Source organism: Rudaea sp. 3F27F6 (assembly GCF_005503555.1).
In the GTDB taxonomy this organism is placed as follows: domain Bacteria; phylum Pseudomonadota; class Gammaproteobacteria; order Xanthomonadales; family Rhodanobacteraceae; genus Rudaea.
Genome location: NZ_SCNG01000002.1, coordinates 230687 through 288357, shown reverse-complemented (window position 1 = coordinate 288357; position 57671 = coordinate 230687). Strand labels below are relative to the sequence as shown.

Genomic DNA, 57671 nt, shown 5'->3' with positions numbered 1-57671 from the left:
GGCCTGTTCTTCTCGACCGTGGTGAGCCTGATCGTGCTGCCGACGATCTACTCCCTGCTCGACGACATGAGCCAATGGGCGAAGCGCGTGCTGCGCGATGCGCGCGAGCGCCGCTGGCCGCGCCTGCGCGCCGCGTGAAGCAACCGATCGCATTCGACACGTATCAATGGGGATAGGGGCGTGATGGGGTAGGGATAAAGCGTATGGCGGTCTTTGCTTTATTCGTGCTTACGCTCTTTAGTCCGCATTGATCCGTGTCGACAATTCCCTTTTCGAGATCGCGGCATGACACTCGCCGAAATGAGCCTGAAACGCCCCGTCACCGTCATCATGGTGTTCGTGTCGATGATGGTCGTCGGTCTGATTGCCGCGTTCCGCTTACCGCTCGAGGCGATGCCCGACGTCCAGTTTCCCTTCATGTGCGTGGACGCGCCGTATCCCGGTTCGACGCCGAGCGAAGTCGAGCGCACGATCACGCGGCCGATCGAGGACGCGCTGTCGACTCTGACCGGGATCAAGAACATGAATTCGAGCTCGGGGCCGGAAGGCTCGCAGATCTGCTTCGAGTTCAAGTGGGGACAGGACGCGACGATCAAGGCGGTCGAGGCGCGCAACAAGATCGATGCGATCCGCGCCGATCTGCCGAGCGATCTGCGCCGCTTCAAAGTGCAGAAGTGGGCGACTGCCGACCAGGCCGTGCTCGGCATGCTGATTTCGTCGGGCCGCGATCTCAACAACGCCTACGAATTGCTCGACCACCAGCTCAAGCGTCCGCTTGAACGCGTGCCGGGCGTCGCACGCGTGCGCCTGTTCGGCGTGCAGCAGCGCGAAGTGCAGATCGAGATTTCCTCGGACCGCCTGACCGCGGCCGGGGTCAGCCTCAACGAGTTGTACGACAAGCTTTCGACCGCGAACTTCTCCGCCTCGGCTGGCTTGGTCAAGGACGGCGATCTGCGCTATCACGTGCAGCCGCAGGGCGAGTGGCGCAGCGTCGAGGACATCCGCTCCCTCGCGATCAACGATCGCGGCCTCAAGCTTGGCGATATCGCCGACGTCACTTTGAAGCCGGAACGCAAGGACTACGACCTGCGCCTCGATCAGCGCCCTTCGGTGATCCTCAAGGTATACAAAGAGCGACAGGCCAATCTCGTCGATACCGTGCACAGCGTCTGGGCCGAAATCGACCGCATCCAGAAATCCGGTCAAATCGGCGATCTCAAGCTGATCGCGTTCGACGATCAGGCTGCCGGCGTCACCGACAGTCTCAAGCAGCTTAGCCAGGCCGGGCTCGAAGGCACCTTGTTGTCGGTCATCGTGCTGTTTTTCTTTTTGCGCGACTGGCCGTCGACGCTGATGGTTTCGCTCGCGATTCCGATCTGTTTCATCATCACCCTGGGCTGCATGCAGATGTTCGGCGTCACCCTGAACATTCTGTCGATGATGGGCCTTTTGCTCGCGGTCGGTATGCTCGTCGACAACGCTGTCGTCGTCGTCGAAAGCATCTACCAATATCGCGAGAAGTATCCCGACAAACCTTGGTACTGCGCGGTGCAGGGCACGCAGATCGTCGGCATCGCGATCGCCGCGGGCACCCTCGCGAGCATCATCGTGTTCCTGCCGATGGTGCTGCGCGAAAAGAACGAGATCAGCATTTATCTGACCCAGGTCGCGGTGGCGATGGCGATCGCTCACCTGGCTTCATGGCTGGTCGCCGTGAGCCTCGTGCCGATGTTGTCCGCGCGGCTGCCGCCGCCGAAATTCATCGGCCGCAAGACCGTCATCACGCGCGCCCAGGAAGGCTACGGAAAACTGATCGCGTTGACCCTGGCGCACCGGCGCTGGACCGCGCTCGGCGTGATCGCGCTGATGGTCGTCAGTTTCGTGCCGATCACGCAGACCAAGGTGGACATGAACGGCGGCGGCAATTCCAAGTTCGTGTTCATGCGCATGAACTACAACGGGCTGTACAACCTGCGCGAGCTGCGCGAGAGCTATTCGCGCATCGAAAACTGGTTGAACGAGCGCCGCCAGGAACTGAAGATCAAGAGCATCTACGACTTCTACAACGAGACGGGAGACAGCGAGATGATTGTCTTCCTCGAGGACAAGGCCGACAGCAACGTGCTCGCCGAGGCGCTGCGCAAGAACCTGCCGAAAGTGCCGGTCGGCGAAGTGACGATCGGATTCGGCGGCGGAGGCGGGCAGGGCAGCGGCGTGCCGACGGTCGGCATCAATCTGACCGGCGATTCGGGCGCGCAACTGCGCGAACTCGGCGACAGCGTCATCCCGATCCTGCGCAGCCTGCCGAGTCTGCGCGACGTACGCGCTTCACAGAACAACGGCAACCAGGAACTTTCGGTGCGCATCGACCGGCAGAAAGCCAAGACGATGGGCTTCTCGGCGAGCGACATTGCCCAGTACATCGGCATCGCGCTGCGCGGCTTCCAGCTCAAGGACTTCCATGGCGGCGAAGGGCAGATCCCGGTCTGGCTGCGCTTCGCCGGCAGCGACACGCAAAGTCTCGACAAGCTTTCCGAGTTCAAACTGCGCCGCGCCGACGGGACTCAGGTGCCGCTGATGTCGATGGTCGATGTCTCGACCAACAATGCCGCGGCGACGATCGACCGCAACAATCGCCAGACGACTCTCGGCATCGTCGCCAACTTCGCCGAAGGCAAGACACCTGAAGATGCGCGCAAGGACATCGAGGCGGCGATGAGCAAGATGGAACTGCCGCCGGGATACAAATGGAGTTTCGGCCAGAATTTCGACCGCGAGGACGAAGCCGGCAGCACGATGTTGTGGAACACGCTGATCGCGCTCGTGCTCGTCTACGTGGTCATGTGCGCGATGTTCGAATCGCTGATCTATCCGGCAGCGATTCTGACCACGTTCCTGTTTTCCATCCTCGGCGTGTTCTGGCTGTTCTGGATTACCGGCACGACGTTTTCGATCATGGCTTCGATCGGCGTGCTGATTTTGATGGGCGTTGTGGTCAACAACGGCATCGTCATGATCGTGCACATCAATCAACTGCGTCACGACGGTTTGGATCGGCGCGTCGCGCTCGTGCAGGGCGCGAAGGACCGCCTGCGCCCGATCCTGATGACGATGGGCACCGCCATCCTCGGCATGCTGCCGCTGTGCCTCGGCAGTGCCGCGATCGGCGGCGACGGACCGCCGTACTATCCGATGGCGCGGGCGATCGCAGGCGGCCTGATTTTCTCCACGCTGATCAGTCTGCTCGTGCTGCCGACGATCTACTCGCTGCTCGACGACGCGAGCCTGTGGGCCAAGCGCGTCCTGCGCGACGCGCGCGTGCGCCGCTGGCGCCCGGCGTAACGATCCGCCGCAGGCGCACCAGCAAAGAAGAACTCGCCGCGTCGCCGATAAGAAATCCGATGCGCATCGGCCGACTCCGCCGAGTGCGCTTGCGCTCGTCGTGAGACGGGAGCCGGTTCGCTTTCACGCCTTCGATCCGTTCGACGACTTTCCGATGGCGCAGGGTCGTGGCGTATCGCTGCGCCGGTTTCGTCACCGCGGTGACAAATCGGCATGAGCCGGTGACGCGCCGGTGATGATCGCGGTCTACGGTTATCCCGTCGATCGCACAGCGGGCGACCAAAGCAATTGCTCTCCATTGTGTGATCGATTTCCCAATCAATCAACGGAGTTCACATCATGGCTTTTCCCGACGGTCACTACACTAACGTGCATGTCTATCCGATCAACGGCGGCGGCGGTTCGCTGAGCAACGGCACCGGAACTTCCTTGAACGGCACTTTCTCCTGCGGCCAGTTCGACAAGTCCGACTTGCCTTCGACGGACAAGAAGTTCCACTACAAGATCACCGCCAAGCACGACAACGGCAAGTCGTACGAATCCGCACCGATGCAGTGCTGGCACGCCGGTGCGACGTCGGACTTCAAGGACGCGCAATAACTCCTGCGCCGACGCAGATCCACAGGGGCGCGGAGCGGCGTCCGTTCGCCGCGCATCTGGGTTTCACCCGTTCGTAGTGCCGCATACGACGTACACCGCGCCATCGTGCGCATCCAACTTCCATCTTCGTTGCATAGAGGACTTTCGCCATGCCTAGCTACAGACTTCAGCTTCTCATCGACAAAGAAGTGCTGCCGATCATCAAGGGCGCGGGCCAGCGCATCACGCTCGCCAAGCCGGTCAACAGCAGCTCGCCCAACGTGATCTGGCAATCGATCGATCCGTTCGTCAGCACCGAAGTTCAGTGGGACGAGCAGTACGGAATCTACGCGTCCACCGTGCAGATGACGGACGGAGCGACGATCACGAAGATGTCCGAGACGGACATCCCCGCGGTCGACGGCGCCTACTATTCGTTCACGAGCGCGACGGTGTTCACCGGGCCGTTCGGCGGTGGCAGCGTGCCCAAGGGCTCGTACAAGGCCAACAACGACGTCCCGTTCAGTTCGTATCCGGCGCTGACTTTCGGCCTAACGCAGACGGCATTGATCAATCAGCAGCCGGCCGACCGCAAGCCGATTTCGGCGACGCCCGTGCTCGCGACCCAGTCGGCCATGATGACGCCGTTCACCAACATCTACATCTGGCTGCAGTCGACATTCAAGAGTGAGACGATCATCACTCAAATCACCGGCAACTACAGTGTCGCCAAGTTCGGCGGTTCGGTCACCGATCTCGTACTCAAGTACGATCCGAACCTCGGCATCTTCGCGCCGGCGTCGAAGGGTACGGCGTTGCTGCAGGAAGACAGCGAGCTGGTGACTTTGCATACCAATCTTCTACACTGATTGCGATCAAGTCCGTGTTCCGCGCCGTTCACCGGCGCGGAACTTTTTTTCCAGCCAATCCGGGGCACGCCATGTTCAAGCTGATCGCGGAAATTTCCAGCACCGATTTACCGACGATCTACGCGGCGAACGAAGTCATCGTGCTGGTCAAGAACGTCGGTGCGGGCAAGCCGGTGGTCTGGGCCGCGGCTCAGCCGATGATGTCGACCGAACTGAGCTGGGCCGACGACTACATGTTGTTCGCATCGAGTTCGTCGAGCACGGGCAACGGCACGATGACGTCGATGACGACGACTTCAGCGATCGGAGGTTACGGCTATCCATTCGCGCTCAGCGGTTTCGGCAGCGGCACGCGCAGGCAGGATCTCGGCAGCAACCAGTATCGTGTCGACAACACGGTGCCGGCGGCGCAGTTGCCTTTTCTGTTGTTCGGACTGGCTCAGACGATCAACGTCAACGGCAATGCGTCGAGTACGGCATTGCCGCTCAACGCGGAGACGGTGCCGGCGATGCAATCGACGATACAGAACGCGAGCGACAATGTGACGATCTGGCTGCAGAGCGGAGTGAGCGCCGGCCAAGTGATCAACGTGTCAGCGTCGGCTTCGCTGATGAGCATGAGCGGCAAGCTCGTCGTGCCGTTCGCCGGCGGCGTTTCGACGAGAACCGTGCGCTATTCGTCGGCCAGCGGCCGCTTCGAGTTGGTGTCTTAGCGCAGCCGCTGCGCGCGGCGACGCGGCGATTGCGGTTTTAGCGCAAACGCGATGTCACGATAGCAGCGGCGGAGCGTGGTCCACGGCCGTTTGCAGCACGTAGCCCAAGTTGCGCTCGGTGCAAATCATCCCGGCAGGCACGCCCACAGAACGCAGGCGCCGCCGCAGCCTGGACACGCGCATGTCGATGCTGCGGTCGAACACCGCTTCGCCGCTGCCGTGCAGCCCCGAAATCAAGCGTTCACGCGTCAGCACGCGCTGCGGCGATTCGACGAACATCGTGAGCAGGCGTCCTTCGGCAAGAGTGAGGCGCACCGACTTCTGCTGCGGACCGTGCACGCGGCGCTCGGCCGTATCGAAGACGCAGTCGGCGAATCGGTAGCAGGCTGCCTTTCCTTTGCCTGCATGCCTCATTCGCCGCAGCAGGGCGCGCACCCGGGCGACCAGTTCGAGCTGCCGCGGCGGCGCCGCGATGAAGTCGTCGCTGCCGGCCTCGAGCGTCGCGATGCAGCAGGTTTCGTCCGAATCGTCGCCGAGCACGAGCAAAGGCAGATCGTGTTCGTGGCGAATCCGCGAAACGGCGATTGCCGGATCGTCCGCGCGGGCGACGTCCAGAATCGCGAGCGCGGCTTCGCCACGCGCCAGCCTCGGCAATGCTTCGCCGACGTCGGTGAAAATCGTCACTTCGAAACCGCGGCGTTGAAGTGCAGCACGCAAAGTGGCGCGTAGTTCGAAGTCCGTGCTGATCAACGCGATGCGAGTCACGGTTCGTTCCCTGAGTCCCTGTGCGCTCCGTGGAACGGGCACTCCGGAAACTTAGCTCGCGCCCGTGCGGTATTTCCTTCTAAAAACCTTACGGCGGCGGAAAATGGGCACGGCGTCGACTATGTGCGCAAGCGAGGCGAAGTTCGCCAACCGGCCGGCACAAGAAGCTGCGTGCAAACCTACACCGCCGAGCGCAGCGTATCGAAGAATTCGTGCGAATTCCACCAACAAGACCTGATCCCATCGGCAAGAAGGAGGCCGGCGACGCTCGCCGTGGCGGATGCGGGGCGGTCGCCCGCCGCCGCTCAGGGCAAGGTTTCGATCGCCGCGGTCGCCGCGCGCACGAAACGCTGTTCCAACTCGGCGGGCTGAGCCGCCTGGGCGAACCAGATCTGCATCAGACGCGCCAGTTCGGATTCCGGCGTCGCCGCACCGCGATCGCGCATGCGCGAGGCCAGGCGCTGCACTTGGAAGCTCATGCGGCGTTGACGATCCTCGGCCGGCGTTTCGATGCCGGCGAAGAATTCGAATTCGACGAGCAGATCGCGCGCTGCCATCTCGCTGGCTTCGTCCGCCGCTGTCGGTTGCGAGCTTGCGCGCGCGAACCGGCCTTCGAGAGACTTGGCGAATTCGGCCGGAACCGCGGGTTCGTTGAACTGCGGTGCGACCGCTTCGATCGTCTGCGTTCCGGTTTCGACGGAACGCAGCAGCGCGTATTTGTCCATCGCCAAGGTATAGCGCAGCAAACGCTTGCGCCGCACCGCGCCTTGCAGGCCAGACTCGATGACGCCGTGGGCTTTGCGATAGCGCTGCTCGAAGGCATGGTCGACGGACGCGAGCGCCTGCCAGCGCGTATCGAGATCGCGCAGTTTGGATTTCATTTCTTCGGCCGGCAACGCGCCGTCATCGCGCAAGGTTTCAATCTCGCCGAGCAGAGCCTCCGCCTGCGCGCGCAGCGCCGTGGCCTCGTCGTCGCGCTGCTTGCGCGCGGCGTCGAGCTGGCCGAAGGCGGCGTCGATCGCACCGCGGAATTCGTTCCACAGACGTTGGTCGCTGCCACGGCGGCCGTGACCGAGCGCCGTCCACTGCTGCTGCAGTTCGCGCGCGTCACGCGCGATGCTACGGCCGTCATTTTGCTGCTGCAACGCTGCGGCGCGAACGATCAGGCGCTTCTTCGCCGCTTCGACGTCGTCTGCATGTGCGTCGAGCCGCGGTGTGAGGCTCGCGATCGCATCCTTGATCTGTTTGGCGAGTGCGGTACGCGAGCGCGGATCGACGCCGTCCAGCGAGCGCAGCGCGTCGCCGAGTTTCTGGCGCAGTTGTCCGGCGGCTTTCCAATCGGCGATTTCGGCCAACAGCGCGGCGGCGTCCTGGAGCAATTTCTCCACTTCGCCCGTGTGCCCTTTGCGCAGTTCGCTGCGTTTGTCGAAATACGCCTTGGCCGGCTTCAGCGCGCGATGACAGAGCGCCTGGAAGCGGCGCGCCAGACTCGATTCGGCCTTTGCGGTGATACCTTCGGAGGCGTCGAGCCGTTGCCATTCCTCGCGCGCCTCGCGTATGCGCAGGGCCAGCGCATCGGGATGCAGCCCGGACTGTGCGAGCTGCCCAACGTCCTCACAGAGCATTTCGCGGCGACGGCGGTTGGCCCAGGACTGTTGCTGTTTGAGTTCGGCGTAGTGCTCGTGCAGCGGCGTCAATTTCGTTTCGAGCGATGCCGGCAGCGGCACGACCATCGCGGTCAGATTGAGCAGGCGATCGTGCATGGCGTGCGCGGCGGAAACTGTGCCGGCTTCGATCACTGTGGTGTACTGCGGCAGCAGCTCTTCGATCTCGCGCAAGTGTGAGCGGCGCAGTTCGCGCTCGCGCTGCGCTTCGGCCGCGGCATTTGCGAGTGCCGCATCGAAGCGCGCCTGCGAAGCGAGCATCTCGGGTGTCGGCGCGGCCGGTTCGGCCGCCACGACCTCGACGGTCTCCGCTTGCACCGGCGCTGCGACTTCGCGCACCGGCGGATTCAGCACGTTGATTTTCGTTTGTCTTACCAGCGCGTCGGCACCGCAGTAGCGCGCGAGCAAATCGGTCGGAATGGCATTGCCGAGTGCGTTCCATTCACGCACGATCGCCTCGTAGACCGTTTCGCTGTGCGCCGGCGAACGCACCAGCGCTTCCATGCGTTCGCACAACGCCCGTGCTTTCTGTCCGACGGCGGCGGCATCGCCACGGCCGATGCGTTGCGTCTCGACCAATTCTCGCGCGCGCCGGTTGACGGCCTTGTCGGTCTTGCGCGCGCGTTCGGCGATGCGTTCCAGCGTGGCCGCATCGTCGATGCGTTCGAGCACGGCGAGACGGATCGCCGGATCGGGGTCGGTCACGGCGCGCTCGGCGAGCAGGGCAGGCCGTGTCACCCGTTCGAGTGCGTTCGCGCGCAGATCGCGGTCGGTCGCGCGTGTGGCGACGCGCTCCATCTCTTCCGCGTTCAGCGTGTCGAGTTCGGCGATGCGGCGCGGCAGCGCCGGTACGCGTGCATCGTTGGAGCAGAGCAGGGTCAGATAGGCATTGCGCGCGGTGCGGCGCAGCTCGGCATCGGCATCGCCGGTCGAACGCTCGCGCCACGCCTCGTAGTCATCGAGACGCTTGAGTGCGGCAAGGCGCACGCCCGCATCGGCATCGGCGCGTACGAGTTGCGGTAGCGCGGCGACGAGGTCCGGGTCGTTGCCCGACGTGACGGCCGTGCGGCGCACGTCGGCGTTCTTGTCCTGCCATTTGGGTTTGAACAACAGGCGGGCGAGATTCATATCAGCTTGCTCAGGATGCGAATGCCGGCGAGATATTCGCCGAGGACCATGCCGAAATTGCTCAGCAGGAAGACCAGCAGGGTGCGCGAAACGCGGTTCTTCCACCAGCCGCGCCAGTCGATCACGTCGTCGCGCAGCGACTCGAAATCGGCGACGCGCGGCCGGCGCAGCGACATCTCGACCGCCGCGGTAACCGCGCCGACCGGCACGAGCGGACGAAACGGCTTGAGCGGGCCGACGACGAACGCGGTCAATGCGCTGAGCGGATGTGCGCCGCCGAGCAGGGCGCCGAGTGCGGCGAGGCCGCCGGTGAACAGCACCCAGACCTTGATCGCCTCGACGCCGAAATGCGCACCGCGCGTGAAGGTGTAGGCGATCGCGGCGATGATCACCGCGAGCACGCCGAGGCCGATCCATTTCGGCCATTGCGACGGTGGCGTCGTCGCATTGAGCGACTGGGTCAGCGTCGCCGGATCGTCCTGCTGCACGCCGATCTCGCGCGTCATGCCGGCGAGATGGCCCGCGCCGATCACGGCGAGGACGCGCTTGACCGGCGTTCCGAATTGTTGCGCCTTCGCGCTTTCCTCGCGCAGGCGCGCCGACATGAAGCTGTCGCGCTCGGCGATCAGGCTGCGGAACAACGGCTCGGACTGCTCGGCAAATTCGCTGAACGCGCTTTGCAGCATGTCGCCTTGCTTGAGTTTCTCGATATCGGCTTCGGCGACTTCGCCGCGCTCGAACAGGCTCGCGGTCAGGCCGCCGAGAATGCCGAAGCGTTCGAGAAAGCCGACGCTGCGATACGCACGCTTGAGCGTCGTGCTGACTTCGCGGTCGATCAGCCAGACCGGCTTGTGCTGCGCTTCGGCGAGCTCGGCCGCGGTTTTCATTTCCTCGCCCGGCTCGATGCCGAACTGCTCGGCGAGGCGGCGCTGATACGCCGACAGGGCGAGGTTCGCCGCGACCATGCCGGCCTTGCCCTGGCGGATGATCTGCAGCAGGTCGAGATTGCGCCAGGCTTCGCGGTCGCGCAGTGCGCGGTAGCGCGTGTCGCAGAGTTCAATCGCGATCGCGTCGAAGTTTTCCGTTCCGATCAGTTCCTGCACGGCGGCGACCGAGGCGCGCGAGACGTGCGCCGTGCCGAGCAGGGTGTATTCGACGCCGTCGCGCGTGATGCGCGCCAGCGGCTGGGCTTGCAGCGACGAATCTGTTTCGTCGGTGGCGGTCGGGGCGGGTGTTGCGAGATTGGATTCGCTCATCATCGGTTGCTTTGTCGGATCGTGATTGCCCTTTGCCAGTGGGAATTCTTTTCGATTTCGTTCTTGGGACGGCGAAACAAAATGGACTCCCGCCGGCGCGGGAACGAGGTCGGCGGCTTCGGCGGCGCGGTCTTAGTCGCGATAGCGCTTGAGCAGATCGCCGTAGGCGTCGATGCGGCGGTCGCGCAGGAACGGCCAGATGCGGCGCACATTTTCGCTGCGCGCCATGTCGATGTCGGCGATCAGCAGCTCGCGCTTGTCGGTCGACGCCTCGGCGAGAAACTCGCCTTGCGGGCCGGCGACGAAACTGGAACCCCAGAACTGGATACCGCGCGCGCCGTCGGGCGCCGCCTCGAAACCGGTGCGGTTGCAGGCGAGCAGCGGCAGTCCGTTGGCGACCGCATGGCCGCGCTGTACGGTGATCCAGGCGTCGCGCTGGCGCGATTTTTCCGCGTCGTCGTCGCCGGGGTCCCAGCCGATCGCGGTCGGATAGAGCAGCAGATCTGCGCCGGCCAGTGCCATCAGGCGCGCGCCTTCGGGATACCACTGGTCCCAGCAGACGAGCAGGCCGAGTTTGCCGACCGAGGTCTCGATCGGCTCGAAGCCGAGATCGCCCGGAGTGAAGTAGAACTTCTCGTAGAAGGCCGGATCGTCGGGGATGTGCATTTTGCGGTATTTTCCACAAATATCTTTTGCAGCATCGAAGACGACGGCGGTATTGTGATAGAGGCCGGCGGCGCGGCGCTCGAACAGCGAAGCGACGACGACGAGTTTCAGTTCGGCGGCGAGCGCGCCGAGGCGCGCGGTGCTCGGTCCCGGGATCGGTTCGGCGCGATCGAACTCGGCGACGCTTTCGTGCTGGCAGAAATACGCGCCGTTGTGCAGTTCCTGCAGCAGCACGAGCCTGGCGCCAGCCGCGGCGGCTTCGCGCAGGCCGGCTTCGATCGCGTCGAGATTGGCGCCGGCGCTGCCGCGGTCGGTCTCCTGCAGCAGCGCGACGCGCAGTGTCTTGTTCACTTCAATACTCCTCTGGGCAGCTGCATGGTCATGCAGTGCAGACTGCCGTTCTGCCAGATCAATGGACGGCACGGAATCGCGACGATTTCCCGGCCCGGGTGGGCGGCGCCGATGATGCGCACCGCTTCGGCGTCGGCAGGGTCGCCGTAGGACGGCACGAGCACGGCGCCATTGACGATCAAGTAGTTCGCGTACGAGGCGGCGAGGCGGCGGCCGTCGTCGAGGATCGGTTGCGCCCAGGGCAGGGCGTGCAGCCGGTAGGGCTTGCCGTCCAGCGTGCGCAGCGCGGCGAGTTCGTCGCGCATGCGCGCGAGTTCGCCGTAGTGCGTGTCGTTCGGATCATCGCAGCTCTGAAACACGATCGCATCGTTCGGGGCGAGGCGCGCGAGCGTATCGACGTGCGCATCGGTGTCGTCGCCCTGCAGATAGCCGTGTTCGAGCCAGAGCACGCGTTGCGCAACGAGTTTGTCGCGCAGTAACTGCGACATTTCCTCGCGGCTTTGTTCCGGATGGCGCTGGTGCAGGCAGCGCCAAGTGGTCAGGATCGTGCCGGCGCCGTCCGATTCGATCGCGCCGCCTTCGAGCGCCCAGTCCACACGCACGTGCTCGGCCGGTGCAAACACGTCGCGCACGATCAGGTTGCCGATCAGCGCGTCGTCGCGGCTCGCGCCGAATTTGCCGCCCCAGCCGGTGAAGCGGAAGTCGGTCAGGCGCAGGCCGTTGCCGTCGCTCAGGGTGATCGGCCCCGAATCGCGCAGCCAGGTGTCGTCGTATTCGACGGCGACGAAGCGGATCTTGTCGTTATGCGCGCCGGCGTCGCGCAGCGCCCGTTCGGCGCGCGCATGGACTTCGGCGTCGGCGACGCAGAGCACGACGCGTTCGTAGCGCGAGATCGCCGCGATCAGCGCCGCACAGGTGGTTTCGACTTGTTCGAGACGCGGCGCCCAGTCGGTGCCGGCATGCGGCCAGGCCAGAAGCACGCCGTCCTGCGGCTCCCACTCCGCAGGCAGGCGGAAGGTCGGGGACGTCATCGGCTTTGCACGGCGTTCTTCGGCCCGATCTCTTCGGGCGAGGCGCGGTTGGCCACGGCGTCGATCACGTGATCGCGCTCGAAGTAGACGGTGTAGTCGGCATAGACCCAGCGGTTGATCGTCGGATGCCAGCGCGAATCGCCGCCGGCCGGCGTGAGCTTGCTCACCGGCGTGCCGTACTGGCGCTCGACCTGGGCCATCGACAGGCCGCGCACGGGCATGACGTGGCTGCGTTCCTGGCGAACGCGGTCGATCAGCAGGGTATCGGCATGCGCGGCGTCGATCGCGAACAGGGCCGACAGCGCGGTGGCAAAAGCGAGAAGAGAGCGGCGCGGAGACATGGGGCTTTCCTCATGTTTGAAGAGCGCACGGGAATGCGCGCTTTGTGATCTTCGCGGCCGCGGGCGGCCGCCGGAGCGGATCATGGTGCCAAGCCGATATGACCGTTGCAAGATCGCCGTGCCGGGGCGCCGGAAAGCCCGAAAATGCGAAGGCCGCCCAGTGGCGGCCTTCACAACAAGCGTTCGGCCGGCGAACCGCCGAGCGACCGGCTCAGCGCTGGCGCGCTTTGAAACGCGGGTTGCTCTTGCAGATCACGAACACTTTGCCGCGGCGACGCACGACCTTGCAGTCGCGATGACGCTGCTTGGCGGACTTGAGTGAGGACAGGACTTTCATTGGAGTTTTCCGTCTATCAGGGCGGTACAAATGTATGCAGCCGCCAATTCTATCCTAAAAGGATCGGGTTCGTACAGCCCTAATTTTGCCTGGCCGCGGGACCGCCGCGGCCTCCCGGTTTTGGTTTATTCCTTCGCAGGAACAGGAAGATGCAATCGGGGGTGCCGACCGCTACGGAACCGGAGCCTATTCTGGTGGCACTTCGACTTCGCCGCTGTGCGGCTACGCTCAGTGCGAACGGATGCAATTTTTCGCTGCAATTTTTCAGTGCGAAGGGCTGCAATTTTCATCGTGCCGGATCAGTGGCGCTTGTCCATTGTGGACGAATGCGCCTGGGCGCTGTGTGTGAATCCGTCTAGTGCTGTGTAATGAATCCGTCTGGTGTTGTATGGGAATCCGTTCGGGCTGAGCGTAGCGCCGGAGGCGCGGAGTCGAAGCCTGCTGGTGCGAGACGTCGACTTCGCCGCTGCGCGGCTACGCTCGGTGCGAACGGTTGGAACTTTTCGACTTTGGCGCTGTGCGGCCGCGCTTGGTGAGAACGGTCAAAACGTCATCGTGCCGGATTAATAGCGTCAGTCCGCCGGTACTTCGGCCCGCGCTTCGCGCAGCAGCCAGGTGCGGAAGGCCGTGATCGCATGCGATTTGGCCCGCGTGGTCGCATAGACCAGCCAGTAGTCCTTGGAATCGCGCGCGACGTGGGCGAACGGTTGCACCAGTTGGCCGGATTCGAGTTCCGCGCGGAAGAACAGCGGCGAGCTGATCGCCACGCCCTGGCCGGCGATGGCCGCGGTGATCTCGTATTGTTCGATGCCGAGATCCAGGGAGGCGCGCAGTGCCGTTTCAGCCACGTCTACCCCGTTTTCCTCGAACCACTGCTGCCACCAGCGCGGACGGCCGATGCGCGCCAGCTTGAGTAGATCTGCCGGCGATTTCAGGCCGCCGGCCGCGTCGCGCAGACGCGGGCTCATCAGCGGCGTGATCAGGCTCGGCAGCAGGAAATGCGCCGTATGTCCGGGCCAATCGCCGCGGCCGCTGCGGATGGCGACATCGAATTCGCCCTGCTGCAGGTCGGCCAGGGTGATGGAGGTGTCGAGGCGCACGGCGACTTCGGCATGGGCGAGGTGGAAGCCGCCGAGGCGCGGCACCAGCCAGTTCGACGCGATCGTCGGCAGCGAGGTAATGGCGAGTTCGTTGTGGGCGCGCGACAGCGCCTGGGCGAATGCCGTGCGCAGGCCGGAAAACGCATCGAGGATCGCCGGCGCGAGCCGTTCGCCGTCGCGGGTCAGCACGATTTTGCGCGGCAGGCGCTGGAACAGCATCACGCCAAGGCGCTGTTCGAGCTGCTTGATTTGATAGCTGATGGCCGCCTGGGTCATCGACAGCTCCTGCGCGGCGCGCGTGAAACTGCCGAGACGCGCCGCGGCTTCGAACGCGCGGACGGCGTTGAGCGGAGGCAGCGGGCCGGGCGTCGAATGCATAAGCTGATTTTATACGTCGGCGCGGTTTTTTTCGTTGTGCGGCCGGTGCATCGGGCGTAGTTTTCGCCATGGTCGCTGCCCCCGTGCACGGCGGCCCGCTGCGAATCCGAATCCCAACGAGAACCGAGGAAACCATGAAACTGCAAGCCACCTTAGCCTTGAGTCTGGCCTTGTGCTCCTCTTTTGCCGCAGCGGCGGACACGGCCAACTGCGCCGCCGCCGTCGTTGCCGACCAGAAGAAGGACGAAGATACGATCCGGCGCATCGAACAGGGCTGGCTCACGGCGGAATATCGCGGCAATCCAAAATACCTCGAATGCCTGCTCGAACCGGACTATCGAACCTCGGGCCGGGCCGGAAAGGTCCGTACGCGCGAGGACGTGATCTCGCGCGTCGCCCAGCTCACCGACATGTCGAAGGAAGTGCCGAAGCTCGAAACCATCGTGTTCATCCACGGCGATGCCGCGTCGGCGCATTCGATCCTGCGTTCCACCGACAAGGCCGGCAATCCCAAGGAAGTCCACTTTGTGGATTCGTATACTTTCCACGACGGACGCTGGTTCGCGTTCAGCGGCGCCGATCTCTAGCCCGCGCGCAGGCCGTGCGCGGCGCCGTGCGATGCTGCGTGCGGAGCCCGGCAGCGATGCGAGCAATCGTTTGCAGCGGAAGAGGGCGCGAAATTGACGGTGCGGGACATTTTCAGCGTGAGCGGCCAGATCGTGTGCATCAGCGGGGCGAGCCGGGGCCTCGGCAAGGGGCTCGCGCGCCTGTTCGCCGAACGCGGCGCGCACGTCGTTATCGCCGCGCCGGATCAGGGTGAGCTGGCGGCTGCGCAGGCCGAGCTGGCTGCGGCAGGGCTCGACGTCGCCGCGCTGTCGGCCGACGTCGCCGACCCGGCTTCGTGCGCGGCCCTGGTCGATCGCACGATCGACAAGTTCGGGCGCATCGACACCCTGATCTGCAACGCCGGCATCGACAAGATCAAACCGGCCGAAGCCTACGAGAACGACGAGTGGGACAGGATTCTCGACGTCAATCTCAAGGGCGTCTATTTCTGCGCGAAGGCTGCCGCGCGGGCGATGCTCGCGGCCGGCAAAGGCAGCATCATCGTCACGTCGTCGATCGCGGGCAGGTCGGGCATACCGGGACTGGCTTCTTACGCGGCGTCGAAAGGCGGCATCGATCAGCTGGTGCGCACGATGGCCGTGGAATGGGCGCAGCGCGGCGTGCGCGTCAACGCCGTTGCACCGGGCTATATCAATAATTTCATGGACGGCGTCGCCGCGGCGTCGGAATCGCCCTATCAGCAGCGCGCGATGGCGCGTACGCCGATGGGCCGGCGCGGCGAGATTGCCGAGTTCGGCGGCGCTTATCTTTATCTCGCCAGCGATACGTCGAGCTATACGACTGGGACAGTTCTTTACGTGGACGGCGGTTACAGCGCAGCCTGACTGCGGTTTCGCAAGGCGCTGCCCGGGCGATCGCGCCGCCGGCGTGCACCGGCGGATTTACCCTGAAGAAAAAAGCACGGCGGCACGGCCGAGGGGGCCGTGCCGCCGTGGCTCACGGCTTATTCCACCGTGAGGAAGATCGGGACACGGTGGAGCGTCGTCGGGTTGCGCAGAGCGGAGTCGGGCGTGTTGGATTCAATACACACGGCCCCTGCGTATTTACCCGGTGCCAGGGCGCTCGCATCGATCGTCAGGCCGAGCGTCTGGCTCAGCCCCGCGGGGACGGTGCCGTCGGCCGCCGCAGGGGAAAGCCAGCTCGGGCCGCATGGCAAATTGACGCTCATGTAGACCGCTGCCGAGCCGAGCGCGGTACCGCTCGGAGTCGATACGGGGCTGATGGCCCGCCAGTTACCGTCGGCGCCTGCGGTCATAATCGGTGCGCCCGCGCTGAGCTCGCTGCCGAGCCAGAGCATGTGCGCACCGCCATTGTCGCCGCGTTTGCCGGCGAACATCAGGTAAGAGCTGATCCAATAGCTTTTGCCCGCCTCGAACTTATAGGGCTTCGGTGCCGAGCAATACCCAGGCGTGTTGACGTAGTTGAGTATCTTCGGCCGCAACAATTTCAAAAGCAGTGAGCGGGCTAGCTCTTCGCGCCCCGGGAACAATTTCCTGAAGTCTAGCCCGCATCGGTCCAAGACCTCACCGGGTTTTCCGCCGGCATCGGCGTAAACGATCGAGCCCATGCCCATTACCGAGTCCATGGCATCCGAGCCGTCGCTTTGCAGCGGGCGGCCGTACGAGGAGAAAGCCGTCGGCGGCGAGTCCGGCGGCATCCACGTCGGCATGGTGACGCGCTGGGCGAGGTAGGAGTTTCCGCCGTCGTCGTAGACCGACGAGTCCATTTCCGGCGTCGTACGTTCGTCGACGTAGCTGTTGTCGCCGGCCAAGGGGACATCTGCCCTGCCGGTCGTTTGGTAAGTCCAATGCACGGGCAGGCGCTTCGGAGCCGCGGCGATCTGCAGGCTGGTCTGCGTGCTCACGCCGGACTTGACGGTGACCGCGAGGGACGCGGGCGAGACGCTGGCCAGCGGCGGCGCCCGTCGCACGGCGATCGGCAGGTGCAGCGTCTGGCTGCTGCGGTCCGCCGACGTCAGCGTTACCCTGCCGGTGCTGAACGCGGCTGTTTGCGCGGACGAATTGTCGATGGTGAAGACGACCTCGGCGCTTCGTCCCGGCGCGACGGTGAAGCTCGCCGGCGATACCGTGGCGCCCTTGGACCCCGGCAGCGCGATCGACGTGTTCCATTGCTGCGGTGTTTCGAGCGCGTTCTTGAAGCGGCGCTTGAACGTGCAGCCCGGAAAGCAGGAGCTGCTGTAAAGCGAGGGGACGTTCAACGCGGTCGGGTCGCCGCCGTTGGCCGGATCGGCCTGGAGGTAGTTCAGTCCGCTCTCGTGCATTACCAGGCCCGATTTCGCGGCGAGGTCCACCTGGACTCGGCCCGCGCCCTGTTCGAGCGGAGTGGCGCCGCCGCCGATCGTCCCGTCGGTCTGCATGAGGGCGAGGCCGTCGTCCTTCGCGGTCAGCATCATCGCCGACTTGATCTCGGCCGGGCTCCAGTCGGGATGCGCCGATTTGAGCAGCGCTCCCACGCCGGTGATGTGCGGCGTGGCCATCGAGGTACCGGAAATCATGGCAACGCGGCCTGGCGCGCCCCTGTAGGCGGCGAGGATGTTCCAGCCCGGCGCGGCGATATCGGGCTTGAGCGTCTCATTGCTCAGGGTCGGGCCGCGCGAACTGAACCAGGTGATCTGGTCCGCGCGGGTCGGCAGGTCGATTCCGGCGCTGAAGTTCACCTGGGCCAGACCTTCGGGCTGCGCAGCGGCGAACGCGGCGAGCTGGACCGCGGCGCTGCGCGCGACCAGGGACGCGGGCACGCTCGGACCGCCGAGATCGAGGTTGAACGCACCATTGAGGTTGTTCGTGCCGACCACGGCGACAGCACCGGCCGCGACGGCGCTTACGACGCCGTCGGAGTAAGTCTCGCAGCCGTGGGCGGTAGCGCCTGCCGACGTGTAGCCCATATCGATGAGAGCGACCGTTCCCTTGAAATAGTCGGTCGGATAGGGACCACAGTCGCCGCCCGATGCGAACGTCGGGCTGACTTTCAGCTTGAGGCCGTTCCACGGATAGTTGCGCATCGGTCCCGACGATGTGTGCAGCGGCATGTCGTCAGGCTTGCCGGCACCGCGGCCGTTCACGCTGAGATAGTTGCCGATGCTGTCGCGCGGCGACGTGGTCGCGGCCACGGTCGCGACCCAGGGCGCCGTATTGGAAACGGTGCCTGTTCCCGGACCGTCGTTGCCCGCGGCCGCGGCGACGAAGATGCCTGCATCGACCGCCGACAGAAACGCCAGCATTTCGGAGCTGTCCCAAGGCGAATCGGTTTTGTCGCCGCCGGCGGGGCCGATGGAGTAGTTGAGTGCGTCGATTCCGTCGAGAATGGCCTGTTCGACGGCGTCGATCATCATCTGGCCACCGCATTGGGTTGCAGAGGCGCAGACCTGGAAGATTTCGAGATTTGCGTGCGGCGCCACACCCGTCATGGTGCGATTGCCGAAGTAACTGGCCAGGCGGCTATCACCGACCGCGGTACTGGCGGTGTGCGAACCATGGCCGTTCTGGTCGGTGACGCCGGGCAGCTCGCTAATCGGCGGCGGGAACTGTTTCGGATTGGCGAGGACGTAGGGGTAGGCGTAGTCGTAGGTGCCGATCAGCTTGTTGTTGCATTTGTCCTGCGTGGCTCGGCCCGGAGCGCACCAGCCGCGGTAGTTGCCCGCTCCGAGCGGATTGGTGAAGTGGTAGCTCGGTATCGACCAGGCGCCGTTGGTTTCCCACTCGATGTCGGCGAATGAGGGGCTGCCGAGATTGGCGCCCGTGTCGAGGACGCCGACGATCGTGTGTTCGCCGCGCGTGCCGAATGGGGCGGGCGCGTTCCAGAGCTCGGGCGCGCCGATGTAGGGAACGCTGACGTCGGTGGTCAGCTTGCCGTAGGTCGGCCGGATGACCTTGCTGACGCCGTCGACGCCGCGCAGTTTCAGGGCTTCGGCGTCGGTCAGGCGCAGGAGCATGCCGTTGAGCGCATAGTGGTAGTTGCGTTCGACCGGCAGAGAGCGGCCGATTGCGGCGGCGGCGCGGGCGGCGACCTGACTCTGGCTGGCGCGCTGCTGGGCGACGAGGCGCAGGCTGTCGGTCGACTGCGGGTCGAGCCGGTCGCCGATCGGACCGAGGCTGCGGGCAAGCATCGGCGCCTGCGCCGCGACGCTGTCGCGCGAGGCGCGCAGCGTCGTCGCCACGGAATCGCCGGCGAGCACGACGAGGTATTCGCGACGGCCCGGAATGGCGGAGGCTGGGGCGGACGGACCGGCGGCCGCGGCCGCAAGGTCCGGCCCGATCAGCCCGCGCATGGCATCGGCCTGATTCGGATCGAGGCGCTTCAATAGCTGCTCGAATTCGGCAGCCGCCGGATTCTGCACCGCACCGGCCGCTTCCGCTTCGGCGAGCGAGGAAAGAAGCGGCGGAGTCATCTGTGCGAAGAGGCTGCCGTAGCCGGCGACGTAGAGCAGGGATGCGGCGGCGAGCGCGGTTTTCCTGACCGCATTGCGGCGCAGGGGATTGGCGGGCGCAGCGGAGCTCGTGCAGACGCTCGTTTCGGCGTGAGATTGCAATATCACTTTCTACCCTCCCGGGGTGTTGCGTTGAGAAGCGTTAGATCGGCTTTTTTGAATGCAACGATGGATCGCGAACGCGCTTGCATCGGGACGGGAGGGGGCCCCGGGACATGCCCGGTTTCTTTCGGATCCAGGCCTCCCCCCTGATTCGCCGAAATACTCTTGATGAAGCGGGGCCAAATAGTAGGTTCGTCGATAAAATAGGCAATCGCCTATTTGTATTAGTTACTAAGTATTAGTGCTTGTCATTCCGCGGCGCTTTAAATGGGGCGCTGGCGTATTTGCGAGGCCGGTTTGAGCTGTCGGACAGCGCGATTGGATGTGCCGATCCGCGGCGCCGGGGCGCTAACCAGCAAGGTTCCGCCGTGATGCTTCCGGGATTTCATCGCATCGCCTCCGCTTTGGCTGGGGTAAACACCGAAAGCGAAACGACCAGTGGAATATTCGTATGTGAGCTTGAATCACAAGCCTGGTTAGAAAAAATCGTTGGTTGCAAATGGGGCGAGGTCACTAAAATGCGCGCCATTTTCGGCGGGCATTTTTCATATGGTCGAATCGTGGGTGCGCATCGGCGCAATGACGGCATTTGCCTTAGGCCGCCGCGCGCAGCGAAGTCGAAGTAACCTGCTGCGTTCGGCCGTTGGGTTGCGCGGCTCCGTCCGCGTTTGTTTGCGCGCCGAGCGAGCGCAGCGCCGTGATCCCGGCGCGAAGCGCAGCGCCTGCGCGTTCCCGGCGCGCCCTACAGCGAGGCGAATTCATGGCAGCTAAGCCGCGGCGGCCGGCAAAGGATTCTCTCGCGCCTCCCGACGGCGAGGACGGCCGCATCGTCACGCCGTTCGATACGGATCGCGTGCAGGAAAGTTACGAACACAGCAGCCTGTTCGAATGTCAGGGAGCCACCGTGGCGGCTGCCCGCTACGAATCGACGCCGGCGGCACAACTGCGGTCGAAAAATTCGAGCGACGTCGTTTTCGTGATGCTGCAAGGCACGGCGCACCGCCACGAGGGCGAAATCGACGGCCGCGGTTTTCGTTACGGCGCCATGCGCGTGGGCCAGGCATCCGCGTTTCCGCTCGCGACGTCGCTGGATATCAGCGTCGGCCATACGCGGGTCGAAAGTTGCGAATTCTATTTTCCGCAGCGGTTTGCCAAAAACGAACTGGGTATTCGCGGCGAAGGCGCGCTGCGCCTGCAGATGGCGAAGCCCGACCCGTTTCTTTTTCATGCGGCGAAACGGTTCGTCGGTCTCGGATACTTGCACGATGACGTCTCCGAAATGCAGAAAGAGAGTTTGTTCCGTACTCTGGCTCTACATTTGTTCGCTGCCTATGGCGAAGGCCCGGCGACGCTCGATCCTTGCGCGCGCGAATTCACGGCGCTGCGCGCATACCGGCTGCGCAGCTACATCGACGGCGAACTGCATCGACGCATCAGCTGCCGCGAATTGGCGGTCGTCGCGGGCTGCGATTTGCGCGAACTGTCGGACATGTTCCGCACCACCTTCAAGGCGACGCCGGCGCAGTACGTCATCGATCGCCGCCTGGACCGCGCTTCGCAGCTTATTCGTGATACCACGCTCGATCTGGCCGATATCGCGTTCAGCACCGGATTCTCGGGTCAAAGCCATCTGACGACCGCACTGCGCAAGCGGCGCGGTGTCACACCGTATCAATTGCGCAAACGGTCGACGAGCGTTTTCGTGCCGGGCATGGATCGGTGCGGAAGTCGATCGGCAACGACGATCGGCAGCAGGATTTTGGCGTCCGCGGAATTCGGCGAGGGAATGCGTGCGGACGAGAATTGAGATCGCACGCTGCGTCTTCGTTGGTTCTTTGCGGCGATCCCGCACCGGAACTCAAGCGACGGTGCGCAGCCAGTCGAGCAAATCGGCATGCAGACTGCCGGCTTCGGGCGGCTGCGGCGCGAGCAGGCAGTAGAGCGAGCCGTCTTCGACGAAGCCGAGCGGGGCGGCGAGGACGCCGCTTTGCAGATCGTCGCAGACGAGGCGCCAGGGGCCGATGGCGACGCCGAGCCCCGCGACGGCCGCCTGCAGGCTGAAGTAGAAGTGTTCGAAGGTCTGTCCCGCCGCCTCGGGCAAAGGCTGTTCGGCCGCCGCCGACCATTCCTGCCAGGCGCCGGGCCGCGTGCGCGTGTGCAGCCGCGGCGTGCCGGGTTTGAGGCCCGGACGGTCTTGCCCAGGCGAGAACCAGTCCGCGGCCTTGTCCGGGCGGCAAACCGGGCCGACCTTTTCCGCGAACAGTGGTTCGACCGAATACTCGGGCGGCCATGCAAAGTCCTTGCGGCGGATCGCCAGATCGATACCGGCCTCGAAAGAAAAGGGGCCGCCGCCGGCGACGAGATGGACATCCGTGCCCGGGTGGCGCGATTGGAAATCCGGCCAGCGCGGAATCAGCCAGCGCATGAGCAGAGTCGGTTCGCACGAAAGCACCCAGCGCCGCGACTGGCGCACGCTGGTCCGCAGTTCGCGCGTGGCCTGGCGCATCAGGTCGAAGCCGTCGCGCACGGCTTGTGCGAGCTTGCGGCCCGCATCGGTGAGGACGACGCGGCGGCCGCGCCGTTCGAACAAGGCGAGGCCGAGGTCGTCTTCGAGCAGGCGTACGGCGCGGCTGACGGCGCCGTGGGTCAAATGCAGCTCGGTTGCGGCGCGGCTGAAGTTCTCTGTGCGCGCCGCGGCCTCGAAGCAACGCAGGGCCAGAAGCGACGGCAGCCGCGAATGACTGGTATGTGAGTTGAACTCACCTTTCTCGTCAGAAAACATCGTTAGTCTCGGCGAATGATTGGCTTTAAATTGCCCCGATTTTCATCGAGGGAGATTTGAGACATGGTTGAGATGATAGCTGTACTCACGATCACTTTGCTCGCCGTGATCAGCCCCGGGCCGGATTTCGCGATGGTGACGCGCAACAGTCTGCTGCTGTCGCGCCGCGCGGGCTTGATGACGGCGCTGGGCATCGGCCTCGGCGTTCTGGTCCATCTGAGCTACACACTGCTCGGCGTCGGGCTGCTGATCCGCGAGTCGCCGTGGCTGTTCGACGCGATCAAGCTGATGGGCGCGTTCTACCTGATCTATCTCGGCGTCAAGATGCTGATGACCCGTTCGGGCGAGGCACAGTCGCAGGCGAGCATTGCGCCGTTGTCGGACTTCGCGGCGCTGCGCACCGGTTTTTTGACCAATGCGCTCAATCCCAAGACGACCGTTTTCGTCGTCAGCCTGTTCATGCAAGTGGTTCGCCCCGACACGCCGCTGCCGGTGCAACTGGGTTACGGCCTGATCATTGTGCTGATGCACGTCGGCTGGTTCAGCCTGGTCAGCCTGTGCTTCTCGGCCGGACGTGTGCGCGACAGGTTGTTTGCCGTGCGCGGCTGGATCGACCGCGTGTTCGGCGGTTTGCTCGTCGGGTTCGGATTCTTGCTCGCCATCGCTCGCGTGGGACGCTGAGTTCGGCGACTGGAGTTTGCCGCGTTTCCGTTCGCGTTGCCGTGTCGCCTGTGGATCGGAAGTGGCTTGCTTGCCCTCGATCCGTATCGTCGTCGACGCTGCGTAGCGCGAACGTCGTGGCGCAGAAAAGACGGCCGTCTTTCTTGCGCATGTTGCTGGCAACGTCACGCGCCGCGCCTTCTGCAGTCGCGCGTTGCCATGCCGATGCCGCGATGGGGATCGCGCATTCGGCTTCAGCACCCGCACTCGCGGCTGAGCCGTTGTTTCGTTTCGGTGCAGTATTTTCGCGTGGCCTTCCGCGGCGATGCATAGACACAGCACTGCATCCGTCGCGGCGCGCGCTGTGCCGTCTATTCGAATCAGTCGCGTCGGGCGGAGCCCGCGCCCGACCAACACGTACCGACGCAGCCGGCGCGGAGTGCCGCAAGCGCCTCCGCCGCTCTTCGTGAATCGGTTCGCGGCTGCGGAATTCGACCGCGATTGCCCGGAGCGCTAACCGCGTCGATGCCGGCGCGCTTCTTTCGAAATTTCACTTTTCGGATTTGCTGGCTCGGGTTTTTGAAAGATCGGCGGCGGACGAAAAACTAGACTTTCGTCACAAAATTTCGCTGAGCCACAGGTCGTGATCTGCATCGCCATTCACGCGGAGGCAATACCGGTGCCGATCTTGACCGCGGTCGCCGCCCCTGGCTGCCGTGCATTTTCCGGCCCGCATCTCGGCCGCTTGCCTGGCGTCATGCCGCAGCATTTTTTCGAAATCGCTCTCAGCCCGGCCGCCGCGGAGGCGGACTTCGCCGGCGACAGAATTCAGAATCTCGGGACTGCGAACTTTTCCCAACCGCTTGGCACGACCCAGTCGATCGGCGTGACCCAGTATTTCGAGCCGGCGGTAATCTGGGTCGGTCAGAACTCGGTGCTCAAGATCGATCTGGTCAACTTTTTTGCCAATCCGATCGACGCGGGCAGCTTGAGCTTGACTGATACGCTGCCGAACGGCGTCACGGTTACAGGGGCCGCGAGCGACATCGACGGCTGCGATATTTCGATCACCACCGCGGTGGGTTCCGGTTCGATCATATTGAGTGGCGGTTCGATTCCCGCGGGTGGAGCATGCGAGATCGACGTACCTGTCACGAGCGCAACACCATCGGCGACGCCTTACGTCAGCACGATCGCCGCCGGAGCGATGACGGCGAAGATCGAGGGCGTTGCGGCCTCGAACGGCGGCCCCGCCACGGCGCCGCTGACGGTTACCAACAACATCATCGGGGGCGCGGCGAGCATCATCACCTCGCCGCTGTGTTTCCCGTACCTGGTGACGTGGGCGATGCCGACGGCGGCCTGCGTGGGCGATGTCACCGTGGGCGCGTACAGCCTTTCCGGCTGCGACAACTTATGACGACGCAGGCGCTGACTGTAGGCAGTGGCGCGCCGACGATTGCCGGCGTGCCGGTCGGTGCAAGCTGCACCGTGAGCGAGACTGCGCCGGCGAATCTGCCGGCGGATTCCCATTGGGGCGCGCCACTGCCGGTGCAGACCATCGCATCGGTTGTTGCAGTAGGCAATTCCGTGTCGTTCGTCAATCCGCTTATCGCCACAGCTCGGCCGCCGACGCAGGTGCCTGTACCCCTGTTTGGTAATTGGCTGCATGTGCTGTTTGCCCCGGCGCTCGTCGGAATCTGCTTCCTGCGACTACCGAGGTGCTTGTAGTCCAAACGGTTGTTGTGAACCTGAAAAGGCTCGCGACATGTTGAGCGGCGGCCTTTCGAGTATGCAGCGCTTTGGTCGATTGCGGTTTTCCGACGGCAAGGTTCATGAAAGGGGCGCCGGCGAAGAGTTTTCCGATGTCTGCCGCAGTTTCCAATCCAGATCAATTTTTCGAGTCACGACCACGTATGCGACCGATCGAGACAACACTTATCCGGCATTCTGGAATATCCATGTATTTCGGGAACGCTCCGAGAGCGCGGCTTGCGAAGAACTCCGCCGATCCAGTTTGTCGACGGGTGACCAAAAGGCACCTGTGCGGTGGTGATGTGTGTTTTAGAAATAAGGGGAATGCTTCCGTCACCGATTCCCGACGCCAAGTCGCCGAGCGCGCCATGGCTTTGATCCTCGCAACGGGGTTTTGCGCAAGCTCGATTGCGCTGGCCGCGAGTTTTCCTGCGTCGATCACCAACACGGCAAGCGCGACCGTCCCGGTGGGAACGGCAAACACCAATGTCGCGTGCACGAATGCCAACAGTATCGCTTTGGCGTCTGTCTGTACGGCGAGCGATACGGATGTGCTCGCCTGGGTCGTCACGCTGACGAAGGGCGCTCCCGCAACGGCGGCTCTGAATACCCCGTTCGCTTATCAACTCGCCGTCGGCAACACCGGGTCCGGCCTGATTCCGGCCGGCACCGTGCTTACCGTCACGGACGTTGTGCCGAGCGGTTTGACCGTCAGTGCGGCGACTCCCGGCAGCGGCATTTCCGCGGTCGCGTGCGCGCCCGCATCGGCAACCGGTCCGGCGTCGTTGACGTGTTCGATCACTCTCGGTACGGCGCTTGCAGCCGGTACGCCGAGCAGCGCCGCCGCAGCGCCCAGATTCACCCTGTCGGTCATGGCGACGGCGACGGGCAGTTTGACCAACGTGGCGTCGACCGATCCGACCGGCGGAACGAGCCCGCCGACACCGGGTGCCGGATGTACGCCGGGGCCGAGTTGCGCAAGCGTCGTGACCAACGTGAGCGCAGCTTCGAATGTACTTGTGAGCAAGCAATTCAGTCCGTCGACGATCGCGTCGGGAGGAACTTCGACGTTGACGATCACCATTGCGAATACCGCGCCTGGAGCAGTCAACCTGACCGGCATCGGGCTGACCGACAACCTGCCGAGCGGCGTGAGCATCGCATCGCCGCCGAACTCGAGCACGACATGCGGCGCCGGTTTGGTGTCGACCTCGATCGCCGCGGGAATAACTTCGGTGACTTTGACCGGAGGCAGTGTGAGTGCTGGCGCTAGCTGCGCGATCAGCGTGAACGTGACCGCGCCATGAAACGCAATCGACAGGCACCGTCCAAAGTGTCTTCGGTCGCACCACGGCAATCGCGCGCCGCGAGCCTGCTGCTTTTTGCATTGGCATGGTTCGCGTTCGCGGCGCATGCGGGCACGGTCACGATGACGATGACGTCGAATGCCGGTGTCGCCGGTTGGAATGTAGGGCGGCAGGCAGTGAGCGGAAATGCCAGCGCCACATACACACTCAACTTGACCAACAGTGGAACCACGACCACGGGCATCACTTTGACGGACAGGTTACCGGTGGGACTGTTTCCCGGCAGTGTTTCGGGTACAGGCGGGCTGACTTGTTCGAGTGTCGCCTCAGGCACGACGGGCCCGGTCACCTACACGGTGACTTGCACCGGCAGCGTCTCGACCACGGCGACGGCGACGATCTCGGTCTGGGTCGACCAACTGGCAATGACGGGCGCCGTGGCGAATCCTCCGGCCGGCAATCCGTCGACCATCACGGCGACGAATGCCCTCGTCAATACGGTTGCCGCGACCGCCACCGGCGGCACCATCACGCCGACCGTGTCGGTGATCAGCACGATCAACGGCATACGCCAGGTGCTCTCCTCAGGCAGTTGCCCGAAATTGACGGGCACGCTCGGAGCGAACACGTTTTCGACGTTTGCGACTTCGGCCAATCCGGCCGATGGGGCCGGCAGCTTCGGCAGCATGGCGAGCAATACCGTGGGCAACAGTTCGCGGCCAGGCACGTTTACCGGTCCGCTGACGGGCGGAGGGCTGACGAGCCTGACGATGTGGCCGCTGTCCAATCAAACCAACGCGAACGTGATGACGGACGGCTACTACACCATCAGCAATCGCTCGAGCTTCGCCGGCAACACGCGCAACGGTGTTTTCTACTGGGTGGCAGGCGACCGCAGTTCGCTCGAAACGGTCGGCCCCCAAGGCGATCCGAACAGTCTGATGATGGTAGTCAACGCCACGATCAATCCGACCGGTCAGCCGCCGACGGCATTTTTCCAGCAAACGATCACCGGTCTGCTGCCTTACACAAACTACCAGTTTTCGATCTGGGCCATGCACGTGGACAATCCGAACAACACGTACTGGGGCACAAATCCATCCGGGCTGGCGTTGCCTTACAACTTGCAGTTCGCGGTCAATCGGCAGGGCGTGGACGCCCCCGGCACGCGCACGGTGCTGTATATGACGGGCACCGTTTATCCGACCAGCCCGCCGACCTGGAATCAATACGCCGTATTGTTCAATACCGGTGCCGCTACGCAGGTCACGTTTTACTTCCAGAACAACGGCAACGGCGGCGCCGGCAACGATCTGGCGCTTGACGACATCGTCCTCGCGACGTGCACGGATTTGCCGGCCGGCAGCGTCAACGGAACGCTCTACTACGACGATAACCGCAATAGCGCCGCGAATGCGGGAGAAGCGGGATTGCCGGCAGGCATCGTGGTCAATCTGGTCAACAATGTGGGCGTCATTGTTGCCTCCGACCTGACCGACCAGAACGGCAATTATTCGTTTCAGAACGTGGTGGCATCGTCGGTCGCCGCGGTGGCGGATCCCACGAATGCCGGGGCCTATACGGTGCAGGTTGCGGCGACGAACCCCGCTATTCCGGCTGGCGTGACATTGGGAACCTCGAACAATGTATCGGCGCTGGTACTCCCGAACCAGATCGCGATCGCCGATTTCGGCTATCTCGCCGTCAAGTTGACATTGCAGAAGACCTGGATAAACGCCACGCCAGGCGATGCTGCCGTCATCACCGCGACAAATACGATCGCCTCGCCGAACAGTGGCACGCCGGCCGTGGGAACCGCAACGTTCAACGACACGGCGCCATCGGCGAATGCGACCGACACCTACGCGGCGCTGTTGCACGTCGGCTACGGGCAATCGGTCAATTTCGCCGAAACGGTGGCGAGTGCCAGCAGTTACTTGAAGGCTTTGGTCTGTACGGGCAACGCGGGTGCACTGAGCGGCAACACCTTGACGACCAGCGGCGCCGATGTGTCGATCACCTGCGCGTACCGGAACACGCGCGTACCGAACGTGATGCTGACCAAGGCTTTCAATCCGCCCACTATTTCGTCGGGTAGCACGAGCACGCTGACCATCGCGATCGCGAATACCGCGCCGGGTGCGGTGGACCTGACCGGTTTGGCGCTGACCGACAACTTTCCAGCTTCGCCGAGTGGAATGGTGATTGCCAATCCGTCTGCGGCAGGCACCACCTGCACGGCGGCCGGCGGTGCAACGGTGACGGCGGTGCCGGGTGGCACCAGCGTGGCGCTCGGAGGCGGCAGCGTGAACGCAAACAGCAGTTGCACGATCCAGGTCAATGTCACTGCGCCGTGATGGGACGCATAAGCGGTCTCTCCGCGTTGCCGAGTTCGTTCGAGGCAGTCACGGAGTCGGTGACGGAATTTGCTCGAAAAACTTCAAGAGCCACAAACGGGGAGGCGCGCAGCGCGCCGAAAAGGACATGAGAATTTCATCGACTCGAAAAAAAGGGGTAGCAGTCGATCGCCGCTCTTTTCTGGCCGACAAGCTGCGGAATCTGAAAATACCGCGAGCCAAGTCCGCCGGGCTCCAAACCGATTCGGATCCGGATGATCGAACCGCGAGACTGAAGAAGGGAGAGCTTGTCGACGTATCCCGTCTCGCCAGAGAAGTCGGCTTCACCGTCCATGTCGCATGCAGCCGCGATGTTTGGACTGGATTGATCGAGATCGGCCACGACTTGCCTGCGCTGAAGCGCAATCCGCGCATGAAGGAGCGCCGGCTTCTGAACATCCTCCTGGAAGCTCTGCAGGCCGCACGCCGCAAACTCGGCAGCAGGGAGGTGCAATTCAGCGTGTACCGGATTACCAGCAAGGCCGAGCGCGAAACTTGCGGAAAGATCGCGGTCAAAAGCGATCTCGCGGTCCGTTGCGATCCGGGCGATTTCGGCGAGCCGGTCGTCACGATATCGCTCGCAGAGGTCGCGATGTCCTCGGGCGAGGGCATCTCCGAGGGCGGCGAACCCGTGCAGCAGCAAAGACGCGGCGCATACCGCAGCAGCCGACGGGGTAAGCAAATTCTAAACGCATCTGCTGCATCAACTGGGGATTTAACTTGAAACTTCTCGTGGTCGGCGATCAGCCGACATTTCGCATAATGCTGCGCTATGTGGTCGAGGATCGGCATCCTGGTACGGTGGCCGTCGATGTTGCCGGCTTGGCGGAGTTGAAGACCGCCGTGCAGGACGCGGAATGGGATCTTGTGCTGCTCGATTTGCCGACGCCCGAAGCATCCGGCTTTTCTGCTTTGATCTATCTTGGCGCGGAGCGTCCGCAGCTACCTGTCGTTCTGGTCTCGGCGAATGCGAGTCCTTGTTTCATGCGTCGCGCCCAACAATTTGGGGCTGCCGGCCTGGTGTCGAAATCGGCTTTTCACACGGAGCTGGATGAGGCTCTGAGCGCCGTGCTCGCGGGCCGACGCTGGTTTCCCGCGCAGAAAACTGCACCCGATGAAGACAATGCAGGTCTGGCGCTGCGCCGGAACCGGCTCACCGCGCAACAGCTTCGTGTATTGCTGCGTCTGGCGGACGGTTTGTCGAACAAACAGATCGCCACCGATTTTTCCCTCTCCGAGAACACGGTCAAAATACACGTCAGCGCAATCCTGGCGAAGCTCGGATGCAGTTCGCGCGTTCAGGCAGTGCTGTTGGTCAGGAGCCCGATGTCGGATGCCGCGGAAGGGCCCGTGGACGTTGCGGCGGCAAACGGCGGCTAGTCGCGGACGAGCACCGATTGACGCGGTTTCGGCGCAGCTTGTCCCCGCCGTTTCCGCGGCGAGACATGCAACGTGATTGATTGGGCTTTATTCGATGGGATCTGGCCGCACCAAGAGCGAGCTTGTGGTGTGCTCATGGCATCGAGCTGCGAAGTATTTTCCGAATTGCCGCGGCCAGCTCTTGGCAGAGTCGACGCACACCGCGGCAAATCGATGATGCCGCCTTCCAACATTCACAGATCGCCTCAATTGTTTTTTGAGGCGATCTAGTGGAGCGGACTGCCTAGCCATGTTCGCGCACGCGCAAACCTTTCGGTTGCGGCGAGCGGCAACCTGCTTCAGCTTTTAGTAGTTCGAGGGGTTGCCGCTGTATACGACGGGAATCACGATCGTCGCGGCACCGCCGGGAGGCAGCATTAAGCTCAATCCGGAAAGTACGTTCAGTACACCCGTGCCCGCCGTTCCTGCCGGGCTGCCGCTGCCCATGCAAGTCACGCCGGGGCTGGGAGTGCAGGTAATGCCCGGTGCGGCGATGGTCATTCCCGAAGGCAAGAGATCGGATAAGGCTGCTCCGCTCACGTTCGCCGTCGCCGTCGCCGCGTTGGCCACCGTGATGGTATAGGTGCCGTTACCGCCAGGCGAATAGTTGCCGTTGAAGTCGGTCTTGGAGATCGACACGTTCGCCGTTGCCATGTTCGTATACAGGCATGTCCATGCCGCGCCACCCACCATATTGGCGGCCGGGATGGTCACGCTCGTCGCTGCCGAGGTGATCGGGGTTGTCGGATTGCCGTCGCCGGGGGCATTCGCGTCGGTGCACCTTACGCTGGTCTGATAGCCGGACAGTGCAGGTCCCGCAGCCGACGTTTCGGTTATCGATGCCGCCGTGCCTGCGGTGCCGACGTGGAGTACGGCCGAGGTTACAGTCGCGCCATTGGCAACACTCGGCGCGACGTCGGTCGTATTGGTGACGCCGGTCAGACTGAAGTTGAATGTGTTGGTGGCGGCTGCACCGCCCGTAAGTGTCTTGGCCAAGCTGACCCGCGGCAAAGAGAGATCCGTATCGGTGGCGGTGTTGTTGGCGATGTTGGTGTCGGTGACGCCCGGGCCCGCCGTAACGGTGGCGGTATTGGCAAGAGGGCCGGTGAAGGTACTCGGTACCGTCATGGTGAGCGTGTAGGTGACGCTTGCGCCGGCGGGCAGGTTCACCGCAGTGTCGTTGATGGCGCCGATTCCGTTCGCGCTGCAGGTGCCGCCGCCGCTGCCGCTGCAAGTCCAGCTTGCCGTCGTGATGCCTGCAGGCAACGGATCGCTGACCGTGTTGTTCGCCGCATTGGACGGACCGTTATTGCTGACGACGATGGTGTACGTGTTCGTGCCGCCCGGCGTATACAGCAGCTTGCCGTCGGTTTTTGTGATCGCCAGATCGGCATTGGCCGTACAGGTCAGAGACGTGGTGCCAGAGCCGGCATACGCTGTTGCGCCAACGATCGTTGCCGTATTGCTCGTCGTGCCGATGCAAGAGTTGACGACGGCCTGATAGCAGACTTGCGGGTTCGCCGCGCCGAGCGTGGTGTTGGCGAGGTTTGCGGCCAGGGTCGAACCGCTGATCATTCCTACCGTCGAGACAACGACGTTCAAGCCAAGGTGGGCGGGATATGTCGTTCCGGATGGGAAGCTCGATTGAGGAATCGTTACGGTTGCCGTGCCGGCACCGTCGGCGCCGACGCTGCCGACGACATAGGTTCCGATAGTCGCGTTGCTCGTACCGTCCTTGAAAGTGACGGTAGTTCCGGAGGGAATGCTGCCGGCATTGACAGTCAAGGTCAGTGCGCCCCAATTGCCTACACCGCTACCGGGTGCACAGTAGCGAGCGGCAGGGTCGTTGAAGCTGAAAGCGGCATCTGTCGTCGTGACTGCGGGATTGCAGGCGGCGAGCGAACTTGGCCTCAGCGAACCCGAGGCATCGTAGACTAGAAATCCCGCCGGGGCGTTGTCGCCGTAGGAAATGACGCAGCTCGAATTCGGCACCAGCACCGTGCCGTAAGTCAGATTGGTTCCGAGCAAGCTGCCGCAACTTGTATTGGTCGCATAGTCGAAGCAGGCAATATTGGGATTCTGGCTATAGCCGGCACTGAAGACGATGCGTGAAGTGCCTGGAATCAGCGTGACGCCCGAGCTTGCGCTGCCGCTGACGGAGACATCGGTGATGGTAGGCAAGGTCAGATTGGTGGACAGCGTCGTCGCGGTCAGGTTGAGATTGAGACAGGACGTGGGTACCGCGCCCGAGGCGCCGTAGCAAAATCCGGTAACGCTGCCGGCAGAACTGATCGGCAGAATGACTTGCTTGCTCGATGCCGTGATCGGCGCCAACGCAGTGCCGTCGCAATTCGTCGCCGTGGTCACGCCGGTGACCTTGACGCAGAACGTACCTTCGCCTTGGGTGGAGAACGCGATCGAGCCGTTGCCGAGATTGAACCAACCGTAGTACCGCAGGGTTGCGGTGCTGCCGGGATAGATCAAGGTGCCGGCTGAGGTGGTGCCGGCACAAACCGCGGAAGTCGCCGGATCGTAGCAGCCCAGATATTGTCTGCCGGTGGAATTCATCCCAATCATGTACAGCTTGCCGCCGACCAGCATCGGACCGATTGCTGCGTCCTTATAGGTGTTGATGGCATCGACCGCGCCCGAGATCAACTGCACTTGGCCGCAACTAACCGGGGTACCGGAGGCGTAGTCGGCGCAACCGATCGTGCCGTTGAACAGGCTGAAATAAGCCTTCGTACCGATCACGGTAGGAGAGGGCGCTACGGTCGTACTTTCGACAATCGTCGTATTGCAATTCGTGTTCTGAGTGAAGTTAGCGCAGGCGATGGTGGGCGCCGCACCGGGATATGCCGAGTGATGGCTGATCGCGCTCAGAATCAGGTCGCCCGCACTGTCGTTGACGAAGAAAGGGGTGTAGCCGTCGCCTGGGATAGGAGTATTCGCGAGCACATTCGCGGTGGAACCGCTCAGCGTTTGAACGGCATATTGACTGTTGTTGCCGTAGAGAAACACGGATTGACCGGCCGTGCCCGGTTGATTGCCTGCGCCGCTCCAAGTCCCCAGTGTAGTGTTGCTGAAAGCGCTGCCGTTTGCGGGACAGGAGAGCGTCCAGCCCGCGCCGGTTTTCTGCAAAGTCGCTCCGGCGCAGGCGTAGCCAAGTGCCGTCGTGTTCGCGGTGACGTTGCCGATGTAAGTCTGATTCGACGACATCGTATCGGTCAACGCAACATCGATCGGCGGATTGATATTGGCATTGGCGTTTTGCGAGATCGCGTAGGTCACGGTATTGCCCGGGATCACGCTAGTCGCGGCCACGCCGCCGACATAGGCGGTTTTGGTCACGGTGCTCGTGACGGCGACATCGGTGTCGGTGGCCGTACTGGTGACGCCGGCGCTGCTGACCGTCGCCGTATTGGACAAATTGCCGCTGGTGCCGGCGCCGACCGTGCCGATCACGGTGAAAAGCACGCTGCCGGCCGGAGTGAGCGCAGGAATGAGAATTCCCGTCCCCTGCATCGCACTCACCGTCGTACTCGCCGAGACGGGGCACGCCGAACCATTCGTGGCGTTGCTGCAGGTGACGCCGGTCACGCTGAGATTGGCGATCGCAGAATCCTTGAAGACGGCGTCCGTCACCGTCGTTGTGCCCGAATTGGTGATACGGACGAGATAGGTATTCGACTGGCCCGGCACATAAGTGTTCTTGCCGTCGGATTTGCTGATTGTCACGGCGGCAGAAGCCCAGGACGAGCAGAGCAGAAATGCGAGGAACACAGGCAGTTTGCCTGGAGCACTATTCGGCGTGCGAGGCTGTGATCGAAAAATGCCCAGGCTCGCCTTGCCTGAACGCACCTTCGTCGGGGCCGCCAATGCGGGCGTCCGCAATGCAAAGCACAAACTCATGATGTCCCCTTTCCGATCGGAGGAAGATTTTTCTTCCGGATGCTTTCGAGCGTGCCTTTTGAGGTGCCCGATTTTTGCTGCACGGCTTACTCTCGCCGACGCTCTATTTCGTCAGCTCTGGTACGAAGACGCTCTGCCATCAGCGCCCTGTTTCGTTCCAAGACAGAGCCCGCGGCGCTCTCCAAGCTCTACCGCATTGATCGCTCGACCTCCCGCGTGCGTCAATTCGAGGATGTCATGCACCGCGCCTTTATCCGCCCTTCGAGACGCCCTTCGAGCACCGCTTTTCCGCACCGGGCGATCCGTGCCGTGGCATATAGGCTCGTTCGTACTATGTGACGCGAGTCTATGTTTTCACCGATCGCGAATCTTTAGAAATTCGGATTCATCCGTCTGAAATTTGAAAGATTGCAAAACCGCCTGCGGACGATCGAGGGGCGTGCTGCGGCCTCGACGCGGCGAAAATCACGTCGTGGCGGCCACTTCAGAAAGCACGAGAAAGTCCCGGGAAGCGATGCTTCGCCGTTCATCGTGGGGATGGAGCTTGAGGCTCCGTGCGTGCTAGCCGATTTGTATTAGTGCTAAACGCTTTCTGGCAGAATGCCGAAAAGACGCGGGGCCTAGGGGCGTTGCCAAGCGCGATTCGCCGGGCAGCGGGGGCTCGCAATTCAGGTATTCGAGGTCGCGTCGGCGACCGTCATGGAGATCGTCGTCGATGCCGAATGGCCGGAAGACAGAAAGAACTGCAACCTACACCGCCCCGGCACTCGAGAAGGGGCTGGGCATTCTCGAATTGATCTCCAGTGCTTCGTATCCGATGAATCTTTCGGACATCTCGCTGGGAGTAGGGCGCGCCAAGAGCGAAATCTTCCGCATGGTCTACGTGCTCGAACGCCTGCGCTATGTCGAGCGCGTCGAGGGTACCGACGGCTATGTGCTGACCAATCGTCTGTTCCTGCTCGGCATGCAGCGCCCTCCGCTCAACGAACTGCTCGAAATCGCGTTGCCGCGGATGCGCAAGCTCTGCGAAGACACCCTGCAATCCTGTCACCTCGTAGTGCCCTCGGATCAGTACACGGTGATCATCGCGCGCGCCGAATCGCCGGGCGATCTCGGCCTCGCGGTGCGCATCGGTCATCGGCGTCCCCTTCTTCAGGCCACCTCCGGTCTCGTACTGACGGCTTTTCAGCCCGAAGCGGTGCGCGCGCGCTGGCTGCAGCAGTACGGCAAGCGGCTCACGCCGGATGAGCGGGAGGAATTGCCGCAGAAGCTCGAATCGATCCGCGCGAAAGGCCACGCAGCGATCGCGAGTTCGATCGCACCAGGCATCGTCGATTTATCGGCGCCGATCCTGCGCGAGGGACTGGCCGTGGCTGCGCTGACGATTCCCTATCTGCCGCTGTCCGAGGGCGGTGTGTCTCAGCAAGAAGCGGCCAAATCACTTGGCAAGGCCGCGGCGGAGTTGTCCAAGAAACTCTGATCCACCTTCCTGCATGGGGCGTGCGCATATGCACGCCGCTGGCTTGCCGCGCGCGTTAAACCGAAAACCGCATTCTTTGCAGCCGTTGGCCCCTTGAGCTTTGGCCTCCAGCGCGTTCGCGTCTCCGACGAACGCAGTGCGATTCCCGACTCGCCGCAGGTCGACGCTGCGGATTGTCAGTCGCACGCCCCGTAAAACGTAACTCCTCGCAAAGCGCGCGCGATCGGCGCCACACGGTCCGATTCCGCACGCTGACGCAGGCGCAAGCGCCTGTCCCGTCCCCGCGTCTGCGGACTCGTCCGCGCAGGAGAATCTTTATGAGCACCACCACCGACTTGGTCACGCAATACCACCAGCAGGACACGGACTATTACTGCGGCGCGGCGTGCGCGCAGATGGTCCTCGCCCAGTGCGGCGCCGGCCTGCTCAACCAGACCAATTTGTACAACGACAACCATAGCCACTCGACGGCGGAAAGCGGCTGGTATACGGCGCCCGACGGGCTGCAGTGGACGCTCAACAATCGCCAGTCGGGCAAATACTTTGTGCTCGACGCACTGTCGAGCGAAGAAGCGATCTCGCGCATGATCGTCTGGACCATCCATCACTACCGCGTTGCGCCGGTCGCGATGGTCTACGGCTCGGCGCACTGGATCGTCGTGCGCGGCTACACCACGAGTGCCGACCCGGCGAATTCCTACGACACGAGTTATTCGATCAGCGGCTTCGACATCAACAACCCGTGGCCGCCGACGCCGGTGCCCGGTCCGCCGCCGCCGCACAGCGTCGGCGACGTATGCGGCTCGGGCGGCAACCGCGGCGTCGCCGACGAGCACATCTCCTACACCTCGTGGCGCAACGATTACATGACCGGCATCCCGAGCGGCCACTGGGGCGGTAAGTTCGTCGCGATCTGCGATCCCGATCCGCCGCCGGACCGCCTGCCGCATAGCCGCCAGATCGAACTGTCGCGGTTCTCCGGGCACGAATTGATCGAACATCGGCAGGCTGCCGACCTCGCGAGCGCGGCACTGAAGGATCACGGCCTGCTGCAGCGAAAGAACTGGCATTCCGCACTCGAACGGACCGAGCCCGGCAAGGGAGTTCTGGTGCAGCGCCTCGATCGCCTCGACAGTTTCTACTGGATCGTGCCGTATATGCACGGCGACTCGGCGAGGACCGTCGTCAGCATCGACGCGCGCTTCGGTCAGTATCTGCAGGCGCGCACGCTGCCCGAACCGAAAGGCACGGCCTTGCTCACCCTCGATCGCAAGGAGGTCGAGGCGCTGATCATCGACCGCATCCACGAACTCGGCGAAGGACGCGGTGAACTGCTGATCCGTCCCGGCGTGGCGTGCATCAGCAACCATTGGGTATGGCGGCCGTGCCGCGAATCGCTGTCGCCGTTCTATCCGTTCAAGCTGGTGACTTACGGTGCGAACCGGCTTTACGTGCGCAGCGACGGCGCGGTGTTCCATTCGCTTACCACGACCGATCGCGGCCTCTGAGCGTTCGTATTGATCCGACCCGGTGAAGTTTCAGCCACTTGTACTGAGCGTAGCCGCGCAGCTTCGGGGTCGAAGCTGCCGCCGCGGCAGGCTTCGACTCCGCGCCTCCGGCGCTACGCTCAGCCCGAACGGATTCATACGTAGCGCCCGAATGGATTCACATACAGTGCTGGGACGGATTCGTGCACAGCGGACAAGCAATCAATCTCACATGCCGAATCTCTAACCGTTCGCACTGAGCGTAGCCGCACAGCGGCGAAGTCGAAGTGCTGCCGCGACAGGCTTCGACTCCGCGCCTGCGGTGCTACGCTCAGCCCTAACGGATTCATATATATGCGTGCCGTATCAATAGAATGACCGAATGGATACAGACGATCTCGCCGCCGCCGCGCGCATCGCCCGCGCGGCGGTCGGAATTGGCGCGGAGGTTCCGGCGCGCACTTATCCGGTGCGTCGCCTCGACCGCGATGCGAGCTATGTGCTCGTGCTGCTCGGTTTGCCCGGCGCGCCAGGCTGGATCGCTGCGGTCGACGCGGCGGCGCAGGACGTTATGACTTGGGCCGCGAATCCCTCGGGCGCGAGCACGGTGCCGGCGGCCGACGAGGCGCTCGATCTCGTCTGGCAACCCGGCAGCGCGAGCCGATCGCCGCTGTATCCACTGCATCGCGTGAATACGCCCGACGGTCCGCGCTTTCTCGATCTTGCCGGCAAGCTTCACAAAGACTTGAAATAAGTCCGTCGGCCAATGAGATCCGCTTGCGCGACGGTTCGGCGGCGAAAATGTCCAATCAATCGCGGTACTGCGAAAAAACATCGGGCAGCATTTGCGCATCGATGAGATAAAGCAAAAACATTCTCGGATTCGGCCGCTTTGATTTCCGCAGAGGAATCGGGTGCATTTTCATCTTCAGGGTGGGCTCGATAAATCGCCGGGCCGGAACGTTATCGATCGGGACGCCAACAGACTAAGACTGCAATTCACCGTTCACTTCACAAAAAGGGGCTTGTGATGTCCAGAGAATGGTCGAGGCTTAACCGCCGGCAATTTCTTGCCGGCTCTTGTGCGGCGATGTTTCTTCCGCTGAGTGCATGTTGCGAATTCAGGGCGCGCCCGACGCCCCAGGTCGGCGACCGGCAGACGCCGCCCGGCAAGCGGCTTTTCTCCGTGGCGCCCGAAGCCATTCAGCGCAGCCCTTTGAAGCCGCAGTTCGCGATCGACGTGCACTCGCACTTCTTCAATGCGTCCGACGTCAACGTGCAGGGCTACGTCGCGGAATCTTGGGGCCATTCGATGAGCCCCGCGGCTCAGCCCTTCATCTATGTGCTTTCACAGGCGCTAGACAGCCTCGCGGAAAGCGTGAAGACCGCCGCCGTGGAATACCAATATCTGTCCGGTTTGGCCGCCGCGAACACCGATACCGCGTTGAGCCTGGAGTCGATGAAAGCGTCCTTCGATCAGAGCATCGAGACGCACATGGACGCGTCGGCCCAGCGTCTGTTCAAGGAACTCGAAAAGCGCGACGGAAAAGCGAAATATCGCGCGGCCGCCGAGGACGAGCTGGGACAGCGCATCAAGGTGCTCAAAGCGGTGCCCAACGCGGTACCTGCTGCGGTTCCCGAGCTGTCGCCGGAGCTGATCCGGCGCGCGATGAGCCAGAACGCGCGGCGTCCGTTCGATAAAAGCTTGACCGCTGCGCCGTCTCTTCGCGTCGACGGATTGCTCGCATTCGCCGGCTACATGCTCAACGAGCGCTGGATGAATCTGCGTAGCTATCAGCAGAAGTATTCGACCGACGACGGCGCCTTCGGTATCGATGCGGCGTTCGGCTCTCTTGTCGATTTCGATTACTGGTTCGCTTGTCCGTGCTACTCGGCGCGCAGTGACCAGATGAAGGTGATGGCGTTGCTTTCCTATCTGTCAGGCGGATACATGCTGCCGCTGGTCGGCTACAACCCATGGACGGATCTGAACAACCACGGCGAGTCGTATCAGCTGGTGAAGACTGCGATCGAGAACTTCGGCTACATCGGGGTCAAGATCTATCCGCCGGTGGGTTATTACCCCTACGGCAATGAAGAACTCAACAAGGACGGTCCGCGTCTGCCGAAAGACTTGCGCGCCCTCGACGCGGCGCTCAAGCAGATGTTCGACTACTGCGCGCGCATGAACGTACCGGTGATGGCGCATGCGAATCGCACGCTCGGGCGCGACGCCGCCGCGGACAATTTCGGCGGCCCCGGCGGTTGGGGCAAGCTGATGGCCAAGTACGCGGCCGAAACAAACGCGCCGATCATCCAGCTCGGCCATTTTGGCGGCGACTCGTCGAGCGACGGCTCGAATTGGCCGAGTGACTTCGCCACGCTGATGCAGTCGTATCGGGCGAACAATCGCATCTATGGCGACGTCGCGTTCTGGGATCACGCACGCGACTGCGCCGACGCGGGCAACGACGACTGCAAAACCTTGCTCGGCCGCTTGCAGCAAGCCCATGACATCTACCCCGATTTGAGCAAACGCCTGATGTACGGAAGCGACTGGCTGATGCTGTCGCAGAACGACGATTGGCCCGCATTCCCTGGGCAAATCGCGACCGCGCTGGGCGGATTGCCGTGGATCGATCGCGATAGCCTGTTCTATAGGAACGCGATGAATTGCTTCGGCCTCTCCGACAAAAACGGCGACCGTTACAAATCGGTGGTCGCGCATCTGCAACTCAGCGGCGCGGATTTGCCGAAGTGGCTCGCCTAGCGGCCACTGCCTCGGCAACACAATAAATCCGGTTCCGTCGCTCGCGTGGAGGCGCAGCGCGCAACAACGCTGCGTTTTCCCGGCGTTGCAATAGCGCTATTTCGACGGTGCGCTTGCTGTCAGATGCGCATCGAGCCAGGCCAGCACGCGTTCGAGCACGTCGCGCCGGTGCGCGCGTTCGGCGAACCAGTGCGGGCCGCGCGGATAGCGCACGAACTCGACCGGGGTGCCTTGCCGCTTCAGCGCGCGGAACAGCATTTCACCCTGAGCGACAGGTACGCGACGGTCATCGTCGCCATGCAGGATTAGCACGGGCACGCGCACATTGGCGACGTGGCGGATCGGCGAGTGCGCATCGTAGGCCGCGCGTTCGCGCACCGGATCGCCGAAGTAGCCGGGCAGGTAGTCGGGCACGTCGGTGGTCAATGCCATCGCGCCGATGTCGATCACGCCGGCACCGACGATCGCGGTCTTGAAGCGGTTCGATTGCGTGACTGCCCATGCGGAAAGATAGCCGCCGTAACTCCAGCCGCCGATCGCAAGACGCTCGTTGTCGATCACGCCTTCGCGCACGAGCAGGTCGATGCCGTCGAGCACGTCCTTGAAGTCCGCGCCACCCCAGTCGTTGCGTGCGGCCTCGGCGAATGCGGCGCCTTGTCCTTCGGAACCGCGCGGATTCGGCAGGAACACCGCGTAGCCGTGCGCGGCAAGCAACTGCGCCCAGTCGTGCCAGGAGCAGAGCCAGCCCGACGCCCAGGCCCAGGCCGGCCCGCCGTGAATCTGCACCAAGGTCGGCAGCGGTTTGCCGCGCTGCCAGCCGGGTGGCGTGACGAGCAGGCCGGTGATGCGGCGGCCGTCGAGCGACGAGCGCCATTCGAGTTCGCGCAGCGTGCCGAGTTTCCAGTCGGCGACCTGCGGATTGGTGACCGTGCGCTGGCGCGCCTTGCCGCCGTCGAGTGTCCACACCTCGGCAGGCGTTTGCGCCGTGGTGCCGAGAAAGGCGATGCGACCGTTTGCGGCGACGCTGAAATTCTGGAACGGCGCCTGTGCGTCAGCGAGGACGGTCGCCTTGCCGTTTGTCGCGTCGATGCGCAGGAACGCGGCGCGCACGCCGGCTTGGCCTTCGCCGATCAGCGTCGCATCGTTCTGCCAGCGTGCGAGCCACAAGGTGCCGAGCCACTCGCTGCCGAGCGCGATGCGCTCGCCGCCGGCGAGCGGATGAACGTAGGGTGTTGCAGTCATGCCGTAGCGGCCGAGTTCGCCGTAGAGCAGGCGGCTGCCGTCGGGTGAGAACTGCAGCGGAAACGCCGAAGCACGGGCGCATAGCGTGCGCTCGATCGTCGCTTTCGCAGGATCGACGAGAACCACGCGCGAGTCGTACCAGTAATCATTGAGCGTCGTGCCGTTCGATACGCGCAACGCGAGCGTCGCGCCGTCGGGTGAGAGCGTCGCATCGTGCACCTGCAATCCGCTTGGGCTGACCAGCGTCGCTTCGCCGCCGGCAAGGTCGCGTACCCACGCGCGCGCGAACAGCGTCGACCGCTCGACTTCGATCGCATCGTCTTTCGCCGCGATTTTTGCTTGTGCTTCCGGCGATGCGGCGTCGGATGCCAGATAGACGAGGCGTTTGCCGTTTGCCGACAGCGCGTAGTGGGTTACGTCGGTCGCCGCGCGCGTCAGCGGTTTCGTTTCGCCCGTGGCGACGGAGGTTTCCCAGACCTGCCAGCGTGCCGTTTTGTCGTTACCTGGGGGCAACGGGCGATCGGAGAGAAACAGTAGATGCTCGCCGGCCCAGCGCGGCTCGCGGTCGTTGGCTTGTTCGGGCGCAGGCAATTCACGCGCCGATTCTTTGCCCGTTGCCGACACGATATGGATGCGGCTACGCGCACGCTTTGCCTCGGGTTGCGAAGTGCTGACGCTGTAGGCGATGCGCGTGCCGTCGCGCGAAATCTGCGCGTCCTCGACCTGCTTGAGATCGACGATATCGTCCGCGGTGGCGACGCGCGCTGCGTGTGCGTGCATGGCGAGCGCAAGCGCGGCGAACGCGCAAAGATGTCGGAAGGAATTCATGCCGGCGCTCCCGCATAGTGGCGTATCCAGGCTGCGCGTAGCGGCAGCTTGAATGCGACATCGTTGCCGCCGGCAGAAACGAGTCTGGCGAACGGCTGCGCGGCAAGCAGGTCGGCGACATCGCCGTTGCGTGGTGCGTAGTGGGGGTCGAATGGATGACTCATCAGCGTATCTCCTGCAAAGCGGCAGCGACCGAGATCGGCGGCCAGCGATCGTGCCACGGCGCGGCTTGTTCGAGTTCGTGCGCGAGTGCGAGCAGCAGCGGTTCGTCGTGGCGGTCGGCGGCGAACTGCAGGCCGATCGGCAGCCCCGACGCCGTCTGCGCGAGCGGCAGCGAGATCGCCGGCGTGCCGGCAAGATTCTGCAGCGGCGTATAGCCCATCCAGTCGAACATCGCCGGCATCAGCTCGTCGAAGTCGCGCGTCGGCGCCAGCTCGCCGAGCAGCGGCGGCGGTGTCTTCAACACCGGACTCAAGAGCACGTCCCAGTCCGCGTGGAACGCAGCGAATGCGTGTGGCAGGGCGGCGAGCACGGCGTAAGCGTGTTCGAGTTCGTCGACGCCGCAGTGTTCGCGGTTCCAGCGCGCGAGCGCGAGCGTGAACGGCTCCAATGCGCTCTGTGCGGCGCCGTCGCCGAGCGTGGCCGCGACGGCCTCGACGCAGTCGGCGCCAAGATGCGACCACAGTGTGAATACGGCGCGAAACACCGACTCGCCGTCGATCGGCAATGCGCGTTGCTCGACGCGATGGCCGAGACGTTCGCAGAGCGCGGCGGTTTGTGCGAGCGCGGCGGCGACCTCGGGATCGGGCGCGAGGCCGGGCAGGCTGGCTTCGATCACCGCGATGCGCAGGCGCGCGCCGGGCTCCGGCGAAGGCAGCGCGATCCGCCCCGGATGCGCTGCGGCGAACGCCCATGCGGTGTCGCGCACGCTGCGCGACATGAGACTGTCGCCGACGAGAAGATCTTCGAGTGCGTGGCGGCCGCGAACGCGCAACGTGGTGCCGCGACCTGGTTTCAGCCCGACCACGCCGCAGCACGACGCCGGGATGCGGATCGAGCCGGCGCCGTCGCTGCCGTGTGCGAGCGGTACGAGGCCCGCGGCGAGCGCCGCGCCCGCGCCGCCGCTCGAACCGCCCGGCGAATGCGTGGCCTGCCAGGGATTGCGCGTCACCGGGCCGAGCAGCGGTTCGGTCACGCCCATCAGACCGAATTCGGGCATGGTCGATTTGCCGACGGCGACGAGGCCTTCGCGTTGCCAGCAGCGCGCGAAAGCGTGACTCGTTTGCGCGGGCGCGCTCGTGCGGCTGCGCGAGCCGCTGCGCGTCGGCATGCCGGGCACGGCGAGCGAATCCTTCGCCAGCCACGGCACGCCGGCGAACGCGCCGCCCGTCGTCGGTTCGACAAGATCGTTCGGGCGATGACAGACGGCGCCGAGCTGCGCATCGAGATGATCGATGCGCTGCAGGGCGGAGTAGGCGAGTTCGCGCATGGAAACTTCACCGGCATGCACGAGTGCGGCCTGAGCGTGCGCATCGCGCAGGCCGAGGGCGAGCGCGTCGCGCAGCGGCAGTGGCGTGAATGAGGCAGTCAAACGAGGTTCTCCGTTCGGCGCGCGGCACGCAGGCCGTAGCGCCAGTAGATCGCCGCACCGGCGAGACAGTAGAGGGCGAGGATGCTGGCCGGCAGCACGTCGCCGCGGCGCACCTGCACGACCATGTCGAGCAGCACGGGCGCCATCATCGCGACGCAGAGGACGATGCCGAGCACCGGCACCGTGCCGAGCCAGACCTTACCGATGCGCACGCCGCCGAGCGGCACGCGGAACGCGCCGGTCAAGTCTGGCCGCGCGCTGCGCACCCACATCACGGCGACACAGACGAGGATGAAGGCAAACGCGATGCCGACGCAGACGAGATCGCCGAGCACGCCGATCGGCAGCAGCGCCGCGGCGCCGGCGGCGATCGCGCCGAGCACGAGGTTACCGAGCCACGGCGTGCCGTAGCGCGGATGCACGCGCGCGAACAGCGGCGGCAGCAGGCCGTCGCGCGCCATCGCCAGACACATGCGCGACTGGCCGTAGGCATTGGCGAGCAGCACCGAGGCGAGGCCGGTCAGCGCGCCGATCTTGATCAGTCCGGCGAAACCGGGCCAGCCGATGCGATCGACCGCGAGTGCGACAGGATCGGCGACGCCGAGCTGGCGGTACGGCACAAGACCCGTGAGCACGGCTGCGGCGGCGATGTAGAGCAGGGCGCAGAGCGCGAGCGCGCCGAGAATGCCGAGCGGCACGTCGCGGCGTGGATCGCGCGCTTCGGCCGCGGCCATCGACACGGTTTCGAAGCCGAGATAGGCGAAGAACAACATCGCCGCCGCGCGCACCACGCCGGGCCAGCCGTAGGAGAAGCCGCCTTCGTTCGGCGGTACGAACGGCTTCCACAGTTCCGGGTTCACCGCGCTCGCGCCGATGGCGATGAACGCAAGCAGCACGCCAAGCTTGATCACGACGAGGATCGCGTTGACTAGCGCCGAGCGGCCGACGCCGAACACGAGCGTGACCGCCGCGGCCGTCGCCGCGCAGGCGGCGACGAGATTGATGCCGCCGCCGAGTTCGAGCACGGTGTGGCCGTCGTGCTGCGCGGCGGCGACGAGCGGCGTGGTGATCGCCGCGGGCAGGGCGGTGCCGAGCGTCGCGAGCAAGCTGGAAAAATAGCCGGCGAAGCCGACCGCGACGAGCGAGGCCGACAAGCTGTATTCGAGCAGCACGAGCCAGCCGAGCGCCCACGCGCAGCCTTCACCGAGCGTGGCATAGCAGTAGCTGTACGCCGAACCGGGCACCGGTATCGCCGAGGCCAGCTCGGCATAGCACAGCGCGGTGAAGGCGCAGGCGAATGCCGATAGCGCGAACGACAGCATCACGCCGGGGCCAGCGAAATCCGCGGCGGCGGCGCCGGTCATCACGAAGACGCCGGCGCCGAGGATGTTGGCGACGCCGAGCACGAGCAGGCTGCCGGCGCCGAGGCGGCGACGCAGGCCGGTGCGGTCGGCGTCGCGCACGGCTTCGTCGATCGGCTTGCGCCGGCGCATCTGATGCCAGCGGCTGCGACCGACGGGTTGGGCGACGATCACAGACGCCACAGGAAGGTCACACCGAACGTGCGCGGACGCACGATGCCCTGGCCGAGGCCGTTGATCTCCGACACCGAACGCGTGATGCCGCGCTTGTCGGTCAGGTTGGCGCCGTACAAAGTGACATCGGTCTTGTCGAAGCTCATGCGGAAGCGCAGATCGAACAGGCTGTAGCCGCCTTGCTTGTTCGGCACCACGCCGGGCACCGCCGAATTGAGATCGCTGATGCCCTGCGACAGATACGAATGCGAGAAAGTCAGCGTCGGATACCAGCGCGCGTCGAAACGATAGGTGAGGACGTTCGAGATCGACCAGTCGGCCGAGCCGGGCAGGCGCGAGCCGGCCGGCGCAGTGCCGGCGAACAGGATGAACAAGTCCTGGTCGAGCCGCGCATGCTGCCAGGTCACGCTGCTCTGCCAGTCAAACGCAGCGCTCGGCCGCCAATGTGTCGACAGTTCGATACCGCGGCTGTAGGCCTTGCCGCCGTTGGTGGCGTAGTTGAAGAAATCCGGCGTCTGCAGGCGCAACTGGATGCGGCTCCAGTCGACGTAGAACGCGGTGGCGTCGAACTGCAGCGTGCGGTCGAGCCAGTTCGAGCGCATGCCGAGTTCGTAGTTGGTCAGCTTGTCGCTGGTCGAGCCCTGCGGCGTCGGATACTTCGACAGTCCCGGCGTGTTCGGCTCGCCGAAGCGGAAGCCTTCCGACACGAGGCCGTAGAACATCAGACGCTCGTGCGGCATATAGCTGAGCGACAGCTTCGGATTGAAGCCGTCTTCGTCGGTTTTCGACGAGCTGATCTTCGGTGCGCCGGGATAGGTCGAGAATCCTTGCTGGCGCGTGGTGTTCTCGACTTCGTTGCGGAAGAAGCGGCCGCCGACAGTGAGCTTCCACTCGGGCGTGAACAGGTACGAGGCTTCGCCGAACAGTGCTGCCTCAGAACCGTCGACGTGGGTGTAGAACGCGTTGAAGATCTGGCCGTCCGGCGCGATCACCGCGCCGCTGCCGGGACCGAACATCGGCGACTGGTCAAACTGCGCTGCCGCACCCTGCGCGCCGAGCTTTTCGTAAAGATTCTTGCTCGTGTCGTAGTACATCGTGCCGACGAGCCACTCGAACTTGCCGCCGCCTTCGGGCGAAGCGAGGCGCAGTTCGATGCTGCGGCCGTCGCTCGCGCCGCCCGAATTGATGTAGAGCGGCGCGGTGAGGTTGAGCTTGAGGTCGCTGTTGTAAACGCTGCGCAAGGGCGAATAGTCGAAGCGCCAGTCCTGCTGCTTCTTCTGATACGAAGCGAGCGCGGTGAAGCGCGCCCAGCCGAGATTCTGGTCGAACCGCAGGCTGTGAATGTCGATCTTGGTGTTGGTGAACTCGGGCACGGCGGTCTTGCGCTTGAGATCGCCGTAGGCGGGCATCTGGTAAGCGTTGTCGTCCGCGTCGATGCGCTGCACGATGCTGAGCCACGACAGTTTGGTGTCTTCGTTCGGCGTCCACACGGCGGAGAAGCGGCCGCCGCCGATCGTCGTATCGTTGGAACCCTTCACGCCGGTGCCGACGTTGTCGAGGTAGCCGGGATCCTTGCGGTAGTCGACGACCGCGCGGATCGCGAGCACGTCGCTGATCAGCGGCAGATTGACCATCGCCTTCGCCGTGTAGCCGACGTCGGCATTGTGCGTGCTGCTGATGGTCGATTCCGCCGCGGCGTCGACGCGCGACGCGTCGGCCGTGTTGACGATGTAGTTGATCGCGCCGCCCATCGAGGCCGAGCCGAACAGGCTGCCTTGCGGGCCGCGCAGCACTTCGACGCGGTCGAGGTCGAAGGTGTCGATGTCGGGAATGGCGATGGTCCAGCCCGGCTCGGTGAGTGGAATCTCGTTGACGAAGTAGCCGGTCGTGGGCTGGCCCTGGACGTTGCCCGAGTTCGTCGCGATGCCGCGGATGACCACGTGAGAAACGCCTGGCTGGTAATTGTTGAACACCACGCCTGGCGTGCGCTGGATGTAGTCGGCGAGGCTTTGCGCGCCGATGTCTTCGAGCTGGCTGCCGGTGACGGCGGAGACGGAACCGGCGACCTCGCTGAGCGACTGCTGGCGCTTGCCCGCGGTGACGACGATGGTTTCGAGTTTGGCTTCCTTTTCGTTCGGCTTGTCGGCCGATTCCGGCGCGGCCTGCGCACCCGCGGACGCGGCGACGGCCAGACTGGCGCAATACAGAGTGACGGCAGTCGCGAGACTGCGGACGGCGTGACGCATGGCTCCCCCTTTCTTATAAATATGAGAGATCGTTTTGCCGCGCCGGTTTTTGCGCGGTACGTTCGATTAGATGGCAATGCCGGCAGACGGTAAAGCGCCGAGGTCGGCGTCGTTGTGCGGCGCAAGTGCATGATTTACATGGGATACCGCGGGCCGGCGAGGTGGATTCGTGAGCCGGTCGCGGACAAATAGGCAGAATTGCCGCGCGCGGCGCCGGATTGCGGCAGATTCTTTCGTGCCCGCACGCCGGCGGATAGACTGCAAACGCATCCAGCATGAGACGAACCGATCCGCATGGCGCCGAAAGACATCGACCGCATCGACCTGCGCATTCTCAACGTACTGCAACAGGATGCGCGCATCACCAATCAAGCGCTGGCCGATCGCGTCGCATTGTCGCCGAGCGCATGTCTGCGCCGCGTACGCGAACTGGAGACACGCGGCCTGATCACCGGCTATCGCGCGCAGGTCGCGGTCGACCGCATCCGTTCGGCCACCATCGTCGTCGCCCAGGTCACGTTCAAGGAGCACGCGCTTGACGCGTTCAGTACTTTCGACAAGCGCATCCTGACCATGCCCGAAGTGGTCGAGGCGTTTCGCATCAGCGGGACTTACGACTACATGCTGCGCGTGATCGTCAACGACGTGCACGAATGGAAGGACATCTCGCGCATGCTGCTCGGCGGCAACTACGGCGTGGAGAAAATCGTCTCGCAGTTCCTCATGGACGAGGTCAAGCCGTTCAGTGGCTATCCGCTTGCGTCGGAGCCGCGCGCGAAGTAATGGACCGCGGGGGAGCAAACCGTGCAAGGCGAATACGCAGTCGAATGCTCGATATCGACAGCGGCTAAACCCCGGTGCGCGTTCGCGCATCGAAACCGGCGTTGTGAAGAATCGCTGTGATCGCCATGCCACTACGTCGATGGCGTCGATCCTGTCGTCCGACAACCGCCGCAACACATCAGAGAGAATTCCGCATGCTTCGTTTTACCGCGTTCCTTTCGACCGTCGTGCTCTGTGCCTCGACGAATGTATATGCCGATGCGCAGCCGGCGAAAACCACCGCGTTCGTGCACGTCAACGTGGTACCGATGGATCGCGAGCGCGTGCTGCGCGATCAAACCGTACTCGTGCAGGGCGACCGCATCGTTGCCATCGGCCCCAATGTCGAAGTGCCGGCTGCCGCGCAGCGCATCGACGGACATGGCACGGCGTGGCTGTCGCCGGGGCTCGCCGACATGCACACGCATTCGCAGACCAAGAACGATCTCGCCGTCTATCTCGCCAACGGCGTGACCACGGTGCTTAACATGGGCGATTCACGCGCCGGATTCGTCGACAAGGTCGTGCCCGCGGTCAATCGCGGCGAAGTGCCGGGGCCGCATGTCTACACGAGCTTTCTCGTCGACGGCAACACGGAATACAACGGCTTCGTTCTGCGCACGCCGGACGATGCGCGTGCGTTCGTGCGGCTGGCGAAGACGAACGGTTACGATTTCATCAAGGTTTACGTCGGCCTCACCCCCGAGGTCTACTCGACGCTCGCCCAGGAAGGCCCGCGCGCCGGGCTGCCGCTGATCGGCCACGGCGTCTACGCCGTGCGACTCGACAGCCAGATTGCGCAAGGGCAGGCGCTGATCGCGCATGCCGAAGAATTCTTCTACAGCTTCTTCACGCCGCCCGGCGTCGAAGAATCCGATACGCCGCCCGACGTCAAGCGCATTGCCGATGCGGTCGCGTTGGCGAAGCGCCCTGGCGCGACGGTCACCGCCGATCTGGTCACCTATGCGGCGATCGCGCATCAGATCGGGCATCCCGAAGTCGTCGCCGGATTTCTCGCGCGGCCCGAGTCGTATTTCATGTCGCCGAACGACCGGCTGCAGTGGCAGACCAGCGGCTATGTAAACAAAACGGCGCGGCTCGAAGCCAAGCTCGAATTCCTGCGCTGCATGGTCAAGGCGATGGCCGATGCGGGCGTCGAGCTGGTCGCGGGAACGGACGCGCCGGCGGTTCCCGGCACCCTGCCGGGATTTTCGCTGCACGACGATCTCGCTGAACTCGAAGCATCGGGCCTTTCGCGCTACCAGGTGCTGACCACGGCGACGCGCGCGCCGGGCGCCTTTATCGAACGCACGAAACACAACGACCGCTTCGGCCTCGTTGCGACCGGATATCGCGCCGATCTGGTTCTCTCTTCGGCCAATCCGCTCGATTCGCTCGCGACGTTGCGCAAGCCGCTCGGCGTGATGGCGGCGGGGCAGTGGCGTGACGCGGCTGCGCTCGATGCATTGAAGGACCACGTCCGCGCAAGCTATCGGCAGGCGTCGGTCGGCTACTGACGGCACGGTTGCGCTCGCGCCTGTTCGATGCTGCCGCGGTTAGGTACTGCGCGACTGCGAATAGGCGGCGAGCGCGTCCTGACGTGATGCGGCCAGATCGACCATCGGCGCGGGATAGCCTGTGCGCCGCAGGGCGGCAGGATCGGTCCACGGTTCGTGGATCGAGTTGGTCGGCAGGTGGGCGAGTTCCGGCAGCCAGCGGCGCAGATAGACCGCATCGGCATCGAACTTGCGCGACTGCGTGACCGGATTGAACACGCGGAAGTACGGCGCCGCGTCGGCGCCGGTACCGGCGACCCATTGCCAGCCGAGCGTGTTGTTGGCGAGATCGGCATCGACCAGGGTGTCCCAGAACCAGCGTGCGCCATGCAGCCAATGCGCGCGCAGGTTCTTGGTCAGAAAACTCGCGACGACCATGCGCACGCGGTTGTGCATCCAGCCCGTATGCCAGAGTTCGCGCATGCCTGCGTCGACGAGCGGAATGCCCGTACGCCCGCGCTGCCAGCGTTCGAGCTGCGTGTCATCGACTGCGGACCAGCGGAACGCGGAGAAGCGCGGATTGAAATTGTCCTGTGTCGATGCCGGGAAGTGATAGAGCAGGTGGTGAGCGAATTCGCGCCAGCCGAGTTCGCGCAGATACGGTTCGGGATCGGGCCGGCGTCGCGCGTCGCGCGCATTCGCCCGGCGTACCAGCGCGGAGCGGATCTGCCGCGGCGTGATCTCGCCGAAATGCAGATGCGGCGACAGCCGCGAGGTGCCGTGACGCGCCGGCAGGTCGCGCGAATGTGCGTAGTCGGAGAACGCGTCGTCGCAGAATAGTTCGACGAGACCATGCGCGCCGGCTTCTCCGGGCTGCCAGGTCTCACTCATGCCTGCGTCCCAGCGGATGCGAGGCAGCAATTCGAGCGCGGCGAGAGGCGAGGCTCCGTCGGTGCGAAGCCAGCGTTCGGGCTGCGCAACGGGCAGTGCCGGCAGGTCGTCGATCGCGGTGCGCAGGGTGCGCCAGAACGGGGTGAATACGCGATACGGTTCCGCGGTCTTACTCTCGATCTGCCACGGCTCGCGCCAGAGATTGCCGGGCTTGCTGTGCACGGCGATGCCGTCGAGGCGTAGTGCTTCCTTGATGCGCGTATCGCGGGCGATTGCGGCCGGCTCGTACTGGCGGTTCCAGTAGACCGCGGTCGCACCGGTCGCGCGCACGAGTTCGCGCAGCCGCGCCAGCGAGTCGCCGTGCGCGATGTGCAGCGCGCCGCCGAGTGTGCGCAGATTTTCTTCGAGCGCCGCAAGCGAATGATGCAGCCACCAGCGGCTTGCCGCGCCGGGCTGCCACGGTGCGGCCGACTGCGGCTCGTGAATGTATACGGGCAGCACACTCGCGTGCTCGCCGCAGGCGGCACTGAGCGCCGCGTTGTCGGCAAGACGCAGGTCGCCGCGGAACCAAACGATCGCGGCGCTCATGGGTGTTTCACCCTCACGGCGGGAAAGCGAAGACGGAGGAGATCGTTTTTGCGCATAAGATGCCGCAATCATACCGGCGATCGTGCCGTTGAGACCGACAACGGCACGCGCAGCTCGCTGCGGCACGCAACATTGCGCGTACCGTAGCACCTTCAGGCAACTGCGGGAGTATGCGCCGCCTTTCCGGATGCGAAGGCCAGCGTCTCGCGAATGCCTTCCGTGTACGGCGTCTTGCGGATCGGACCGATCAGTTCGCGCAGCGCCGAGTCGTCCATCAGCAGAGGTTCGGTCATCAGATAATTCATCTCGGCGAGTTCGCGCATAAACGGATTGAACAGACCGATCAAGCGCAACATAGTCTTGCCGGCGACACGCAGCTTGAGCTTGGTGCCGGTCACGCGCTGCATTTCCGCGATCAGCTCCTGTTGGGTCGTCGCGCCGGCACCGGCCAGATGCCAGATCTTGCCGAACGCCGCAGGCGTATCGACCAAGCGCGCGACGACGGGCCCGACGTCGGGCACGTAGACGAATTCGTGCGGACGGTCGAGCGGACCGACCATGTCGGCGACGCCGCCGTTCACCGCGGCGAGCACGGCGCGATGCAGCAGACTCGCTTCGACGCCGGGGCCGTAGAAGTCGGGCAGCCGCAGCACCGTCGCGTTGATGCGGCCGTCGGCATGCGCCTGCAGCAGCAGGTCTTCCTGGGCCTTGCGCATGCGGCCCTTGAACGTATGCGGTTCGCGCGGATGGTCTTCGCGCACCGGATTTGCCTTGGCGCGGCCGTAGGGATAGACGGTGCCGATCAGGACGATGTTCTTCACCCCGGCCACGAGCGCGCCTGCGAGGGTCTTGCGCATCAGTTCCGGATGCAGCTCGAACTGCCAGTAGTTCACGCCGACCATGTAGATCAGCGTTTCGACGCCGCTTGCCGCGGCGATGACCGAGGCCGGCGAGTCGGGATTCCAGGTGACGACTTCGGCGAGCGGGTCGAGGCCGAACGCTTTGCGCAGGCTCGCTTCGCTGCGGCCGACGACGCGGTAAGCCTGGCCTCGGGCGCGGAGGGCGGTGGCGATGCTTTGGCCGATGGCGCCGGCGGCGCCGAAAAGGGCAATCTTGGACATGGGAGAACTCCGGTCGAAGTGAAAGGCTTGAAGGTCGGCGCGGTCGCTGCCGGCAATTGCAGTGTGCGCGGCTGCAGGGGAAAAGAAAATTGTCTAGAATGGATTAGCATCCATACGTAATTGCATACCATGGCCGAGAACGAACCCAACTGGGAGTGGTACCGGACTTTCCTTCACGTGCTCGAAACCGGCTCGCTGTCGGCGGCCGGCCGCGCGATGGGGCTCACTCAGCCGACCGTGGGCCGGCACATCGACAGCCTCGAAGGCGCGCTCGGGCTGAAGCTGTTCACGCGTTCGTTCGACGGCTTCGCTGCAACCGATGCGGCGCACGAGCTAAAGCCCTACGCCGCCGGCATTTCGGCGACCGCGGCGGCCTTGCGCCGGGTGGCGAGCAGTCACGGATCGGGCGTGCGCGGCATGGTCCGCATCACCGCGAGCGAAGTGGTCGGCGTGGAGGTGCTGCCACCGATCCTGACCGCGCTGCGCGAAGAATATCCAGAACTGAGCGTGGAGTTGGTCCTGTCGAACAAGGCCGATGATCTGCTGCATCGCGAAGCGGATATCGCCGTGCGCATGTTTACCCCGGAGCAGGAGGCGCTCGTGGTCAAACGCATCGGCGCCATCGAAATCGGTCTGCATGCGCATGAGCGCTATTTGGCGGCGCACGGTGTACCGAAGTCGTTGAAAGAGGTAACGCGCCATACGCTCGTCGGCTTCGATCGCGAGACTGCTTTTTTGCGGCGCATGGCCAATGAGCACAAGGTGTTCTCGCGTGACAGTTTTGCGTTTCGCGCCGACAGCGACCTGGCTCAACTCGCGGCGATCCGCGCGGGTTTCGGCATCGGCGTTTGCCAGAGCGGGATCGCGGCGCGCGACAAGCGCTTGGTCAGAGTGCTGCCGCGTCAATTTTCATTGAAGCTGGACACCTGGATCGCGATGCACGAAGACCTGAAGGGCAGCGCGCGCTGTGCGGTCACGTTCGCTGCGCTCGCCAAAGGATTGCAGGCCTACATAAAAAGCACGCCCTCTGTTTGACGCCGCGCGCGCCACGGCGCCGTTGGTACGGCGCGCATGGATTCCGTCGTGGGAAAGGAAACAAGAAGCCGTGCAGCATGCAGACGCGGATGGATCGATGCCGATGCGCCGGCCGCGTCTATATCTCGATCATCGACCGGCAGTCGCTGCAACCGGCTGATCCAACTGCTTGCCGACGCTCGCGAAGAAATTCCGATAGACCGTGGATTCACTCGCTACGCTGGTTTTCGAGTCGCCGTTGCTGTCCCACACGGTGGTGCGAAAGCGCGACCGCACCGTCGTCGCTTGTCCGCCGGTATCGGCCGCGACGGCGATCAGAGCTTCGGTGGACTGGTGGTCGGGCCGCGCAGGCAAAGGCATCCGCGTCTTCATCACGCCGCGCAGTATTTCGCGGCTTCGGCCGATCAGAGTTTCGTCGTGCCGCGCCTCGACCAGATGAAATTCGTTGTCGACGCTGATCTGCGCGTAGCCCTGTTGCTTCAGCGCCGCGGCAATGGCCGCGAGCACGGCATCGATGCTCTTGCCGGCATAGCGATGATCGCGCGCCTGCCGGAACGTCTGCTGTTGAGCATCGGTCAAGCCGACATCGACCTGAGTCGAGCTGTAGCGAAGATGATGGCCGCCGCTGCCCGTCACTTGTTCCGTGGGCTTGTCCGATTCCTGCTGCGCGGTCGACGGCGTCGCGTTCGTTGCGGCAGAACGTTCCTGGGCAAATGCCGATGACATGATGGCCGGAGAGAACGCGAGGATAACGGCGGCGAAGTAGTGCGAAGAGGGCATGGCGGCGATGACAAAGGTTCGGCGATGTGTGCCGGATTGTAGCGATCGATTTGCAGAAATCTTCGACTCGCGAAATCGATGTTGCCCGCGATTCAGCGCGGGCGGCATCGCTGCCTGCACGGCGCCCGTCGTCTGCGTAACGCTGCTATGTTGTGGCAGGCGCCCCGAACCAGGCGGCGAGCGCATCCGCAAGTCCTTGCCCGGCACCGTCTCCTACCCAGGCCACGTATCCGTCTGGTCGGATCAAAACCGCGGCGGGAGCGGCGACTGCACCAAGCACCGGAAGCTCCCATGCACCCGTATAGCGGGCGTCGATCAAGTGCACGCGATGCGTCCACGCGGCAATGTCGAAGGCGCAGGCTTCGCCAAGGTTGAGCAGCACGGGTCGCGCAGCGTGCAGCAGGCTGAAGATTCGCAGCGGGCCATCGGCTGTGATCAGGTCGAGATCGGGAATGCGCCGTCCGAGCAGCGGATGGCCTTCACCGAAGTCGTAGCGGATGTCGAGGCCCGACATCATCGCGGCGAACCGTCTGCGCGGTTCGTCCATGCCGAGCAGTTCGGACATGAATTCGAGCAGGGCTTTCGTGCGCTCGTCCGCGCGGCCGAGCGCAACCTGCGCCATCGTGATGCGCAGCACGCGCGCAGCGATCGGGTGGCGTTCGGCATGATAGGTATCGAGCAGGCTGTCCGGCGAAATTTTTTTGATTACTTGGGCCAGCTTCCATCCGAGATTCACGGCGTCCTGCACGCCGATGTTGAGGCCCTGGCCGCCCATCGGCGGATGCACGTGTGCCGCGTCGCCGGCGAGAAGAACACGCCGGTCGCGATAAGCCGCTGCTTGCCGCGCCATATCAGTGAAGCGCGAGATCCAGATCGGGCTGTGCACTCCGTAATCGGTTCCGTATACGCCGATAAGGGCTTCGCTGATATCGCGCAAGCTCGGCTCGCTGTCGGAGCGCAACTGCGATTCCTTCAGTACGAACCGCGCCGATCCGCCGTCGCCCTTGCCGATCGCGTGCGTGCCGACAGCATCCTTGCGAAAGCCCCATTGCGGTTCCTCGGTGGTTTCCGCCTCGGCGATCAGCCAGCTTGCCGTCGCCTCCCAGCCGGGGAATTCGATGCCCGCGGTCTTGCGCACGAGGCTGCGCCCTCCGTCGCAGCCGACCAGATAGTCCGCGCGCAGCGAACGGCCATCCGACAGTTCGATGTCAACGCCGCCGTCGTCCTGCGCGAAGCCGGTCACTTCGCAACCGTGATGGACTGGCACGCCTAGCCCATCGACCCAGGCAGCCAGCAGGCGTTCGCTGTCGCTCTGCCACAGTCCGAGCGTGTAGTTGTGCCGGCTCGGTAGGTCGCTGATATCGAGCGGCATGTGAAAGTACACGGCTGGGTGTTTTTTTCCTTGCGAGACGAAACGATCGACGATGCCGCGTTGGTCGAGGATTTCTAGCGTGCGCGCGTGCAGTCCGCTCGCGCGCGAGCCGATCACGTTTTGCATCGCGCGTCGCTCGACGATGACGACGTCGATACCGGCCAAGGCCAGTTCGCCCGCGAGCATCAGTCCCGTCGGGCCGCCTCCGGCTATCACCACGTCATGCCGAGTCATGAGCGCACCTCGATTGCCTGGGCGGTGGCGACTACCGGTGTTTTACTTCGATCTGTTTGTCGTGCTTGTGTCCGTGCGGCAAGCGTGAAAGTCGATTCAAGATTTGCGCGGGATGCGCATTTCGACGACGGTCCGTTCATTTCGCCACTCCTGCTTTCGCGAGGTAATTTCGAGGCGGCGATTGAGCAATACGAGAGGGGGCTTGCGGCAAGCCCCCCATGATTTAAGATATTGATAGGGACGGAGACCGATTTTCCGAATCCCGATTTCGCCCGCAACGGGCGAGCCCGCTCCGCGACGCCGCAGAGCGCTTCTTTCTTCCTATCGACTGCATCGAGCGCGCGCCGTCGTCGCCGGCGAGTGCTTGCGCGAACGCGATTCGCCCGCGCGTGCGAAACCGTATCGGAGAAGGACCGTACTCAGCGGTCGGCATGCGAGTTTTATGTGACGGCGGCCGCGCTTCCCCAAACCTCATCGGGGCAATAAATCAGTCCGTCGGCATAGCGCACGGCCTTGGCGCGGTCATTCGCCAGAAAGGTCGGGCCATCGAGATCCCTCAGATCGCAACGCTGACCGAGCACGAAGGCGGGCGCTTGCGACCAGCTCGTGCCGGTCATGTTGCCAACCATGACGCCGAAGCCCATGCGGCGTGCGGTCTGCTCCATCGCGAGCGCATGGGTCAGACCGCCGCACTTGTCGAGTTTGATATTGATGATATCGACCAGGCCGCGCAAAGCCTCCAAATCATCGCTGTCCTGCACGCTCTCGTCCGCGGCGATAGGAATCGTGCGGTCGATCCCGGCCAGGTCGCGGTCGCGGCCGATCGCAAAAGGCTGCTCGATCAATTCGACCTTGCACGCACGCAGCGTCGGCATGATGGCTTCGAGGGATTGCGGAGTGAAGCCGCGGTTGCCGTCCACGCCGATCCAAGTGTCGGGCCGCGACGCCCGTACCGCTTCGACGCGTTCGCGGTCGGCTTCGTTGCCGGCAAGTTTGAGCTTGATTGCGCGGGCGTGGTGCATGGCTCCGGCCTTGGCCGCCATGCGTGCGGGCGAGTCGATGCCGATGGTGAAGACGGTCGGCAGCGGCGTGGCGCGTTCCAGTCCGGCCAAACGCCAAACCGGCACGCCGGTCCGCGCCGCCTCAAGCTCCCAGAGCGCAGCGTCGAGTGCATTGCGCGCGCCGCAGGGTGGAAGCAATCGCTGCAGTTCGGCGCGATCGACGCCGCTTTCGATTGCCGGCGCGACTTCGCTTACCTGGCGCACGATATTGGCCGCACCGTCGCCACGGTAGTAGACGCCGCAGGCTTCTCCGCGTCCGCGCGCGCCGTCGTCCTCCAGCTCGACCATGGCGAGTTCGGCATGGGTGAATGTTTCACCCGAGATCGCGAAGGGCTCGATCATTTCCCATCGCTCGGCACGCACGCTCAGTTTCATCGGTTCACCTCGCAAACTGCGAAGATGATCGAAGTCGCGCGCAGGCACTTTGCCGTTGCGCCCGGCGTTTCGCCGAAACGCGCGATCTGACAAGTCGCAAACCGTTTTCGAGAAGTGCGTCTTGCCGATGCCGGTGACGATCCTGCACACGATAAAAATTTCCGCGAGAGAAGGCGGGGGAGGCCCGGGTGACGATGAAATGGTTACGGTTCGCGTGCATGGCGCTACCGATTCTGACGTTCGACAACATTGCCTGGGCGCAGTCGGAGCAGAATCAGATCGCTGCGAGCGTCAACCTCGTCAGCGATTGGGTATGGCGCGGTCTTTCGCAGACCGAAGGCGGTCCTGCGCTGATCGGCGAAGTGAAATGGAATCATCAGAGCGGGTTTTTTGCCGGTGCGGTCGCGGCGAATTTTTCGTCGGATCGCGGGCGCGATTCAGGACTCGCCCTGATCCCGTTCTTCGGCTTCAACCGCACGCTCGCCGGCATCAATTTCGACAGCGGCTTTCTGCATCGCGAATATGTCGGCGCGCGCAACGGCAGTATCGACGAGCTCAGTTTCTCCGCAGCCTTCAAGCTCGGCGCGATCAGCCTGCGGCCCGGCATTTTCTACGATCTGCATCATTATCTGCCCGGCCATCCGACCTATCTCTACGTCGATGGGCGAACCAAGCTCACGCAGATCGGCGACACGCCCGTTTCCCTGTCCGTTCACCTCGGCAGCTTCGACGCGCAGGGTTCGGCGAACGACTATTCGACCTGGCAGCTCGGACTGTCGGCACCGGCCGG

Annotated in this window: 45 protein-coding genes (2 of these 45 running past the window's edge); 24 read left to right on the top strand and 21 right to left on the bottom strand. The window is 63.9% G+C overall.

Annotated features, from left to right (window positions below; translation table 11 throughout):
* The 5 genes from FFS30_RS09140 to FFS30_RS09120 all read left to right on the top strand — a co-directional run.
* A protein-coding gene (locus FFS30_RS09140; RefSeq protein WP_137912839.1) for an efflux RND transporter permease subunit crosses the window boundary here: on the top strand, positions 1 to 138 show its end. Its footprint begins 2925 nt before the window's first position; only the last 138 of its 3063 coding nucleotides appear in the window; its start codon lies beyond the left edge, outside the window; the stop codon is at positions 136 to 138.
* Between the two features lie 147 nt (positions 139 to 285).
* On the top strand, positions 286 to 3342 hold the full coding sequence (locus tag FFS30_RS09135; protein ID WP_137912838.1) for an efflux RND transporter permease subunit: 3057 nt from the start codon (positions 286 to 288) through the stop codon (positions 3340 to 3342).
* A gap of 339 nt (positions 3343 to 3681) precedes the next feature.
* Positions 3682 to 3942 carry a hypothetical protein gene (locus FFS30_RS09130; RefSeq protein WP_137912837.1) on the top strand — a complete coding sequence of 87 codons (261 nt, stop codon included), beginning with the start codon at positions 3682 to 3684 and terminating at the stop codon, positions 3940 to 3942.
* 149 nt (positions 3943 to 4091) lie between these two features.
* Positions 4092 to 4790, top strand: coding sequence for a hypothetical protein (locus FFS30_RS09125; RefSeq protein WP_212742447.1), 699 nt, complete (start codon positions 4092 to 4094; stop codon positions 4788 to 4790).
* Positions 4791 to 4861: 71 nt separating this feature from the next.
* Positions 4862 to 5503, top strand: coding sequence for a hypothetical protein (locus FFS30_RS09120; RefSeq protein ID WP_137912836.1), 642 nt, complete (start codon positions 4862 to 4864; stop codon positions 5501 to 5503).
* Positions 5504 to 5557: 54 nt separating this feature from the next.
* On the opposite strand, the gene FFS30_RS09115 is transcribed toward FFS30_RS09120, so the two are convergent.
* From FFS30_RS09115 to FFS30_RS09080, 8 genes are all read right to left on the bottom strand, one after another.
* On the bottom strand, positions 5558 to 6268 hold the full coding sequence (locus FFS30_RS09115; RefSeq protein WP_171014539.1) for a response regulator transcription factor: 711 nt from the start codon (positions 6266 to 6268) through the stop codon (positions 5558 to 5560).
* 305 nt (positions 6269 to 6573) lie between these two features.
* Positions 6574 to 9060, bottom strand: a complete 2487-nt coding sequence (locus tag FFS30_RS09110) for a DUF349 domain-containing protein (RefSeq protein WP_137912834.1) — start codon at positions 9058 to 9060, stop codon at positions 6574 to 6576.
* The gene (locus tag FFS30_RS09105) at positions 9057 to 10316 is read right to left on the bottom strand and encodes a TraB/GumN family protein (protein ID WP_137912833.1); all 1260 of its coding nucleotides are present in this window, start codon (positions 10314 to 10316) and stop codon (positions 9057 to 9059) included. The genes FFS30_RS09110 and FFS30_RS09105 overlap by 4 nt, the downstream gene beginning before the upstream one ends.
* A 132-nt stretch (positions 10317 to 10448) precedes the next feature.
* Positions 10449 to 11333 (bottom strand): carbon-nitrogen hydrolase, encoded by an 885-nt coding sequence (locus FFS30_RS09100; RefSeq protein ID WP_137912832.1) that lies wholly within the window; start codon positions 11331 to 11333, stop codon positions 10449 to 10451.
* Positions 11330 to 12364: an agmatine deiminase family protein gene (locus FFS30_RS09095; RefSeq protein WP_137912831.1), complete on the bottom strand. Its 1035-nt coding sequence runs from the start codon at positions 12362 to 12364 to the stop codon at positions 11330 to 11332. Before FFS30_RS09095 ends, FFS30_RS09100 begins: the two co-directional genes overlap by 4 nt.
* Positions 12361 to 12705, bottom strand: a complete 345-nt coding sequence (locus tag FFS30_RS09090) for a hypothetical protein (protein WP_137912830.1) — start codon at positions 12703 to 12705, stop codon at positions 12361 to 12363. The genes FFS30_RS09095 and FFS30_RS09090 overlap by 4 nt, the downstream gene beginning before the upstream one ends.
* Positions 12706 to 12916: 211 nt before the next feature.
* Positions 12917 to 13042, bottom strand: a complete 126-nt coding sequence (ykgO, locus tag FFS30_RS09085; RefSeq protein WP_008215056.1) for a type B 50S ribosomal protein L36 — start codon at positions 13040 to 13042, stop codon at positions 12917 to 12919.
* 572 nt (positions 13043 to 13614) lie between these two features.
* Complete coding sequence (locus FFS30_RS09080) at positions 13615 to 14520, bottom strand: LysR substrate-binding domain-containing protein (protein ID WP_137912829.1); 906 nt, start codon at positions 14518 to 14520, stop codon at positions 13615 to 13617.
* A 134-nt stretch (positions 14521 to 14654) separates the two neighbouring features.
* On the opposite strand from FFS30_RS09080, the gene FFS30_RS09075 reads away from it, so the two are divergent.
* Both FFS30_RS09075 and FFS30_RS09070 read left to right on the top strand, forming a co-directional pair.
* Positions 14655 to 15107 (top strand): nuclear transport factor 2 family protein, encoded by a 453-nt coding sequence (locus tag FFS30_RS09075; protein ID WP_171014538.1) that lies wholly within the window; start codon positions 14655 to 14657, stop codon positions 15105 to 15107.
* 99 nt (positions 15108 to 15206) lie between these two features.
* Entirely contained in the window at positions 15207 to 15971 is a 765-nt protein-coding gene (locus FFS30_RS09070) for an SDR family NAD(P)-dependent oxidoreductase (protein WP_137912827.1), read from the top strand.
* 119 nt (positions 15972 to 16090) lie between these two features.
* Here the strand turns inward: FFS30_RS09070 and FFS30_RS09065 are convergent, their stop codons facing one another.
* Entirely contained in the window at positions 16091 to 19702 is a 3612-nt protein-coding gene (locus tag FFS30_RS09065) for a S8 family serine peptidase (protein ID WP_137912826.1), read from the bottom strand.
* Positions 19703 to 19941: 239 nt separating this feature from the next.
* On the opposite strand from FFS30_RS09065, the gene FFS30_RS09060 reads away from it, so the two are divergent.
* Positions 19942 to 20322 carry a hypothetical protein gene (locus FFS30_RS09060; protein WP_137912825.1) on the top strand — a complete coding sequence of 127 codons (381 nt, stop codon included), beginning with the start codon at positions 19942 to 19944 and terminating at the stop codon, positions 20320 to 20322.
* 134 nt (positions 20323 to 20456) lie between these two features.
* Positions 20457 to 21503 carry an AraC family transcriptional regulator gene (locus FFS30_RS09055; RefSeq protein WP_137912824.1) on the top strand — a complete coding sequence of 349 codons (1047 nt, stop codon included), beginning with the start codon at positions 20457 to 20459 and terminating at the stop codon, positions 21501 to 21503.
* A gap of 51 nt (positions 21504 to 21554) precedes the next feature.
* Here the strand turns inward: FFS30_RS09055 and FFS30_RS24420 are convergent, their stop codons facing one another.
* The gene (locus FFS30_RS24420; protein WP_137912823.1) at positions 21555 to 22478 is read right to left on the bottom strand and encodes a LysR family transcriptional regulator; all 924 of its coding nucleotides are present in this window, start codon (positions 22476 to 22478) and stop codon (positions 21555 to 21557) included.
* A gap of 63 nt (positions 22479 to 22541) precedes the next feature.
* Here FFS30_RS24420 and FFS30_RS09045 point away from each other — a divergent pair, with 63 nt between their 5' ends.
* The 7 genes from FFS30_RS09045 (at position 22542) to FFS30_RS09015 (ending at position 29976) form a co-directional block, all read left to right on the top strand.
* Positions 22542 to 23159: a LysE family transporter gene (locus tag FFS30_RS09045; RefSeq protein WP_137912822.1), complete on the top strand. Its 618-nt coding sequence runs from the start codon at positions 22542 to 22544 to the stop codon at positions 23157 to 23159.
* 658 nt (positions 23160 to 23817) lie between these two features.
* Positions 23818 to 24558, top strand: coding sequence for a hypothetical protein (locus tag FFS30_RS09040; RefSeq protein WP_137912821.1), 741 nt, complete (start codon positions 23818 to 23820; stop codon positions 24556 to 24558).
* Entirely contained in the window at positions 24555 to 24869 is a 315-nt protein-coding gene (locus FFS30_RS09035; protein ID WP_137912820.1) for a DUF5979 domain-containing protein, read from the top strand. Before FFS30_RS09040 ends, FFS30_RS09035 begins: the two co-directional genes overlap by 4 nt.
* A gap of 392 nt (positions 24870 to 25261) precedes the next feature.
* Entirely contained in the window at positions 25262 to 26200 is a 939-nt protein-coding gene (locus FFS30_RS09030; RefSeq protein WP_171014537.1) for a DUF11 domain-containing protein, read from the top strand.
* Positions 26197 to 28557, top strand: a complete 2361-nt coding sequence (locus tag FFS30_RS09025) for an SdrD B-like domain-containing protein (protein WP_137912818.1) — start codon at positions 26197 to 26199, stop codon at positions 28555 to 28557. Before FFS30_RS09030 ends, FFS30_RS09025 begins: the two co-directional genes overlap by 4 nt.
* A 127-nt stretch (positions 28558 to 28684) precedes the next feature.
* Positions 28685 to 29320 carry a DUF6573 family protein gene (locus tag FFS30_RS09020; RefSeq protein ID WP_137912817.1) on the top strand — a complete coding sequence of 212 codons (636 nt, stop codon included), beginning with the start codon at positions 28685 to 28687 and terminating at the stop codon, positions 29318 to 29320.
* Positions 29317 to 29976, top strand: a complete 660-nt coding sequence (locus tag FFS30_RS09015; RefSeq protein WP_212742446.1) for a response regulator transcription factor — start codon at positions 29317 to 29319, stop codon at positions 29974 to 29976. Before FFS30_RS09020 ends, FFS30_RS09015 begins: the two co-directional genes overlap by 4 nt.
* Before the next feature lie 345 nt (positions 29977 to 30321).
* Here the strand turns inward: FFS30_RS09015 and FFS30_RS09010 are convergent, their stop codons facing one another.
* On the bottom strand, positions 30322 to 33753 hold the full coding sequence (locus tag FFS30_RS09010; protein WP_171014536.1) for a DUF11 domain-containing protein: 3432 nt from the start codon (positions 33751 to 33753) through the stop codon (positions 30322 to 30324).
* Between the two features lie 889 nt (positions 33754 to 34642).
* Between FFS30_RS09010 and FFS30_RS09005 the strand changes: the two genes are divergently transcribed.
* From FFS30_RS09005 to FFS30_RS08990, 4 genes are all read left to right on the top strand, one after another.
* A complete protein-coding gene (locus FFS30_RS09005) occupies positions 34643 to 35407 on the top strand; it encodes an IclR family transcriptional regulator (RefSeq protein ID WP_137912815.1) in 765 nt (254 codons plus the stop codon).
* 317 nt (positions 35408 to 35724) lie between these two features.
* Complete coding sequence (locus FFS30_RS09000) at positions 35725 to 36915, top strand: hypothetical protein (RefSeq protein WP_137912814.1); 1191 nt, start codon at positions 35725 to 35727, stop codon at positions 36913 to 36915.
* Positions 36916 to 37276: 361 nt separating this feature from the next.
* Positions 37277 to 37648 carry a hypothetical protein gene (locus FFS30_RS08995; RefSeq protein WP_137912813.1) on the top strand — a complete coding sequence of 124 codons (372 nt, stop codon included), beginning with the start codon at positions 37277 to 37279 and terminating at the stop codon, positions 37646 to 37648.
* Positions 37649 to 38080: 432 nt separating this feature from the next.
* The gene (locus FFS30_RS08990) at positions 38081 to 39664 is read left to right on the top strand and encodes an amidohydrolase family protein (protein WP_171014534.1); all 1584 of its coding nucleotides are present in this window, start codon (positions 38081 to 38083) and stop codon (positions 39662 to 39664) included.
* Between the two features lie 96 nt (positions 39665 to 39760).
* On the opposite strand, the gene FFS30_RS08985 is transcribed toward FFS30_RS08990, so the two are convergent.
* The 5 genes from FFS30_RS08985 to FFS30_RS08970 are packed head-to-tail and all read right to left on the bottom strand — an operon-like array spanning position 39761 to position 47106.
* Entirely contained in the window at positions 39761 to 41734 is a 1974-nt protein-coding gene (locus FFS30_RS08985) for a S9 family peptidase (protein ID WP_137912811.1), read from the bottom strand.
* On the bottom strand, positions 41731 to 41898 hold the full coding sequence (locus tag FFS30_RS23805) for a hypothetical protein (RefSeq protein WP_171014533.1): 168 nt from the start codon (positions 41896 to 41898) through the stop codon (positions 41731 to 41733). Before FFS30_RS23805 ends, FFS30_RS08985 begins: the two co-directional genes overlap by 4 nt.
* On the bottom strand, positions 41898 to 43325 hold the full coding sequence (locus tag FFS30_RS08980) for an amidase family protein (RefSeq protein ID WP_137912810.1): 1428 nt from the start codon (positions 43323 to 43325) through the stop codon (positions 41898 to 41900). The genes FFS30_RS23805 and FFS30_RS08980 overlap by 1 nt, the downstream gene beginning before the upstream one ends.
* Entirely contained in the window at positions 43322 to 44869 is a 1548-nt protein-coding gene (locus FFS30_RS08975; RefSeq protein ID WP_249352336.1) for an amino acid permease, read from the bottom strand. Before FFS30_RS08975 ends, FFS30_RS08980 begins: the two co-directional genes overlap by 4 nt.
* Positions 44857 to 47106, bottom strand: a complete 2250-nt coding sequence (locus tag FFS30_RS08970; RefSeq protein ID WP_137912809.1) for a TonB-dependent receptor — start codon at positions 47104 to 47106, stop codon at positions 44857 to 44859. The genes FFS30_RS08975 and FFS30_RS08970 overlap by 13 nt, the downstream gene beginning before the upstream one ends.
* Positions 47107 to 47400: 294 nt before the next feature.
* Between FFS30_RS08970 and FFS30_RS08965 the strand changes: the two genes are divergently transcribed.
* On the top strand, positions 47401 to 47889 hold the full coding sequence (locus tag FFS30_RS08965) for an Lrp/AsnC family transcriptional regulator (protein WP_137912808.1): 489 nt from the start codon (positions 47401 to 47403) through the stop codon (positions 47887 to 47889).
* Positions 47890 to 48083: 194 nt separating this feature from the next.
* The gene (locus FFS30_RS08960; protein ID WP_171014532.1) at positions 48084 to 49445 is read left to right on the top strand and encodes an amidohydrolase family protein; all 1362 of its coding nucleotides are present in this window, start codon (positions 48084 to 48086) and stop codon (positions 49443 to 49445) included.
* A 39-nt stretch (positions 49446 to 49484) separates the two neighbouring features.
* On the opposite strand, the gene FFS30_RS08955 is transcribed toward FFS30_RS08960, so the two are convergent.
* Positions 49485 to 50903, bottom strand: a complete 1419-nt coding sequence (locus FFS30_RS08955; protein WP_137912806.1) for a deoxyribodipyrimidine photo-lyase — start codon at positions 50901 to 50903, stop codon at positions 49485 to 49487.
* 152 nt (positions 50904 to 51055) lie between these two features.
* Positions 51056 to 52024: an NAD-dependent epimerase/dehydratase family protein gene (locus FFS30_RS08950; RefSeq protein ID WP_137912805.1), complete on the bottom strand. Its 969-nt coding sequence runs from the start codon at positions 52022 to 52024 to the stop codon at positions 51056 to 51058.
* A 129-nt stretch (positions 52025 to 52153) separates the two neighbouring features.
* On the opposite strand from FFS30_RS08950, the gene FFS30_RS08945 reads away from it, so the two are divergent.
* Positions 52154 to 53059 carry a LysR family transcriptional regulator gene (locus FFS30_RS08945; protein WP_137912804.1) on the top strand — a complete coding sequence of 302 codons (906 nt, stop codon included), beginning with the start codon at positions 52154 to 52156 and terminating at the stop codon, positions 53057 to 53059.
* Positions 53060 to 53188: 129 nt separating this feature from the next.
* Here the strand turns inward: FFS30_RS08945 and FFS30_RS08940 are convergent, their stop codons facing one another.
* The 3 genes from FFS30_RS08940 to FFS30_RS08930 all read right to left on the bottom strand — a co-directional run bounded on the left by FFS30_RS08940 (position 53189) and on the right by FFS30_RS08930 (position 56881).
* The gene (locus FFS30_RS08940) at positions 53189 to 54046 is read right to left on the bottom strand and encodes a hypothetical protein (protein ID WP_137912803.1); all 858 of its coding nucleotides are present in this window, start codon (positions 54044 to 54046) and stop codon (positions 53189 to 53191) included.
* Positions 53985 to 55445, bottom strand: coding sequence for an FAD-dependent monooxygenase (locus FFS30_RS08935; RefSeq protein ID WP_137912802.1), 1461 nt, complete (start codon positions 55443 to 55445; stop codon positions 53985 to 53987). The genes FFS30_RS08940 and FFS30_RS08935 overlap by 62 nt, the downstream gene beginning before the upstream one ends.
* 440 nt (positions 55446 to 55885) lie before the next feature.
* Positions 55886 to 56881, bottom strand: a complete 996-nt coding sequence (locus FFS30_RS08930) for a dipeptide epimerase (RefSeq protein WP_137912801.1) — start codon at positions 56879 to 56881, stop codon at positions 55886 to 55888.
* Between the two features lie 218 nt (positions 56882 to 57099).
* Here FFS30_RS08930 and FFS30_RS08925 point away from each other — a divergent pair, with 218 nt between their 5' ends.
* On the top strand, positions 57100 to 57671 hold the 5' portion of the coding sequence (locus FFS30_RS08925; protein ID WP_171014531.1) for a TorF family putative porin. Its footprint extends 118 nt past the window's final position; only the first 572 of its 690 coding nucleotides appear in the window; the start codon lies at positions 57100 to 57102; the stop codon falls past the right edge of the window.

What these genes read in the sequence shown, in the direction of transcription:
- FFS30_RS09135 (WP_137912838.1), top strand. Translation starts at nt 286, where the DNA reads ATGACACTCGCCGAAATGAGCCTGAAACGCCCCGTCACCGTCATCATG.
- FFS30_RS09130 (WP_137912837.1), top strand. Translation starts at nt 3,682, where the DNA reads ATGGCTTTTCCCGACGGTCACTACACTAACGTGCATGTCTATCCGATC.
- FFS30_RS09125 (WP_212742447.1), top strand. Translation starts at nt 4,092, where the DNA reads ATGCCTAGCTACAGACTTCAGCTTCTCATCGACAAAGAAGTGCTGCCG.
- FFS30_RS09120 (WP_137912836.1), top strand. Translation starts at nt 4,862, where the DNA reads ATGTTCAAGCTGATCGCGGAAATTTCCAGCACCGATTTACCGACGATC.
- FFS30_RS09110 (WP_137912834.1), bottom strand. Translation starts at nt 9,060, where the DNA reads ATGAATCTCGCCCGCCTGTTGTTCAAACCCAAATGGCAGGACAAGAAC.
- FFS30_RS09105 (WP_137912833.1), bottom strand. Translation starts at nt 10,316, where the DNA reads ATGAGCGAATCCAATCTCGCAACACCCGCCCCGACCGCCACCGACGAA.
- FFS30_RS09095 (WP_137912831.1), bottom strand. Translation starts at nt 12,364, where the DNA reads ATGACGTCCCCGACCTTCCGCCTGCCTGCGGAGTGGGAGCCGCAGGAC.
- FFS30_RS09090 (WP_137912830.1), bottom strand. Translation starts at nt 12,705, where the DNA reads ATGTCTCCGCGCCGCTCTCTTCTCGCTTTTGCCACCGCGCTGTCGGCC.
- ykgO (WP_008215056.1), bottom strand. Translation starts at nt 13,042, where the DNA reads ATGAAAGTCCTGTCCTCACTCAAGTCCGCCAAGCAGCGTCATCGCGAC.
- FFS30_RS09080 (WP_137912829.1), bottom strand. Translation starts at nt 14,520, where the DNA reads ATGCATTCGACGCCCGGCCCGCTGCCTCCGCTCAACGCCGTCCGCGCG.
- FFS30_RS09075 (WP_171014538.1), top strand. Translation starts at nt 14,655, where the DNA reads ATGAAACTGCAAGCCACCTTAGCCTTGAGTCTGGCCTTGTGCTCCTCT.
- FFS30_RS09055 (WP_137912824.1), top strand. Translation starts at nt 20,457, where the DNA reads ATGGCAGCTAAGCCGCGGCGGCCGGCAAAGGATTCTCTCGCGCCTCCC.
- FFS30_RS24420 (WP_137912823.1), bottom strand. Translation starts at nt 22,478, where the DNA reads ATGTTTTCTGACGAGAAAGGTGAGTTCAACTCACATACCAGTCATTCG.
- FFS30_RS09045 (WP_137912822.1), top strand. Translation starts at nt 22,542, where the DNA reads ATGGTTGAGATGATAGCTGTACTCACGATCACTTTGCTCGCCGTGATC.
- FFS30_RS09035 (WP_137912820.1), top strand. Translation starts at nt 24,555, where the DNA reads ATGACGACGCAGGCGCTGACTGTAGGCAGTGGCGCGCCGACGATTGCC.
- FFS30_RS09030 (WP_171014537.1), top strand. Translation starts at nt 25,262, where the DNA reads ATGGCTTTGATCCTCGCAACGGGGTTTTGCGCAAGCTCGATTGCGCTG.
- FFS30_RS09025 (WP_137912818.1), top strand. Translation starts at nt 26,197, where the DNA reads ATGAAACGCAATCGACAGGCACCGTCCAAAGTGTCTTCGGTCGCACCA.
- FFS30_RS09020 (WP_137912817.1), top strand. Translation starts at nt 28,685, where the DNA reads ATGAGAATTTCATCGACTCGAAAAAAAGGGGTAGCAGTCGATCGCCGC.
- FFS30_RS09005 (WP_137912815.1), top strand. Translation starts at nt 34,643, where the DNA reads ATGCCGAATGGCCGGAAGACAGAAAGAACTGCAACCTACACCGCCCCG.
- FFS30_RS09000 (WP_137912814.1), top strand. Translation starts at nt 35,725, where the DNA reads ATGAGCACCACCACCGACTTGGTCACGCAATACCACCAGCAGGACACG.
- FFS30_RS08995 (WP_137912813.1), top strand. Translation starts at nt 37,277, where the DNA reads ATGGATACAGACGATCTCGCCGCCGCCGCGCGCATCGCCCGCGCGGCG.
- FFS30_RS08985 (WP_137912811.1), bottom strand. Translation starts at nt 41,734, where the DNA reads ATGAATTCCTTCCGACATCTTTGCGCGTTCGCCGCGCTTGCGCTCGCC.
- FFS30_RS23805 (WP_171014533.1), bottom strand. Translation starts at nt 41,898, where the DNA reads ATGAGTCATCCATTCGACCCCCACTACGCACCACGCAACGGCGATGTC.
- FFS30_RS08970 (WP_137912809.1), bottom strand. Translation starts at nt 47,106, where the DNA reads ATGCGTCACGCCGTCCGCAGTCTCGCGACTGCCGTCACTCTGTATTGC.
- FFS30_RS08965 (WP_137912808.1), top strand. Translation starts at nt 47,401, where the DNA reads ATGGCGCCGAAAGACATCGACCGCATCGACCTGCGCATTCTCAACGTA.
- FFS30_RS08960 (WP_171014532.1), top strand. Translation starts at nt 48,084, where the DNA reads ATGCTTCGTTTTACCGCGTTCCTTTCGACCGTCGTGCTCTGTGCCTCG.
- FFS30_RS08955 (WP_137912806.1), bottom strand. Translation starts at nt 50,903, where the DNA reads ATGAGCGCCGCGATCGTTTGGTTCCGCGGCGACCTGCGTCTTGCCGAC.
- FFS30_RS08950 (WP_137912805.1), bottom strand. Translation starts at nt 52,024, where the DNA reads ATGTCCAAGATTGCCCTTTTCGGCGCCGCCGGCGCCATCGGCCAAAGC.
- FFS30_RS08945 (WP_137912804.1), top strand. Translation starts at nt 52,154, where the DNA reads ATGGCCGAGAACGAACCCAACTGGGAGTGGTACCGGACTTTCCTTCAC.
- FFS30_RS08935 (WP_137912802.1), bottom strand. Translation starts at nt 55,445, where the DNA reads ATGACTCGGCATGACGTGGTGATAGCCGGAGGCGGCCCGACGGGACTG.
- FFS30_RS08930 (WP_137912801.1), bottom strand. Translation starts at nt 56,881, where the DNA reads ATGAAACTGAGCGTGCGTGCCGAGCGATGGGAAATGATCGAGCCCTTC.